Source organism: Mycolicibacterium hippocampi, assembly GCF_010723735.1.
GTDB classification, from domain to species: Bacteria; Actinomycetota; Actinomycetes; order Mycobacteriales; family Mycobacteriaceae; genus Mycobacterium; species Mycobacterium hippocampi.
Map to the genome: position 1 here is coordinate 2843386 of NZ_BLLB01000002.1, position 55419 is coordinate 2898804.

57 protein-coding genes and 1 pseudogene (2 of these 58 cut by a window edge) are annotated in these 55419 nt (G+C 67.8%); 35 read left to right on the forward strand and 23 right to left on the reverse strand.

Annotated features, from left to right (window positions below; all coding sequences use genetic code 11):
• A protein-coding gene (locus G6N53_RS14755) for a glycoside hydrolase family 16 protein (RefSeq protein WP_163895901.1) crosses the window boundary here: on the forward strand, positions 1–50 show its 3' end. 820 nt of this gene lie to the left of the window's left edge; the window shows 50 of its 870 coding nt (coding positions 821–870); its start codon lies beyond the left edge, outside the window; it ends in the stop codon at positions 48–50.
• A gap of 27 nt (positions 51–77) precedes the next feature.
• Here the strand turns inward: G6N53_RS14755 and G6N53_RS14760 are convergent, their stop codons facing one another.
• Together G6N53_RS14760 and G6N53_RS14765 are read right to left on the reverse strand one after the other, a co-directional pair.
• Positions 78–605: a nuclear transport factor 2 family protein gene (locus G6N53_RS14760; RefSeq protein WP_237166524.1), complete on the reverse strand. Its 528-nt coding sequence runs from the start codon at positions 603–605 to the stop codon at positions 78–80.
• 112 nt (positions 606–717) lie between these two features.
• Positions 718–1143: a MarR family winged helix-turn-helix transcriptional regulator gene (locus G6N53_RS14765; RefSeq protein ID WP_163889498.1), complete on the reverse strand. Its 426-nt coding sequence runs from the start codon at positions 1141–1143 to the stop codon at positions 718–720.
• A gap of 36 nt (positions 1144–1179) precedes the next feature.
• Between G6N53_RS14765 and G6N53_RS14770 the strand changes: the two genes are divergently transcribed.
• The 5 genes from G6N53_RS14770 to rlmN all read left to right on the forward strand — a co-directional run bounded on the left by G6N53_RS14770 (position 1180) and on the right by rlmN (position 5359).
• A complete protein-coding gene (locus tag G6N53_RS14770) occupies positions 1180–1863 on the forward strand; it encodes a class I SAM-dependent methyltransferase (RefSeq protein ID WP_163889500.1) in 684 nt (227 codons plus the stop codon).
• Between the two features lie 110 nt (positions 1864–1973).
• Positions 1974–2729 (forward strand): UMP kinase, encoded by a 756-nt coding sequence (gene pyrH / locus G6N53_RS14775; RefSeq protein WP_163889502.1) that lies wholly within the window; start codon positions 1974–1976, stop codon positions 2727–2729.
• Between the two features lie 45 nt (positions 2730–2774).
• Positions 2775–3332, forward strand: coding sequence for a ribosome recycling factor (gene frr / locus G6N53_RS14780; RefSeq protein ID WP_163889504.1), 558 nt, complete (start codon positions 2775–2777; stop codon positions 3330–3332).
• Between the two features lies 1 nt (position 3333).
• Positions 3334–4215, forward strand: a complete 882-nt coding sequence (locus G6N53_RS14785) for a phosphatidate cytidylyltransferase (RefSeq protein ID WP_163889506.1) — start codon at positions 3334–3336, stop codon at positions 4213–4215.
• 37 nt (positions 4216–4252) lie between these two features.
• Positions 4253–5359, forward strand: coding sequence for a dual-specificity RNA methyltransferase RlmN (gene rlmN / locus G6N53_RS14790; RefSeq protein ID WP_163889508.1), 1107 nt, complete (start codon positions 4253–4255; stop codon positions 5357–5359).
• Here the strand turns inward: rlmN and G6N53_RS14795 are convergent.
• The 5 genes from G6N53_RS14795 to G6N53_RS14815 all read right to left on the reverse strand — a co-directional run bounded on the left by G6N53_RS14795 (position 5356) and on the right by G6N53_RS14815 (position 12700).
• On the reverse strand, positions 5356–8241 hold the full coding sequence (locus tag G6N53_RS14795) for a hypothetical protein (RefSeq protein ID WP_163889510.1): 2886 nt from the start codon (positions 8239–8241) through the stop codon (positions 5356–5358). The genes rlmN and G6N53_RS14795 overlap by 4 nt on opposite strands.
• A gap of 618 nt (positions 8242–8859) precedes the next feature.
• Complete coding sequence (locus G6N53_RS14800; protein ID WP_163889512.1) at positions 8860–9273, reverse strand: nuclear transport factor 2 family protein; 414 nt, start codon at positions 9271–9273, stop codon at positions 8860–8862.
• A gap of 86 nt (positions 9274–9359) precedes the next feature.
• A complete protein-coding gene (locus G6N53_RS14805; RefSeq protein WP_163889515.1) occupies positions 9360–10844 on the reverse strand; it encodes an aldehyde dehydrogenase family protein in 1485 nt (494 codons plus the stop codon).
• 64 nt (positions 10845–10908) lie between these two features.
• Positions 10909–11454 (reverse strand): TetR/AcrR family transcriptional regulator, encoded by a 546-nt coding sequence (locus G6N53_RS14810; protein ID WP_163889516.1) that lies wholly within the window; start codon positions 11452–11454, stop codon positions 10909–10911.
• Between the two features lie 91 nt (positions 11455–11545).
• On the reverse strand, positions 11546–12700 hold the full coding sequence (locus tag G6N53_RS14815) for a phosphotransferase (protein ID WP_163889518.1): 1155 nt from the start codon (positions 12698–12700) through the stop codon (positions 11546–11548).
• Positions 12701–12786: 86 nt separating this feature from the next.
• Between G6N53_RS14815 and G6N53_RS14820 the strand changes: the two genes are divergently transcribed.
• On the forward strand, positions 12787–13974 hold the full coding sequence (locus tag G6N53_RS14820) for a CaiB/BaiF CoA transferase family protein (RefSeq protein WP_163889520.1): 1188 nt from the start codon (positions 12787–12789) through the stop codon (positions 13972–13974).
• A 5-nt stretch (positions 13975–13979) separates the two neighbouring features.
• Here the strand turns inward: G6N53_RS14820 and G6N53_RS14825 are convergent, their stop codons facing one another.
• Complete coding sequence (locus G6N53_RS14825; RefSeq protein WP_163889522.1) at positions 13980–14576, reverse strand: TetR/AcrR family transcriptional regulator; 597 nt, start codon at positions 14574–14576, stop codon at positions 13980–13982.
• A gap of 44 nt (positions 14577–14620) precedes the next feature.
• Between G6N53_RS14825 and G6N53_RS14830 the strand changes: the two genes are divergently transcribed.
• Both G6N53_RS14830 and G6N53_RS14835 read left to right on the forward strand, forming a co-directional pair.
• Positions 14621–15874 (forward strand): cytochrome P450, encoded by a 1254-nt coding sequence (locus G6N53_RS14830; RefSeq protein WP_163889524.1) that lies wholly within the window; start codon positions 14621–14623, stop codon positions 15872–15874.
• Positions 15875–15910: 36 nt separating this feature from the next.
• Positions 15911–16102, forward strand: a complete 192-nt coding sequence (locus tag G6N53_RS14835) for a ferredoxin (protein ID WP_163889527.1) — start codon at positions 15911–15913, stop codon at positions 16100–16102.
• A gap of 28 nt (positions 16103–16130) precedes the next feature.
• On the opposite strand, the gene G6N53_RS14840 is transcribed toward G6N53_RS14835, so the two are convergent.
• Together G6N53_RS14840 and G6N53_RS14845 are read right to left on the reverse strand one after the other, a co-directional pair.
• Complete coding sequence (locus G6N53_RS14840) at positions 16131–16958, reverse strand: thioesterase family protein (protein WP_163889529.1); 828 nt, start codon at positions 16956–16958, stop codon at positions 16131–16133.
• Between the two features lie 19 nt (positions 16959–16977).
• Positions 16978–17820 (reverse strand): SMP-30/gluconolactonase/LRE family protein, encoded by an 843-nt coding sequence (locus tag G6N53_RS14845; protein WP_163889531.1) that lies wholly within the window; start codon positions 17818–17820, stop codon positions 16978–16980.
• 132 nt (positions 17821–17952) lie between these two features.
• Between G6N53_RS14845 and G6N53_RS14850 the strand changes: the two genes are divergently transcribed.
• The 7 genes from G6N53_RS14850 to G6N53_RS14880 are packed head-to-tail and all read left to right on the forward strand — an operon-like array spanning position 17953 to position 24877.
• The gene (locus G6N53_RS14850) at positions 17953–18657 is read left to right on the forward strand and encodes an NIPSNAP family protein (RefSeq protein ID WP_163895905.1); all 705 of its coding nucleotides are present in this window, start codon (positions 17953–17955) and stop codon (positions 18655–18657) included.
• 8 nt (positions 18658–18665) lie between these two features.
• The gene (locus tag G6N53_RS14855) at positions 18666–19898 is read left to right on the forward strand and encodes a cytochrome P450 (RefSeq protein ID WP_163889533.1); all 1233 of its coding nucleotides are present in this window, start codon (positions 18666–18668) and stop codon (positions 19896–19898) included.
• The gene (locus G6N53_RS14860; protein ID WP_163889535.1) at positions 19899–20867 is read left to right on the forward strand and encodes a zinc-binding dehydrogenase; all 969 of its coding nucleotides are present in this window, start codon (positions 19899–19901) and stop codon (positions 20865–20867) included.
• Positions 20868–20880: 13 nt separating this feature from the next.
• Positions 20881–21660 (forward strand): HpcH/HpaI aldolase family protein, encoded by a 780-nt coding sequence (locus G6N53_RS14865; RefSeq protein WP_205390381.1) that lies wholly within the window; start codon positions 20881–20883, stop codon positions 21658–21660.
• A complete protein-coding gene (locus G6N53_RS14870) occupies positions 21660–22391 on the forward strand; it encodes an SDR family NAD(P)-dependent oxidoreductase (protein WP_163889539.1) in 732 nt (243 codons plus the stop codon). Before G6N53_RS14865 ends, G6N53_RS14870 begins: the two co-directional genes overlap by 1 nt.
• Before the next feature lie 8 nt (positions 22392–22399).
• Positions 22400–23917, forward strand: a complete 1518-nt coding sequence (locus G6N53_RS14875; protein WP_163889542.1) for a flavin-containing monooxygenase — start codon at positions 22400–22402, stop codon at positions 23915–23917.
• 6 nt (positions 23918–23923) lie between these two features.
• Positions 23924–24877: an alpha/beta hydrolase gene (locus G6N53_RS14880; RefSeq protein WP_163889544.1), complete on the forward strand. Its 954-nt coding sequence runs from the start codon at positions 23924–23926 to the stop codon at positions 24875–24877.
• Here the strand turns inward: G6N53_RS14880 and G6N53_RS14885 are convergent.
• Positions 24854–25342: an SRPBCC family protein gene (locus G6N53_RS14885; protein WP_163889546.1), complete on the reverse strand. Its 489-nt coding sequence runs from the start codon at positions 25340–25342 to the stop codon at positions 24854–24856. The two genes, G6N53_RS14880 and G6N53_RS14885, sit on opposite strands and share 24 nt — an antisense overlap.
• 103 nt (positions 25343–25445) lie before the next feature.
• Here G6N53_RS14885 and G6N53_RS14890 point away from each other — a divergent pair, with 103 nt between their 5' ends.
• Complete coding sequence (locus G6N53_RS14890; RefSeq protein ID WP_163889548.1) at positions 25446–26597, forward strand: acyl-CoA dehydrogenase family protein; 1152 nt, start codon at positions 25446–25448, stop codon at positions 26595–26597.
• 4 nt (positions 26598–26601) lie between these two features.
• Here the strand turns inward: G6N53_RS14890 and G6N53_RS14895 are convergent, their stop codons facing one another.
• Positions 26602–27534: an LLM class flavin-dependent oxidoreductase gene (locus G6N53_RS14895; RefSeq protein ID WP_163889550.1), complete on the reverse strand. Its 933-nt coding sequence runs from the start codon at positions 27532–27534 to the stop codon at positions 26602–26604.
• 129 nt (positions 27535–27663) lie between these two features.
• Here G6N53_RS14895 and G6N53_RS14900 point away from each other — a divergent pair, with 129 nt between their 5' ends.
• Positions 27664–28593 (forward strand): LLM class F420-dependent oxidoreductase, encoded by a 930-nt coding sequence (locus tag G6N53_RS14900; RefSeq protein ID WP_163889552.1) that lies wholly within the window; start codon positions 27664–27666, stop codon positions 28591–28593.
• Here the strand turns inward: G6N53_RS14900 and G6N53_RS14905 are convergent.
• Both G6N53_RS14905 and G6N53_RS14910 read right to left on the reverse strand, forming a co-directional pair.
• Positions 28580–29599 (reverse strand): NADP-dependent oxidoreductase, encoded by a 1020-nt coding sequence (locus G6N53_RS14905; RefSeq protein ID WP_163889554.1) that lies wholly within the window; start codon positions 29597–29599, stop codon positions 28580–28582. The two genes, G6N53_RS14900 and G6N53_RS14905, sit on opposite strands and share 14 nt — an antisense overlap.
• Positions 29600–29653: 54 nt before the next feature.
• Entirely contained in the window at positions 29654–30355 is a 702-nt protein-coding gene (locus G6N53_RS14910; protein WP_163889556.1) for a DUF427 domain-containing protein, read from the reverse strand.
• A 233-nt stretch (positions 30356–30588) separates the two neighbouring features.
• Between G6N53_RS14910 and G6N53_RS14915 the strand changes: the two genes are divergently transcribed.
• From G6N53_RS14915 to G6N53_RS14925, 3 genes are all read left to right on the forward strand, one after another.
• The gene (locus G6N53_RS14915) at positions 30589–32019 is read left to right on the forward strand and encodes a WS/DGAT/MGAT family O-acyltransferase (RefSeq protein ID WP_163895907.1); all 1431 of its coding nucleotides are present in this window, start codon (positions 30589–30591) and stop codon (positions 32017–32019) included.
• Positions 32020–32213: 194 nt separating this feature from the next.
• On the forward strand, positions 32214–32807 hold the full coding sequence (locus G6N53_RS14920; protein ID WP_163889558.1) for a hypothetical protein: 594 nt from the start codon (positions 32214–32216) through the stop codon (positions 32805–32807).
• A complete protein-coding gene (locus tag G6N53_RS14925; protein WP_163889560.1) occupies positions 32804–33388 on the forward strand; it encodes a hypothetical protein in 585 nt (194 codons plus the stop codon). Before G6N53_RS14920 ends, G6N53_RS14925 begins: the two co-directional genes overlap by 4 nt.
• 10 nt (positions 33389–33398) lie before the next feature.
• Here G6N53_RS14925 and G6N53_RS14930 read toward each other — a convergent pair whose 3' ends face one another.
• Positions 33399–33653 (reverse strand): DUF2631 domain-containing protein, encoded by a 255-nt coding sequence (locus G6N53_RS14930; protein ID WP_163889562.1) that lies wholly within the window; start codon positions 33651–33653, stop codon positions 33399–33401.
• 109 nt (positions 33654–33762) lie between these two features.
• Here G6N53_RS14930 and G6N53_RS14935 point away from each other — a divergent pair, with 109 nt between their 5' ends.
• Complete coding sequence (locus G6N53_RS14935; protein WP_163889564.1) at positions 33763–34611, forward strand: mycofactocin-coupled SDR family oxidoreductase; 849 nt, start codon at positions 33763–33765, stop codon at positions 34609–34611.
• A 10-nt stretch (positions 34612–34621) separates the two neighbouring features.
• Here G6N53_RS14935 and G6N53_RS14940 read toward each other — a convergent pair.
• Positions 34622–35957, reverse strand: a pseudogene (locus tag G6N53_RS14940) (cryptochrome/photolyase family protein).
• Between the two features lie 58 nt (positions 35958–36015).
• On the opposite strand from G6N53_RS14940, the gene G6N53_RS14945 reads away from it, so the two are divergent.
• On the forward strand, positions 36016–36891 hold the full coding sequence (locus G6N53_RS14945) for a TIGR03619 family F420-dependent LLM class oxidoreductase (RefSeq protein WP_163889567.1): 876 nt from the start codon (positions 36016–36018) through the stop codon (positions 36889–36891).
• Between the two features lie 25 nt (positions 36892–36916).
• Positions 36917–37837, forward strand: a complete 921-nt coding sequence (gene puuE, locus G6N53_RS14950) for an allantoinase PuuE (protein WP_163889569.1) — start codon at positions 36917–36919, stop codon at positions 37835–37837.
• Positions 37838–37843: 6 nt separating this feature from the next.
• Here puuE and G6N53_RS14955 read toward each other — a convergent pair whose 3' ends face one another.
• Both G6N53_RS14955 and G6N53_RS14960 read right to left on the reverse strand, forming a co-directional pair.
• Positions 37844–38425 carry a fasciclin domain-containing protein gene (locus tag G6N53_RS14955; RefSeq protein WP_163889571.1) on the reverse strand — a complete coding sequence of 194 codons (582 nt, stop codon included), beginning with the start codon at positions 38423–38425 and terminating at the stop codon, positions 37844–37846.
• 185 nt (positions 38426–38610) lie between these two features.
• Entirely contained in the window at positions 38611–39300 is a 690-nt protein-coding gene (locus G6N53_RS14960; protein WP_163889573.1) for a fasciclin domain-containing protein, read from the reverse strand.
• Positions 39301–39449: 149 nt separating this feature from the next.
• Between G6N53_RS14960 and dxr the strand changes: the two genes are divergently transcribed.
• The 7 genes from dxr to G6N53_RS14995 all read left to right on the forward strand — a co-directional run bounded on the left by dxr (position 39450) and on the right by G6N53_RS14995 (position 47384).
• Positions 39450–40697 (forward strand): 1-deoxy-D-xylulose-5-phosphate reductoisomerase, encoded by a 1248-nt coding sequence (dxr, locus tag G6N53_RS14965; protein ID WP_163889576.1) that lies wholly within the window; start codon positions 39450–39452, stop codon positions 40695–40697.
• 13 nt (positions 40698–40710) lie between these two features.
• Positions 40711–41952: a M50 family metallopeptidase gene (locus tag G6N53_RS14970; RefSeq protein WP_163889578.1), complete on the forward strand. Its 1242-nt coding sequence runs from the start codon at positions 40711–40713 to the stop codon at positions 41950–41952.
• Between the two features lie 14 nt (positions 41953–41966).
• Positions 41967–43142, forward strand: a complete 1176-nt coding sequence (ispG, locus tag G6N53_RS14975; protein WP_371870888.1) for a flavodoxin-dependent (E)-4-hydroxy-3-methylbut-2-enyl-diphosphate synthase — start codon at positions 41967–41969, stop codon at positions 43140–43142.
• A 59-nt stretch (positions 43143–43201) separates the two neighbouring features.
• Positions 43202–44065: a GNAT family N-acetyltransferase gene (locus tag G6N53_RS14980; protein WP_163889582.1), complete on the forward strand. Its 864-nt coding sequence runs from the start codon at positions 43202–43204 to the stop codon at positions 44063–44065.
• A gap of 27 nt (positions 44066–44092) precedes the next feature.
• Positions 44093–44758, forward strand: a complete 666-nt coding sequence (locus G6N53_RS14985; RefSeq protein ID WP_163889584.1) for a GNAT family N-acetyltransferase — start codon at positions 44093–44095, stop codon at positions 44756–44758.
• 136 nt (positions 44759–44894) lie between these two features.
• Entirely contained in the window at positions 44895–46709 is a 1815-nt protein-coding gene (locus G6N53_RS14990; RefSeq protein WP_163889587.1) for a penicillin-binding transpeptidase domain-containing protein, read from the forward strand.
• A gap of 63 nt (positions 46710–46772) precedes the next feature.
• Positions 46773–47384 (forward strand): DUF1707 SHOCT-like domain-containing protein, encoded by a 612-nt coding sequence (locus tag G6N53_RS14995; RefSeq protein WP_163889589.1) that lies wholly within the window; start codon positions 46773–46775, stop codon positions 47382–47384.
• 3 nt (positions 47385–47387) lie between these two features.
• Here G6N53_RS14995 and G6N53_RS15000 read toward each other — a convergent pair whose 3' ends face one another.
• Together G6N53_RS15000 and G6N53_RS30245 are read right to left on the reverse strand one after the other, a co-directional pair.
• Entirely contained in the window at positions 47388–48575 is a 1188-nt protein-coding gene (locus tag G6N53_RS15000) for a sulfotransferase family protein (RefSeq protein ID WP_237166526.1), read from the reverse strand.
• Positions 48572–49600, reverse strand: a complete 1029-nt coding sequence (locus G6N53_RS30245; protein WP_237166746.1) for a DUF1214 domain-containing protein — start codon at positions 49598–49600, stop codon at positions 48572–48574. The genes G6N53_RS15000 and G6N53_RS30245 overlap by 4 nt, the downstream gene beginning before the upstream one ends.
• 82 nt (positions 49601–49682) lie before the next feature.
• On the opposite strand from G6N53_RS30245, the gene G6N53_RS15005 reads away from it, so the two are divergent.
• Positions 49683–50285 carry a TetR family transcriptional regulator gene (locus tag G6N53_RS15005; RefSeq protein WP_163889593.1) on the forward strand — a complete coding sequence of 201 codons (603 nt, stop codon included), beginning with the start codon at positions 49683–49685 and terminating at the stop codon, positions 50283–50285.
• A 2-nt stretch (positions 50286–50287) separates the two neighbouring features.
• On the opposite strand, the gene G6N53_RS15010 is transcribed toward G6N53_RS15005, so the two are convergent.
• Positions 50288–50674, reverse strand: a complete 387-nt coding sequence (locus G6N53_RS15010) for a PaaI family thioesterase (protein WP_163889595.1) — start codon at positions 50672–50674, stop codon at positions 50288–50290.
• A 62-nt stretch (positions 50675–50736) separates the two neighbouring features.
• Here G6N53_RS15010 and map point away from each other — a divergent pair, with 62 nt between their 5' ends.
• From map to G6N53_RS15025, 3 genes are all read left to right on the forward strand, one after another.
• Positions 50737–51594, forward strand: coding sequence for a type I methionyl aminopeptidase (gene map / locus G6N53_RS15015; RefSeq protein WP_163889597.1), 858 nt, complete (start codon positions 50737–50739; stop codon positions 51592–51594).
• A gap of 27 nt (positions 51595–51621) precedes the next feature.
• On the forward strand, positions 51622–52293 hold the full coding sequence (locus tag G6N53_RS15020) for a hypothetical protein (protein ID WP_163889599.1): 672 nt from the start codon (positions 51622–51624) through the stop codon (positions 52291–52293).
• Positions 52294–52354: 61 nt separating this feature from the next.
• Positions 52355–52918, forward strand: coding sequence for an alpha/beta fold hydrolase (locus tag G6N53_RS15025; protein ID WP_163889601.1), 564 nt, complete (start codon positions 52355–52357; stop codon positions 52916–52918).
• A 1-nt stretch (position 52919) separates the two neighbouring features.
• On the opposite strand, the gene ngg is transcribed toward G6N53_RS15025, so the two are convergent.
• Entirely contained in the window at positions 52920–54719 is a 1800-nt protein-coding gene (ngg, locus tag G6N53_RS15030) for an N-acetylglutaminylglutamine synthetase (RefSeq protein ID WP_163889603.1), read from the reverse strand.
• A protein-coding gene (locus tag G6N53_RS15035; protein WP_163889605.1) for an N-acetylglutaminylglutamine amidotransferase crosses the window boundary here: on the reverse strand, positions 54716–55419 show its 3' portion. 1102 nt of this gene lie beyond the right edge of the window; 704 of the gene's 1806 nt are visible here — the last part of the coding sequence; the start codon falls outside the window, past its right edge; its stop codon occupies positions 54716–54718. The genes ngg and G6N53_RS15035 overlap by 4 nt, the downstream gene beginning before the upstream one ends.

Consider the following 55419-nt stretch of genomic DNA (forward strand, 5'->3'; position numbering starts at 1 on the left):
GAGGCACCTATCCGGCCGAGATGCGCGTCGACTGGATCAGGGTCTTCTGACGTTTTCGGGGTTTGGCCAACCGGTCCTCAGATCGGGTCGACTCGGTCGAGCAGCTCGTTGAGGGTCACCAGATCGAGAAACGCCGTCGCGCGCACCACTTTTCCGTCGCGCATGGTCATCACCCAGAGGTAACTGTTGACATACGGGCGGCCGTCACGAGCCGTCGCGGTGCCGTCCCAGATCGCCACCACGACGTCACCTTCGGTGATCAGCTCACGCACGTGCGCCTCGATCGGTCCGACGAGGCGGGCCTGGATGGGCCCGGCGCCGTCCTGGAGGAACTGGGCTCGGCTGGTATACGTCGTCGGTTCCACCGCTCGCGCCACGGTCCAGTGCACGTCGTCTGCCAGGATCGAGAAGAAGCTGTCCTCGCCACCAACGCCGCGCGCGAATGCCTCACGTACCACGTCGGCGTTGCGTTGCTGCTCGCCGCTGCGCGAAGGCTCCTGCGCGTTACCGGGTGTGCCGCTGCCGACCATCACGGCAACCGCCAGGACACCGGCGACCAGTACGCGGGCAGCGCGCCGTCGCCGCCGGATGAAATCGAATGTCATGCCACCGAACCTAGGGACGCGAGCATGAACCCGGCAGGATCCCGTTCTCCTGGGAGTGCTGCACCCCGGATGGAGTGAACTCCGACCAGGGAATGTCAGCGATCGGTCGGCCCTAACCGAGTGCGGCGAGCAGCTGCCGGAACTCACGCCGCTGCGCGTCCGTCAGCGGAGCCAGAACCCGTTCCTCGGCCGTGTGGACCGCGGCCTCCAGGGCGCTCAGCAACTCGTTCCCCTCACGCGTCAACTGCGCGGGCAGCGAGCGGCCGGAAGCCGGCGAGGGAGGGCGGCCCACCACACCACGCGCTTCCAGAGCGCGCAGCACCACGTTCATCGCTTGCGGGGACACGTTGAGGTCGCGCGCCAGCTCCGCATTGGAGCGGCCCGGGTGCTGGGACAGGATTCGGATGCAGAGGTATTGGGGGAACGACAGATTCAGCGGATCGAGCGCCGAGGCGGACACTTCCGAGCGCAGCACGGACGCCACCCGGTACAGAAGGTAACCCAGCGGCCGGTCCTCGGTAGGCGACATATCAATCATGTTGACATATATCAACGTCGTTGATAAACCGGACTCATGACGAACCCGACAGACCAGATGTTCGAATCGGCGTACCGCGGTGAAGCCGCGGAGATGGGGGCAGGCATCAAACCGCCGTGGAGCATCGGCGAACCACAGCCGGAGATCCTGGCGCTGATCGAGGCCGGGAAGTTCCACGGCGACGTCCTCGACGCCGGGTGCGGCGAGGCGGCCGTGTCGATGTACCTCGCCGAGCGCGGGTTCACCACGGTCGGACTGGACCAGTCACCGACAGCGATCCGGCTGGCCCGCGAGGAGGCGGCCCGACGGCAGCTCGGCAACGCCACCTTCGACGTTGCCGACATCAGCGCGTTCACCGGTTACGACGGCCGGTTCGGCACCATCGTCGACAGCACGCTGTTCCACTCGATGCCGGTGGAACTGCGGGAGGGCTACCAACAGTCGATCCTGCGGGCCGCCGCGCCTGCCGCGTCGTACTTCGTGTTGGTGTTCGACGCCGCCGGAATGCCTGCCGACGGGCCCGTCAACGCCGTCACCGAACCCGAACTGCACGCCGCGGTATCCCCGTACTGGCAGATCGACGAGATCAGGCCGGCTCGCATCCACGCCAACATCCCGGCGGGGATGAACCTCGAGGCCTTCGCGGGATCCGGGATCCGCGACGAGGCAGACGGCCGGAAGTCGATGCCCGCCTGGCTGTTGTCGGCACACCGGAGCTGAGCCCACACGGCCCCCGACGTGGTGCACTGGTCGCGATGAGGCAGGATTAGGGGAGCCGTCCGCGGCATCGGAGGGGGTGGCGACGCATGCGAGGACCGCAAAGGAGTCGGATGGCGGAATCCACAGGTTCCCACGGTGCGGGCTCGTCGCCCCCGATCAGGCCCGCCTACTCGCGAGTGCTGCTCAAGCTCGGTGGCGAGATGTTCGGCGGCGGGCAGGTCGGCCTCGACCCCGACGTGGTCGCACTGGTCGCGCGTCAGATCGCCGAGGTGGTGCGCAGTGGCGCCCAGGTGGCCGTCGTCATCGGTGGCGGCAACTTCTTCCGCGGCGCACAACTGCAGCAGCGGGGCATGGAACGTAGCCGCTCGGACTACATGGGCATGCTCGGCACCGTGATGAACAGCCTTGCCCTACAGGACTTCCTGGAAAAGGAAGGCATCCAGACCCGGGTGCAGACCGCCATCACGATGGGGCAGGTGGCCGAGCCCTACATTCCGCTGCGGGCCCGGCGGCACCTCGAGAAGGGCCGGGTGGTCATCTTCGGTGCGGGAATGGGGCTGCCGTACTTCTCCACCGACACCACCGCCGCGCAGCGCGCCCTGGAGATCGGTGCCGAAGTGGTGCTGATGGCCAAAGCCGTCGAAGGTGTGTTCACCGCAGACCCGCGGGTGCACCCCGACGCCGAACTGCTCACCGCGATCAGCCACCGTGAGGTCATCGACCGCGGACTCAAGGTCGCCGACGCGACCGCGTTCAGCCTGTGCATGGACAACGGTATGCCGATCCTGGTGTTCAACCTGCTCACCGATGGCAATATCGCGCGTGCGGTGGCGGGTGAGAAGATCGGAACACTGGTCACCACATGATCGACGGACTACCGCGCACGCGCGGAGCAGGAAAGTAGGAGCACAGTGATCGACGAAACGCTCTTCGATGCCGAGGAGAAGATGGAGAAGGCCGTGTCGGTGGCGCGGGACGATCTGGCGTCGATCCGCACCGGTCGTGCGAACCCCGGCATGTTCAACCGCATCAACATCGACTACTACGGTTCCGCCACCCCGATCACCCAGCTGTCCAGCATCAACGTGCCCGAAGCGCGGCTGATCGTCATCAAGCCCTACGAGGCCAACCAACTCCGCAACATCGAGGATGCGATCCGCAACTCCGACCTGGGCGTCAACCCCACCAACGACGGCAACGTCATCCGGGTCTCGATCCCTCAGCTGACCGAGGAGCGCCGCCGCGACCTGGTCAAGCAGGCCAAGTCGAAAGGCGAGGACGCCAAGGTGTCGGTCCGCAACATCCGTCGCAAGGCGATGGAGGAGCTGTCCCGCATCAAGAAGGACGGTGACGCCGGCGAGGACGAGGTGACCCGCGCCGAGAAGGAACTCGACAAGAGCACCCACCAGTACACCAGTCAGATCGACGAGCTGGTCAAGCACAAAGAAGGCGAGCTGCTGGAGGTCTGAGGTGACCGATCAGCAAGCGATTCCCGTGGGAGAGAAGCCGGTCAACGAACCGCCGCAGAAGAAGGCGTCGCGTGCCGGGCGCAACCTGCCCGCTGCCATTGCCGTGGGGGTGCTCCTCGGCGGCGGGCTGATCGCCATCCTGTTGTTCGCGCCCTACCTGTGGCTTGCCCTGGTCGCTGTGGCGGTGGCCATCAGCACCGTCGAGGTGAGCCGGCGACTCGAGGAGGCGGGCTATCACATCCCGCTCATCCCGCTGCTGGTCGGTGGGCAGGCCACGCTGTGGCTGACCTGGCCGTTCGGTCCGGCGGGCGCGCTGGGCGGGTTTGCGGGCACGGTCGTGGTGTGCATGATCTGGCGTCTGGTCGGGCGGGGGCTCAACCATGCGCCGCAGAACTACTCCCGCGACATCAGTGCCACGGTGTTCCTCGCCACCTGGGTCCCGCTGTTCGCCAGTTTCGGTGCGCTGCTCATCTACCCCGACGACGGTGCGAACCGGGTCTTCTGCCTGATGCTCGGGGTCGTCTTCTCCGACATCGGCGGATACGTGGCGGGGGTCCTGTTCGGCAAGCACACGATGGCGCCGGCGATCAGTCCCAAGAAGTCCTGGGAGGGCCTGGCCGGTTCGCTGTTGTTCGGCGTCACCGCGTCCGTGCTGGCAGTGATGTTCCTGCTGGACAAGCCGTGGTGGGCCGGCCTCGCTCTGGGCGTGATGCTGGTCATCACCGGCACGCTCGGCGACCTGGTCGAGTCGCAGTTCAAGCGCGACCTGGGCATCAAGGACATGAGTAATCTGCTGCCGGGCCACGGCGGGATGATGGACCGTATCGATGCCATGCTGCCCTCGGCCGTGGCCACCTGGATCGTGCTGACCCTGCTGGCCTGAGCAGGGGAGCTCCGGCAGGTGCGATACTTGGGCGCACATGTCTGATTCTCCCGCGGCCCTGCCGCTCGTCTTCGACCCGCCGCGCCGCGCCAAGCCACCGCGGCACTTCGCCGACCTGGACGAGGCCGAGCGCACCGCGGCCGTCGCCGATCTCGGACTGCCGGCGTTTCGCGGCAAGCAGCTGGCCAATCAGTATTATGGCCGGCTCACCGCCGACCCGGAGCAGATGACCGACCTACCCGCGACAATCCGCACCCAGGTCGCCGAGACGCTGTTCCCGACGCTGTTGACGGCGACCCGGGAAATAGAGTGCGATGCCGGCCAGACCCGCAAGATGCTGTGGCGCGCCGTCGACGGGACGACGTTCGAGTCGGTGCTGATGCGCTATCCGGACCGCAACACCGTCTGCATCTCCTCGCAGGCCGGTTGTGGCATGGCCTGCCCGTTCTGCGCGACCGGTCAAGGCGGTCTGCAACGCAACCTGTCGACCGCCGAGATCCTGGAACAGGTACGGGCAGCGAGTGCCGAGCTGCGCACCCGCGAGGGTGGCCGGCTGTCGAACATCGTCTTCATGGGCATGGGCGAGCCGCTGGCCAACTACAACCGGGTGGTTGCCGCGGTCCGAAGAATCACAGAATCGCCACCGAATGGATTCGGCATCTCGGCGCGATCGGTCACCGTCTCGACGGTCGGGCTGGCGCCCGCCATCCGTAAGCTCGCCGACGAACGACTCAACGTCACCCTGGCGGTGTCACTGCACACCCCCGACGACGAACTGCGCGACACCCTGGTGCCGGTCAACAACAGGTGGAAGGTCTCCGAAGTACTCGATGCCGCCCGCTACTACGCCGACATCACCGGTCGGAGGGTGTCGATCGAGTATGCGCTGATCCGCGACGTCAACGATCAGCCGTGGCGAGCGGATCTCCTCGGTAAGAAACTGCGCGGGGCGCTCGGTTCGCTGGTGCACGTCAACCTGATCCCGCTCAATCCGACACCGGGCAGCGAGTGGGACGCCAGCCCGAAGCCAGCCGAACGGGAGTTCGTCAGGAGGGTCAGGGAGCGCGGCGTGTCGTGCACGGTGCGTGACACCCGCGGCCGCGAAATCGCCGCTGCCTGCGGCCAATTGGCCGCCGACGGCTAGCTCAGCGGGTAGTCGACGACATTGGCGACCGGTCCCTGAGCGGCGAGGCCTGATGCCGCTTCGATCCACTGGCCGGTGACGACCATGGTGAGGTTGGGCAGGTTGACGATGTAGTCGCCGTAGGTGCGGAGGTAGGGATCGCCGATGTAGATGGCGCCGCCGTAATCCGGGAGCAGATTCTGTACGACGGTGCTCGACTCCGAATCCTTGACCTGGACCGAACTGTTGTACAGCACCGAGGCTTCGATCTCGATCTGCAGGCCGACGAACACACCCGCCTTCTCCTTGAGCTTGACGCCCCCGCCGGCGGCCCAACTCGCCGACTCACTCTTTGTGGTGGTGACGGTGTAGTAGTACGAGTTCGTCTGGGAGCCATAGTTGTTCTGCTGCTGGACAGGTCCCGATGTCGGCGCGTTGTAGTAGGTGTCACCGGTGGCGTTGACCCCGCACGAACCCGGCATCGATCCGTTGTAGCCCGGTGCGCAGGCCACGTCGACGGCCGCAGCCGCAAGGTTCGGGTCGTCCGTGACGTCCATTCGGCCGGGGGTGGCGTACGGGTAGATCAGGTACATGACGGCGCTGTCGCGGTCATAGCTGCCCGACATGCATCCGGCGCTCTGGCAGGTGACCCGGGGTGCACTGCCCCCGTTGAAGACCTTCAGCTCCGCCGAGGCGTCGATTCCCGTCGCGTTCGTCCACGTCACATACGCTTCCTGGTCCTGGAAGACGTTGTAGTCGACCTCGATGTAAATCATCTGGAACGGTTGCAGGACAAAGCCTGTCTCCGGGGAGTCGTCTTCTTCGTATTCGCCGGTGATGCTGTCGAGTGTCTGCGCGTACGGCGTGAGGTTGACCACCCGGATCGTCTGGGAACTGACGGCGCGGCCGGCGAACAGGATGTTCGGCAAGATCCGAAACGCGTCAACCTGATCCCGTAGGTAGCCGCCGATGATGCCGAAGAGGGACTTCGGTGTGGCAGCGGGTATCGGGACGGGTGCCGCGATATCAGGCGGGGACTCGAAGCCGACGGCAGCGGTCTCCGGCGGAGTGGGATCTGAATTGGAGTCGGGAGATGGATGCGGGCCGGTCCCGATCGGCCAGTCGACAGTGGTATAGGTGACCGCGACCGGGTTTCCGTCCTGGTCGATCACGCCCGAGGGTGCCAGACTGACGTATTCCACGTTCGGAATCGTGATGGTGACGCCCGAATTGGTCAGCGTCATGTTGACGTAGTCGTGATACTCCGGGTACTGCACATAGATCTGGCCGTAGCTTCCGGGCGGCACGTCCAGATCCACCTGGGACTCGGTGGTGAAGCCGTCGCTCCAGCTGTGCCCGTACTTCTGCTGCACCAGCGCACCGATTTCGGTCTGGAACGCCAACGGACCGAGTGCGAAGTTCAGTGAGGTGCCGGCGACCACCTTCAGGTTTTCCTCGACACCGCTGGTTTTGGTCACCTCGTGGACAACCTTGTACCTGTTGGTCGAAATGACGCTTCCGGCGTTGAACAGTGTGTTGCCCACCTGCTTCGGCGCGCTGAGCCTTATCTGCTCGTCGACGACCTCCTGGGTGCAGCTGCCCGTCACCTTGCACAGCGCCGAGGCGACAAGCGCTTGCCCGACGGGGTCCGTGCTGTCGATGGTGAGCATGGTGCCGGCCGCCGGCAACAGCACCAACGTCTGCCGGAGTGAGATGAGCGAGGGGCCACCGATGGATTGCGGGGTGTCGAAGATGACGGTCTGTATGCCGCTGTTCGTCGTCGACGCGGTGGCGCCGCCCGCGTCGACGGCGACGGTGACGGTCGTGGAGCCGTCCGACCACTTCATCGTGCCTTCGTAGGTCCAGTCGTTGTCGTGGTAACTATTGCCCTGGTAGAAAGCCAGCTCGACCTGGCGAGCGTTGTCGAGGGCGAATCCTTCCTGGGGGCCGTAGGTCAGCGGAAGCTTGGTGTCGAGGTCGGTCAGGGTGACCCGCCTGCCGGTCAGGTTGAGGACGGTGACCTCGTTGCGGACCCACGGAAGAAAGATGTCACTGGTGGGATTGCAGACGCCGTCCCGGCACGCTCCGGGAGGGACGGGGTCGGCGCGGGTGCCCAGTATGAGGCCCCCCAGCTCGGTCAGAAGAGTCCCAAAGGGCTTCAGAAGAGTGTGTACAGCCAGCGCCACACGGCTGAACGGAAGACTCATGTCCAAGGTCGTTTCCGAGACGGCGACAACTGGCACAGGAGCTCGGGTGCCGGCGTTGTCGTCGGCCGCTTCGTAGCGCGGGGCGGCCGCCGGAAGCCATTGTGTGGCGGACGTCGCGGTGTCGGCCGGCGGTGTGGGCCGAACGTCCGATGTCACTGTGGGCGCCGCCGCCGTTTCCTCATCGTCGGCGCCCACGTTGTCGGCTTCCTCTGCGGATCGCCGGCGGTCGCCGCGCTGCTCGACCGGAGCCGAAGCCTCCGAGTCGTCGGCTTGTGCAGTGACACTGGCCGATGCCGAATCCACTGCTGTGGCTTCGGATTCCGATCGTTCGGTGAAATCTCCCGGGGTCGGCTGATCGTCTGCCGTGATCGGAACGTCGGCCTCCTCCGACTTCGTCGCCAAGCTGACCGAAGGGTTCGGGAGCGGATCAGTGTCTTGCTGCGCTTCAGAGTTTCTTCCGCGACGTGACGACGGCAGGCTGTTTTTCGGCTGCTGAGCACTGCTGCCCGCGTCGTCACCGTCGGCGGCAGCGGTGTGCGGCGTGCTGCGTTTGCTCTCGGAGGTCGAGTTCGAATCCGACGTTGACGTCGAGCGGTCGTTCGCTCCGTCTTCGGCGTGCGCGACGCCGGCTCCGCCGACCAGTGCCGCGCCAATGCCCAGCGTGATCGCCCCCGCTCCTAGCCAGGCATAGGGCACGATCCGCGACCTCCGAACATCTCGACGTGCCCCCTTCGCTGCTGCGCTGGTCTGCCGGCGTCGTGAATGAGCTGACATCAAGGCCTTCTTCCCACCATCAAGTGCAGCAGCAAACCTGCCCACGTCTAGGGCGCAGCTATTCCTACCACACCAAGGCGGCAATTTCGTCGCAGAGTGAGCCTCGGGCCCGAAGCCGCTGTAGTGCGGTCTACGTTGCAGGTCAGGCGATCCCGAAACATAGGGCATCCGTTGAGCCGCGTAGTCGACCTTTCGCCCGGCACGCCGACTCCGGCGTTCTGTCGACACCAGCCGGTAACCAGAGCAAATATTGACGTTCACTCAAAATTCGTCATCGCACAACTCGTCGCCTGCGACGGCGTGACGGGGGACCGGGGCCGGATCTCTTCGCTCACGGGTCGGGCATGCGGGCCGACGTGACCGGCAGGCGTCCGTCCGCCGAGAAAGCGCTCATTTGCGCGTGACACCCCACCGGCGCGGATCGCCGCTGTCTGCGGCCAATTGGCCGAGGGCTGAGCGCGCGCACGAGAGTCGAGTTCTGCAGGCCTGCACTCGGCAGTTGTCTGCAAAAGTCGACTCTCGTCGTCAGCGCGGCCGGATTCAGCCTGTGTCTGGAGCGTTGACGAACCAGACGTTCTCTTCGCGCAGGTGGCGGCTGCGCCAACCGTCGGGCGTGCGCACCAACTCGTGATGGTAGTAGCCGCCGCACGAACTCTGTTCCGGCATCCCGGGCAGTTGCATCGGGTTGTAGAACATCGCCCGCACAGTGGCCGACGTGCCGTTGTTGTCGAGGATCTCGATGTTGGTGATGTAGTGCATGCTCCACGGGATCGCGCCGAACCCTGCGGCGAGCCAGTCGGCGACCTCGTCGCGGGAGCCGACGGCCGCGCCGGCCGACGAGTAGTCGATGTGGGCGTCGGCGGTGAACACCGACCGGTACAGCTCCCAGTCCTTGGAGTCGACGGCCCGGGCGTACCGGTACAGCAGTGCGGCGATCTGTTCGGCGTCACTCATATCCGTGGTTCGCTCTCAAGCGTCGCTCATATCCGTGGTTCGCGCGCAAGCGTCGCTCATATCCGTGGTTCGCTCGCAAGCGTCGCTCACTCCGGCATGCCGATGGTCTTGGCCTCCAGGTACTCCTTGTAACCCTCGTCGCCGTTGCGATAGCCGAGCCCACTCTGCTTGGTGCCGCCGAACGGGCTGCCGATGCCGAAGTGGCTCTTGCCGTTGATCGTGACGTTGCCGGTGCGCATCCGGGTCGCCACCGCGAACGCCCGGTCCACGTCGCCGCTGCTGACCTCACCCGACAGGCCGTAGATGCTGTTGTTCGCGATCGCGATCGCCTCGTCGTCGGTGTCGTAGCCGGTGACGGTCAGCACCGGACCGAAGATCTCCTCCTGTGCCACCTGCGAATCCGGATCGACGTCGGCCAGCAGCGTCGGCTGGGTGTAGTAGCCGACCGGCAGGTCTTCCGGGATCCCACCGCCGGTGACGAGGCGGGCGCCGGAGTCGATGCCGGAGCGGATCAGGCCGAGGACCTTCTGCCGCTGGCCTTCGCTGATCTGCGGGCCCTGCATGTTTCCCGGAGTCCACGGATCACCGACGGGGAAGCCCTCCATCATCCCTTTGAGGATCTCGATACCTTCGTCATAACGACTGCGGGGCAACAGGATCCGGCTGGGAAGGATGCAACTCTGCCCCGACATCACGCACGCCATCATCGCCGCCATCGGCAACGCCGCCGAGAAGTCGGCGTCGTCGAGCACGATGTGGGCGGATTTGCCCCCTAGTTCCAGCAGCGTCTTCTTCACCGTCGGGGCGCCGGCGGCCAGGATCGCGCGCCCGGTCGCGGTCGATCCGGTGAACGTGATCATGTCCACCCGCGGGTCGGCCGACAGCGCGGCGCCGACGTCGTTGCTGTTGGACACCACGACATTGAAGACGCCCGGTGGGATGTCGGTTTCCTCGGCGACGATGCGTCCGTACTCGCTGCCCGACCAGGGGGTGAGCTGTGCCGGCTTGAGCACCACGGTGTTGCCGGCCATCAACGCGGGGACCGTCTCGGCGACGTTGAGGTAGAACGGGACGTTCCACGGCGTGATCGCGCCCACGACGCCGACGGCCTCGTAGTGGATCTTGCGCCGGGCGGGGCCGAGCTGGGTGGGGTGGACCCCGGTGTCGACCAGGTACTCGAATGCCTTGCCGTGCTGGGCCCAGTGCTTGACTTCCTCGATCGGACTCTCGATCTGGGAACCCGACACCGTCACCGGACAGCCGACCTCGGTGATCAGGATCCGGCGCAGCCGCTCCTTGTTGCGTTCCAGCGCGTCGTGCAGCTGGGTCAGACAGTGGTAGCGGAAATCGAGGTCGCGGGACCAGTCGGTGGTGTCGAACGCCCGTCGAGCCGCGCCCACGGCGCGGGCCATGTCGTCGACGGTGCCGTCGGTGGCCCGGCCTGCCACCTGTTCGCTGGCCGGATGAACGACATCGAATGTCGCTTCACCCGCGGTGAATTGCAGTTCGCCGTCGATGAGCATCCGCTCGTCCCCGGCCAGCACGCCCGTTTCAGTCTCCGCTGTCGTCATGCCGCTAGCTTTACAAGTTTTTGTCCGAGTGTCACGCATTCCTGCGGACTTTCTCGAGCGGTCGTCAGCTGGTTCTGACCCCGACCGCGTGCCGGAGCTGCGCCAGGAACTGGTCGTCGTCGTCGCTGCGGACGATGTAGTGCGACACGGCGACGCGGATCGCCGTCGCCGCCTTGACGGCTCCGTTGGGCCCGGGCAGCAGCTTCTCCAGCTGGGTGCGCATGGTCGGGATGATGTGCGCCAGCCTGCCGATGACGACCTCGGGTTCGATGTCGACCAACCGCACGCCCGAGTAGGACTGCTGGTATTCGACGATGAACCGCATGGCGGCGTCGACGCGGTCGTTGCCGCGTAACCCCGCTGTGGCCCGGGCGATGCCGGTTTCGAACATCTCGCGCTCGTAGATCCCGAAAGCGTCGAGCAGTTCCTGCTTGGAGGCGAACCAGCGGTACAGCGTCGGGCGGGACACCCCGGCCTGCAGCGCCACCTCGGACAGGCTCAGCTTGGTCTGACCGCTACGGCCGAGCACCTCGGCGGTAGCGACCAGGATCCGGTGCCGCGTCGAGGTGTCCTCGGCGGCGTCGGATGCTTCGCGTGCGGGTTCGTTCACGACCTGGCCTCGACTGCAGCTTGCGGTGGGGTTCGCTGTCGATCGTAGAGGGTTCCGGCCGTCGTGACCGGCGCCCGGCCGGGGGTGTCGCTCACAGAGCCTTCTCCAGCAGCGCGACGGTGTCGAGGTCCTCGAGCGCGGCGAGGCTGCGTTCCACCCCTTTCATCGCGATGTCCTCGGCCTGCATGCCGCCCATGCCGGCGGTGATCACAGCGGCGACGTACGGGTACAGCGCGCCCTGCCGGTAGCGGTCCCACAGCTCGTCACGATCCAGCTCGGGTCCGCCCGCACCGGCCAGCGCATCGCGGTAGACATCGAGCAGGTCCCGCTGCGTGGCCTGGCGTTGCTCACTGGTCATGCTGGTGACCAGGGTGTAGGCCAGCTCCCGGCCGGGGTGGCCGCGACGCACCGCCTGCCAGTCCAACAGTCCCGCCTGACCGTTGCGGAAGTACAGGTTCCCCGGATGGGCGTCGCCGTGCATGACGGTGTGGGGAGGACGGTCGACGAGTGACGCGACCGCACGGTAGTGCTCGTCGATGAACCGGCCGCGCTCCAGCGGTAGGTCGGTCCGCTCGGCGAGGCGGCGCGACGACGTCTTCAACAGCGGACCGGTCAGCATGGAGGCACTGTCGGCGGAGGCGGTGTAGAGCCAACCCAGCGGACCCCTGCCGGCCTGCGCGGGCAGGCGCTCCCAGTACGTCGCGTGCAACCGGGCCAGCAACTCGACGACCGATGCGGCCCGGTCCGGGTCGATCGGGTGCAGGGTGTCGGGAAACTCGCAGGGCGCGGCGGAGATCGACAGGTCTGCTAAATCTTCCAGGACGAGTACGAACCTGCCGGTCCACGGATCGAACTGAGAGCCGTAGCAGAGCGGAACGCCGGTCAGTTGTGGTGCCAGCTGGCGGTAGAAGCGTGTCTCGGTGTCGGCCAGGTTGCCGAGTTCACCCATCAGTCTGGTGGCGACGGTCTCGGCGGCCATCTTGACGAAGACGGTGGCGGGGACGTCTGCACCGGTGAGCGCGAGTCGCGCCCGTGAGGAGGTGCCCGCATCGCCGCCGAGCAGCGTCACCGACGTCACGACGCGCCCGGTGAGCTGTGACATGGTGAGCGCGTCGAGGTCGCCGACGGTGCGCGGCATCGACCGCAACCGGCCGATCGCGGCGTCGGTGGCGATGCGTCCCACCCCGCGGCCCAGGTGCGCGGCCAATCCGGCGACAGGTGCGATCCGGTTTTCCAGGACGGACACCTCGAGCCTCCCTAGGCTTGGGCTGTAGCCCCTACGGGCTTACAACAGTGCGGCCTTTTGTAATGGTCGCGGAGAAGGAAGGCTACATGGCCGGACCGCTGGAGGGCGTCAGAGTCGTCGAACTCGGTGTCTGGGTGGCGGGTCCCGCCGCCGGGGGCATCCTGGCGGACTGGGGCGCCGACGTCGTCAAGGTCGAACCGCCGACCGGTGATCCCGCCCGGATGTTCGGCCGGATGCTGGGCATCGACCCGCAGGATCGCCACCATGTCAGCCCGCCGTTCGAGATGGACAACCGCGGCAAGCGCAGCGTCGTGCTCGACCTGAACAGCGCCGAAGGTCGGCGCCGGGTGCAGGAACTGCTCAGCGACGCTGACGTTTTCATCACCAACATCCGCACCGGCGCGTTGCGGCGCATCGGGCTGGATTTCGAGACGATCACCGTCGACAACCCGCGCCTGGTCTACGGGTTGATCACCGGCTACGGAACCGCCGGACCCGACGCCGACCGCGCTGCCTACGATGTCGCGGCGTTCTGGGCGCGCGCGGGACTGGCGCACCTGCTGACGCGGCCCGGGGACTCACCCCCGTTCCAGCGGGGCGGGATGGGCGACCACATGGCAGGCATGACGCTGGCCGCGGCGGTGTGTGCAGCGCTGGTCGCGCGGGGTCGTACCGGGGCGGGGCAACTGGTGTCGACGTCGTTGTACCGCCAGGGCGCCTACACGGTGAGCTTCGACCTCAACACGTTTCTGATCACCGGACGTTCCATCGCGATCGGGCAGCGGGAGTCGATGGGCAACCCCTGCATGAACAACTACACCGCGGGAGACGGCCGCCGGTTCTGGCTCGTCGGCCTGCAGGGGGAGCGGCACTGGCCCGCGCTGTGCGCCGCGATCCAGCGCCCTGGCTGGCTGACCGACGAGCGGTACGCGACGGCACGGTCGCGGGCCGCCAATGCTGTGGAGCTGATCGGCGAACTCGACACGATCTTTGCGGGCAAGTCGCTCGACGAGTGGGCCGAATCCTTTGCCGCACAGCCGGATCTGTTCTGGTCGCCCATCAACTCGATGGAGGATGTGGCTGCCGACGAACAGTTCCACGCCGCCGGCGGCATCGTCTACGTGCCTGACGACGACTCCATTGTGCCGATGGTGGCCTCGCCCGCGGATTTCTCCGCCACCCCGTGGGAGGCGCGATCCTGTGCGCCCGGACTGGGTGAGCACACCGAGGAGGTGCTCGCCGAACTGGCCGGGCGGACGAATCGTTTGGCGTAACAGGGTCAACCGTCGGCGGTCTCACTGCTGGCTGGGGAAGGAGCGTGGTGTCTCACGTGGGCCGCATGACGCAGCTGGGCGAGGAAGTCTGCGCTGTCGTCGCTGCGCACCAGGTACTGGGAGATCGCCACCCGCACCGCGGTCGCCGCCGACAAGGCAGCCTCAGGCCCCGTGCACAGGCGTTGCAGGCGCTCCCGCATCAGCGGCAGCACCTCGGCCATCCGCTTGATGACCTGGTCGGGTTCGATGTCCACCATGCGCACACCGGGATAGGACAGTTGGTACTCCACGATGACGCGAAGGGCGGCGTCGAGCCTCTCGTGGGCGGGCAGTCCGGCGGTGGCCGCGGCGATGGCGTGCTCGTAGTAGCGCCGTTCCCACACCGCGAAGACGTCGAGCAGCTCGCGCTTGCCGGCGAAGTAGCGGTAGAGCGTGGGCCGCGAGACGCCGGCCTGGGTGGCCACCTCGGACAGTGACAGCTTCGTCATGCCGTTGCGGCCGAGCACTTCTGCGGTGGCCGCGAGGATCCGTTGCCGGGTCGGATGGTCGGGATCAGGGGGATCTTCTGGGCCGTGTCGAGCATGAGGCGACACCTGCGGCATGGTGACAGCTTTACAAATTATCGCCCGAGTGTCACGCTAATTCTGTGACAGCACCCTCGTTGCATGAGCGTGAGCACAGCTCGATCGACATCACCTCACACGATTTCTGGAGCCAGCCGTTCGCGGTGCGCGACGAGACCTTCGCGCGGCTGCGCGCCGGTGACGGGCTGACCTGGCATCGGCCGTTCCCTTCGCTGTTCCCGATGGAGGAGCCCGGCTACTGGGCGCTGACCCGACGGGCCGACATCGCCTATGTCAGCCAGCATCCCGAGCTGTTCACCTCCGAGCGCGGCGTGGCGCTCGACCCGATGCCTGCCGACATCCAGCGCTTCGCGTCGTTCTTCCTGACGATGGACCCGCCGCAGCACACCACGTATCGGCGGCTGATCAGCTCGGCGTTCACGCCGAGAAACGTCCGCCAGATCGAACAGCAGATCCATCGCGGCGCGGTGGCCATCGTCGACGATCTCGTCGGCGCGGGCGACATCGATTTCGTCGCAGACTGTGCGGCGCGACTGCCGATGTTGACCATCATGGAGATGCTCGGTGTACCGGCGGCCGATCAGCCTGCCGTGGCCGAGGCCGCCGAGAAGCTGTTCTCGATGAGCGACGACGAGTACAGCTCCATCGAAGAGCGGGCCGCCAACACCATCAACGAGATCATGCTGCTATCCAGCACCGGCGCCGAGTTGGCGAAGTTCCGCCGCAACAACCCCGGCGACGACCTCATGACCAGCATCGTCAACGCCGAGGTGGACGGTCAGCGGCTCACCGACGAGGAGATCGGCGCGTTCCTGATCCTGCTGTCCTCGGCGGGCAACGACACCACCAAACAGACGACCACCCATGTGATGATGGCCCTGGTCGAGAACCCCGACCAGCGAGCCTGGTTGATGGCGGACTTCGACAACCGGATCGGCACGGCCGTCGAGGAATTCGTGCGGTGGTCCACCCCGGTGCTGCAGTTTGCCCGCTTTGCCACCCAGGACACCGCGATCAACGGCCAACCCGTCGCCGAGGGCGACAAGGTCGGACTGTTCTACTGCTCGGCCAACCGCGACGAAACCGTCTTCGACGAGCCGTGGCGGTTCGACCTGGCGCGCTCGCCCAACCCGCATCTGGGGTTCGGGGGTGGCGGGCCGCACTTCTGCCTCGGTAATCAGCTCGCGAAGGCTGAGCTGCGAAACCTGTTCCGGGAACTTCTGACTCGCTGCAAGACCATCGAGTTGGGCGAACCAGACCTGCTGTACAGCAGCTTCGTTCACGGCGTGAAGCGGCTGCCTGCGCACGTCCGGTGACCCACTGGGCGGATCGGACACGAAAAGGGAAGCGTGATGAAGGTCGAAGTCGATCTCGCCAAGTGCACCGGGCACGGCATCTGTGAGTCCATCGCCGAAGAGGTCTTCGAGGTGCAGGACGACGGCACGGTGATGATCCACGACGCCGAGCGCCCCGAGTCCGATCGGGAGCGGATGCAGCAGGCCGTCACGCAGTGCCCGGCCGCCGCGCTGAAGATCACGGACTGAGGCTTCGCGAAATACTATTCCGCGAGAGTCATTTCGAGGGCCGGGGGCGCACCAGGACCGACTGCTGGATCGCGCCGACCGCACCATCCTCGTCGAACAGCGTGCCGATCGTCGTGCCGATACCGTCGGGCCCGTAACTGGTCTCGGCGCGGATGCCGATCCACTCACCCTCGGGCATCCGGTGCACGTGCACCGCCAGATCGGTGTTCAGGAACGTCCACCGGCGGATGTCGAGCTTGGTGCCGATCCCGTTCGCGTCGTCGGCGACGGCGAACAATCGCTCCAGGGGCGTCATCGATTCACCCTTGACCAGATCGACCTCCGGCCTGATCCAGGATTCGCCGGGACCGTCGCCCATCGGCTTGGTGAGCCAGCGCCAATCCAGGCTGTGGACATAGTTTCGGTCCCAGTCCTTCTTCATGTCCCTGCCGACCGCCTCGGCCACCGGGCGCAGTGGCGGCACGGGCGCGTGCACCACCGCGGCGGTGTCGAGGGTCTGCAGGCGCCACCCACTGGCCCGGGCGACCGGCCGGGGTGCGCCGTCGGGGCCCGGCGCCAGCATCTCGGCGGTGATCAGTTCGATCTGCCTACCGGAGCGTTCTCGCCGCGCGCGAACCCACAGATCGCCCTCGGCGGGCACCGGACCCAGCAGATCGACCAGGACACGGCTGAGCCTGGTGTCGTCGCGCGCCTCGCACCGCTGCAGTCCACGGACCAGCAACGCCGAGACCGGCGCGGCGTGCTGGATGGCCGCAGACCAGGTGCTGCGGACGAAATCGGTCGCGGTGAACCGCTCGCCGCGAGTACCGCCGACCTCGACGTCGCCGTCGACCAACTCGTAATACGAATCCGACATCTCGACCTTTCGGAACGGTTCAGCGCAGCACGGCTGCAGGGACGTCGACGATCGTGGCGTCCAGACGGGAAAGCTTCGTCCCGACAAGGCGTTGAGGGTAGGCGTCCGTGGACGACAGCAGGAACAGCGTCCGTCCCTCCGGACCGCCCAGCGTGCAGGCGATGGCCGTCCGGTCACCCACGTCGATCCGGTCGGTCACGGTGCACGCCCCGCTGCCGCTCTCGGTGATCCGCTCGAACTGGTGAGCCAGTGTCATCGCCGCCCAGACCCCGCCACCGTCGTCGAGGCAGATGCCGTCCGGCGGCCCGTCCAGGCGGTCGGCGAAAACCCTTCGATCGCTGAGGGATCCGTCCGCCGCAATGGTGAACGCAGTTAACCGGCGCCCGGTCGACTCAGCGACGATCAGCGTCACGTCGTCGGGCGTAATCGCCATGCCGTTGGGGAAGTCGAGGTCGTCGGCGACGACGGTGGCGCGCTCGGCGCCGTCCCGATCGGGGTCGACCCGCACGATCACCCCGCCTGTGCGCGCCTGTGAGCCGACGTAGGCGCACCCGTGCCGATCGATGACCATGTCGCCGAGATCGGCCGGCACCAGCTCGGACAGGTCGGCGACCGTGGTGACGGTTTCGCCGTCGTATCCGAGCACCTGCCTGCATTGCGTGGAAACGATCAGCAACGTCCCGTCCTGGCGGAATCCCAGCCCGGACGGCGAATGTCCGGCCAGGTCAAGCGTGCTCATCTCGCCGCCGAGGGTCACGGTGTGCACGGCCTCGCCGAGCATGTCGGAGAACCACACAAGGCCCTCGAACCAACGGGGGCCCTCACCGAAGCAGAATCCATTGGCAAGCGGTGTGGGGGTCATCTGCCCAGCACCCGCCGGGGGCAATTCGAGACTTTACAAAACACGCGACAAGTGTCACGCTCGCTGGGTGTCACTGTCAACTACCTGCAACATTGGCGCACTCGCTGGTGAGAGGAACTGCCAGCCGTGAACATGAAGAAATACCACAGCCATACCCTCCTCTACCTGCACGAGACGATCGATCTGGGAGCTGCGGGCAGCGAGCAGTTCGTGTCGGAGTTCAGCGACAACTACCACCCGATGATGAGCGAGCTCGGCGCGAGGCTGTTCGCGATGTGGGAGTCGACCCCGTACAACGGACACTGGCCGCAGGTCACCGTCATCTGGGAGATCGATGCGTTCGCCGACTACGCCCGCATCGGCCGTGCACAGGCCCGCGGCGGCAGCCATGAGGGCGCCGCCGGGAAGTGGACGACATTCCTGCGTGACATCGGGGCCCGCGGAGAAGGCCGCATCATGTACGCGGGACGCAGCAACAAGACGCTGGCCGAGCTGCGGGACGCAGACTTCAAGGCGGGCTTGGTGATCCAGGAGATCATGCAGACCAAGCCGGGCCGTCAGGACGATTACATCCGGGAACTCGAGCGGCTCTACGTGCCCTGGTCGGAATCCACCGGTAAGCGGTGGCTCGGGTCGTTCATCACCACGTTCCGGTTCAACGAGGTCATCCATTACTGGGCGCTCGAGGGAGACTGGGACTGTTTCGAGAACCACTACCCGTCGTGGAAGGACAGCCCGCCCGCCGAGATCGTCACGTGGATGAGCGTCGCGCCCGCCCTGCGTGACGGCTGGGAGGACTCCATCCTCGCCGCCCTGCCGCCCTCCCCGCTCCAGTGAGCACGGAAATGCCGACGACGCAGTTCATCTACGACCCCTTCGATCCGGCGGTGATGGCCGACCCGCTCCCGTACTACCGGGTGCTGCGCGACGAGCACCCGGTGTACTACCTCGAGAAGTGGGACACCTACGCGCTGTCCCGCTTCTCCGACATCTGGAACGTGTTGGAGATCAACGACGGAACGTTCGTCGCCTCCGAGGGGACGTTGCCTGCCGCCGCGGTGCTCGCCGACCACAACGACGGTCCGGTTCCCGACCCGCCGCTGCACCCGATGCCGTTCCACGCGAACTTCGACGCACCGCTCTACGACGAGGTCCGCCGCTGCACCGCCGCACCTTTCCGGCCCAAGTCCGTCTCCAAGCTCGCCGACCGGATCCGGACACTGGCCAACGAGCGCCTCGACGAACTGCTGCCGCGTGGCAGCTTCGACCTGACCCAGGAGTACGGCGGAATCGTCGCCGCGTCGGTGGTATGTGAACTCGTAGGTCTACCAGTTGATCTCGCTGCCGACGTGCTCGCCACCGTCAACGCGGGCAGCCTCGCCCAGCCGGGCAGCGGTGTCGAGGTGGCCAACGCGCGGCCCGGCTATCTGGAGTACCTGGCGCCGGTCGTGGCGCGCAGGCGGGCGGGCGATGGTGACGATCTGCCGATCGTGGACAACCTGCTCGCCTACCGGTTGCCGGACGGATCGGCACTGTCCGACACCGAGGCCGCCGTGCAGATGCTCGGCGTCTTCATCGGCGGCACCGAGACGGTCCCCAAGATCGTCGCGCACGGGTTGTGGGAGCTCTCCGGCAGGCCCGACCAGCTGGCCGCGGTCCGCGCCGACCCGGACGACAACGTTCCCGTCGCGCGCGAGGAGATGATCCGCTACTGCGCACCCGCACAGTGGTTCGCCCGCACGCTACGCAGGCCGTTCACCCTCCACGACACCACGATCCGGCCGGGTCAGCGGATCATCTCGCTGCTCGCGTCGGCCAACCGCGACGAGCGCGAGTACCCCGACGCTGACGAGTTCGTCTGGAACCGGCCGATCCCGCGGCTGCTCGCGTTCGGCCGCGGCCAGCACTTCTGCCTGGGCGCCCATCTCGCACGGCTGGAGATCGCGATCATGGTGACCGAGTGGCTCAAGCGGGTGCCTGACTTCCAGATCGACGCCGGCGCCGCGTCGCGGCCGCCGTCGAGCTTCCAATGGGGCTGGAACAACGTCCCCGTGCAGGTCCGGGCGGAGGTCGGCTGAATGTGGTCCCACCGGCTCGTCGCTCCGTTCACCTTCGTGAAAACCGATGTGCCACAGCGATCGCCGGATTCTCTGGATGACGGCCAGGTGTTGCTGCGATTCCTGGCCGGCGGGATCTGCGGCAGCGACCTTCCCGGATTCCGCGGCGCCAAGGGCAGGCTGCCGGGGGACACCGGCGTCTCGGCCGCGGAGATGGACGGGTTCCCGATCCACGAGGTCGTGGGCGAGGTGATCGCCAGCCGCCATCCGGACCACCGCCCGCGTGACCGCGTCGTCGGGTGGGCATCGGGGTTCGACGGGCTGATGGAACAGGTCGTCGCCGACGGTGACGGCCTGGCGCCCTACGGCCCCGCGCTGAGCCCCGAGCACGCCGTCGGGTTGCAGCCGCTGGCCTGCGTCCTATACGCCGTAGAGCAACTGCCCGACCTGACCGGCAGGCACGTCGCGGTCCTCGGCCAGGGCTCGATCGGGTTGTTGTTCTCCTTCGTCGCCAAGGCGGCGGGGGCCGCGCATGTCATCGGCGTCGACCCGGTCGACCGCGACGACGTCGGCCCGGCGTTCGGGGTCGACACCGTGGTGCGCGCGACCAGCGATCGCTGGGTGAGCCGGCTCGCCCCGGATTCCAAGCCCGACATCGTGATCGAGGCCGTCGGACACCAGGTCGCGACCCTCGGGCACGCGGTGGAGGCCGTCGCGCCGGGTGGCACCGTCTTCTACTTCGGGGTGCCCGACGACGACTCCTACCCGATCAGCATGCGCACCATGCTGCGCAACAACCTCACCCTGAAAGCCGGGATCACACTCGACCGGCGGCGGGTCCTCGACCGCGCCGATGCGTTCGCGCGCGAGCACCCCGGCCTGCTCGGCCGCTACCTGACCCACACGTTCCCCGCCGACGAGGTCCAGGCCGCGTTCGAACTGGCCTGCCTGCCGGTGCCCGGCAGGGTCAAGATCGCGATCGTGCCGTGAGGTCGTGGTGACGATGAGCAGGCTGCAGGATGCGCTGGCCACAAAAGACCGGGTGTGGGGCGGCTGGGTGGTGGGCCCGACGATCCTCGGCCCCGAGGAGTTCGCCAGGGCCGGTTACGACTACATCGGATTCGACGTTCAGCACGGATATCTCGGCGACGCCGACGTCGCACTGATGCTGCGCAGGCTCGAGCACGTCCCCGTCGCCACCGCGGTACGCCTGCCGACACCCGATGCCGCCCCGATCGGCAGGGTGCTCGACGCCGGTGCCGACGCTGTCATCATCGCGATGGTCGAATCCGCCGAACAGGCCGCCGCAGCCGTCGCCGCCACCAGGTACGCGCCGGCCGGCGTGCGCAGCTTCGGGCCGCTGCGGGCCGACATGGGTCACGACCCCGTCGGTCTCCAGGCACGGGCGTCGGTGTTCGCGATGGTCGAGACCGCGCGCGGGCTCGCCGCGATCGACGAGATCTGTGCCGTCGACGGGTTGACGGGTGTGTATGTAGGGCCCGCCGATCTCGCGATCTCCATGGGTTCTGCGCCGGCCGACGCATGGACACGGCGGGAGGTCCGCGACGCGATGACCGACATCCGCCACGCCACCGATTCGGCAGGGCTGGTCAGCGGCGTCCACGCCGGCACCGGCGCCCTCGGAAACACCGCTGCACAGCTGGGATTTCGGATGATCACGCTCGCCTCGGAATCGCAGGCGCTGCACCGGGGCGCGACAGCACACCTCGGCGAGGCACTCGGGACCGCCGACGCGGCGGATCCCCGGAAGGCGGGGTACTGATGGCCGCCGATCGGGTCGCACTGGTCACGGGAGCCGCCCGCGGGCAGGGCGCGGCGATCGCTGCCCGGCTGCTCGAGGACGATTTCCGGGTGGCCGCCTGCGACCTGCTCGCCGACGAACTGGCGGCGACCGTGGCCGCACTCGACACCGACCGGGCCGTCGCCGTGGCGCTGGACGTGACCTCGGCCGACCAGTGGGCCCATGCGGTCCGCACCGTCGTCGACCGGTTCGGCGCGCTCACCGCCCTGGTGAACAACGCCGGCGTGCTGCACCGCGCTTCGCTGGCTGACGAGACTCCGGCGGGCTTCGAGGGCAGCTGGCGGGTCAACTGCCTCGGCCCGTTCCTCGGAATCCAGGCGTCGCTTGTCCACCTGCGTGACGCCGACGGCGCGGCCATCGTGAACACGTGCAGCACCGGAGCGGTCCGGCCGTTCCCGAACCACGCCGCGTACGGGTCGTCGAAGTGGGCGCTGCGGGGTCTCACCCAGGTCGCCGCGGTCGAACTCGCGCCGTCGCGGATCCGGGTCAACTCCGTGTTCCCCGGCCCCGTCGAGACCCCGATGCTCGACACGGACACGCAGTCCCGGCTCGCCGCAACCGCGTTGATGGGCCGCATCGGTAAGCCCGTGGAGATCGCCGACGCGGTGGCGTTCCTGGTCTCCGAGCATGCGTCGTTCATCACCGGATCCGAGCTCATCGTCGACGGTGGGCAGTCCCTGAAGATTGGATGAGGACCTCAATGGCGAAGACGCTCTCCGTGGGCATCATCGGGGCCGGGCCTGGCGGCCTGGCGCTCGGAACCTTATTGCGCAAGGCAGGATTCGACGATTTCACGATCTTCGACCGCGAGGACGGAGTCGGCGGTACCTGGCGGGTCAACACCTATCCGGGTTTGGCCTGTGACGTGAAGTCGCATCTGTACTCGTATTCGTTCGACCTCAACCCGCGCTGGTCACGGCTGTGGTCGGGGCAGGAGGAGATCCTGGAGTACTTCGAGCGGTGCGCCCGGCGCTACCGCCTGGACGCACACTTGCGGCTGAACACCGAGATCGTCTCGGCCACGTGGGAAACCGCCGACAGGACATGGCGGCTGGGCACCGCGACCGGTGAGGAGTTCACATTCGACATCGTGGTGTCGGCGGTCGGGATCTTCACCCAGCCGGTGATGCCGGACCTGGTGGAGGAGGAGCCGTTCACCGGAACCCTCATGCACACCGCACGCTGGGATCACTCGGTCGACCTCCGAGACGCCCGGGTCGCCGTCCTCGGCACGGGATCGACTGCAGCACAGCTGGTGCCAGAGGTCGCGAGGGTCGCGTCGAAGGTCTACTCGGTGCAACGATCGCCGACCTGGGTGCTGCCGAAACCGGACCGGCCCTACACCGAACGCGAGAAGTGGCTGTTCGCCCATGTTCCGCTGGCCAAGAAGATCTACCGCACCAGGTTGTGGCTGCGCAGCGAGTCGAACATCTCGGTCATCGAGAACGGCAGCGACAAGACCCAGGAGTTCAAGGGGATCGCGTTACGCACACTGGAAGCGACGATTCCCGACGAAGAGCTGCGGGCCAAGCTCACCCCGACCCATCCGTTCGGGTGTAAACGCCTGGTGTTCGCCACCGACTATCTGCAAACACTGAATCTGCCGCACGTCGAGGTGGTGTCCAGCCCGGCGCGCACGCTTCGGGCGAGGTCCTTGGTCACCGAGGACGGCACCGAACTCGACGTCGACGTGGTGCTGTGCGCGACCGGGTATGCGGCGGCGGACTATCTGGGTCAGATCGAGGTCCAGGGGGCCGGCGGCACCGCGCTGCGCGACACCTGGCGTGACGGTGCGTTCGCCTACCTCGGGATGGCGGTGCCCGGCTACCCCAACTTCTTCATGCTCTACGGGCCGAACACCAACGTCGGCTCCAACAGCGTCATCTTCATGCTCGAGGCACAGGCCCACTACATCGTGCGGGCGCTGAAGTACATGCGCCGCAAGGACAAATCCTACATCGAGGTGCGCGCTGAGGTGACACAGCGGTTCCTGACCAGGATCGACACCTGGATGCAGGGCACCGTCTGGTTGACCCGGTGCAGCAACTACTTCCGCGCCGCCAATGGAAGGGTGGTCACCCAGTGGCCGCGGAGCGCGCGGGCCTTCTGGGGACTCACCCGCTGTTTTCGGTCCGCTGACTACACCTTCTCCGAAACTCCCGGGTCTTCCGGCGGCCGAAACATCCGTGTCGGGACCCAGACCGCTGTGAAGCGGTAGACCGCTATGACGATTCCCCGGCGTCCGCCGGTCCGCGACATCGCCGATCGACTCGATTCGGCGTTGCGGCCGTTCGCCGCGGCGCGAACCGACCTGTCGCCTGCGGTGCTCGGCGCGGTCCGGGATTCGCTCAACCAGCGGCGTGCCGAGACCGCGAGGACCGCGGACACCGTGGCCGTCGAGATCGAGCAGCGTGCGGTGCCCGTCGAGGCGGGACGCGTCGTGACCGTCCGGATCTACCGCGGCGGGCCGCCGCCGTCACCCGCCGTCATCTATTGCCACGCGGGCGCTTTCGTGCTCGGCAACCTCGACACCGACCACCGGCAATGCATCGAGTTCGCCCGGCGCGGACGCTGCACCGTGATCTCGGTGGATTACCGGTTGGCGCCCGAACACCCTTTTCCCGCCGCGTTGGACGACGCACGCGCGATCCTCGAGTGGGTGTCGCGCAGCGCCGCCGAACTGGGCGTCGATGCCGCCGCACTGGCGGTCGCCGGCAGTAGCGCCGGGGCGGCGTTGGCGGCCGGCCTTGCCCGGTGTGCCGCGGACGGGACCGCACCCCCGGTCGTCTTCCAGATGCTGCACCAGCCCGTCCTCGATGACAGGCCGACACCATCGAAGGAGGAGTTCACCTGCACGCCGGGGTTCGACGGCCCGGCGACGATGTTGATGTGGCGGCACTACTGCGGGACAGGACCGCCGGCCGCCGAAGCGGCGCCGGGTCGGGCCGACGAATTGGACTTCCTGCCAAGGACATTGATCACCTGCTCGGAACTCGATCCGCTGCGCGATGAAGCGGTCGACTATGCTCTGCGGCTGATGTGGGCCGGTGTCACGACCGAGCTGCATGTGTTCGCCGGCACCTGCCACGGGTTCGACTCGCTGGTGCCCGACTGGGAAACCAGCGGTCAACTGTTCGACATCCAGGGCGCCGCGCTACGGCGCGCCCTTCTGCGCTAGCGCCAGTTCGCGGGCGACGGCCGCGTGGTAGGCGTCGATGTTGGCGGGATTGACGGTGCGGAAGAACCCGTCCGGTAACGGGGAGTCCCTGTAGGCCTCGACGGTCATCGTCCGGCTGAACAACGTGACGTCCTCGCCCGGCCGGGTGAACTTGTACTGCACGGTGATCCGGCCGGGCATACCGCCGCTGCCGTCTGCGTCGTGGCCGAGATTTCCCACTGAGGTGAACATCCACAACTTGGGACGCATCGCGATCGCCAGATGCCAGGTGAAGATCCGTTTGCCGTCCGGGCCGGACTCGGTCCAGGTGTCACCGACTTCGAGGGGCGCCTTCTCGACGACCTTGCCGACATGTGCGCTTCCTGGATAGGTCTTCGGCCAGTTGGCGGGATTGGTCACGAAGTCGTAGATCTCTTCGGGAGATTGGGTGAATGCCGTCTCCGACGTCGTCGTCACGATTCCCACGGGGTCCGCCCTTCTGTCTGGTCGCGGTCTACTTTACAAAGTACCTGCCAAATGTCACGCTCGTGCTGTCGGCGCAGCCACCCGGAAAGGACGGGATGTCAGCATGGACTTCTCCGAAGTAGAGCTGTCCGAGGAGGATCGGGCCTTTCAGGCCGAGCTACGGGCGTTTCTGCGGTCCTTGGTGACCGAGGACGTCATCCGGCGTGACCGCGAGACCGGCGACAACTTCGACGAGGACGTCCATCTGGCCCTCGGCGCCGCCGGATACCTCGAATGCGACTTCCTGCCCGAGGAAGAAGGTGGCTTCAGCCCGGTGCGCCGCAGGATCTGGGAACTTGAGATCGGCCGCGCGCAGACGCCGTGGTTCCACTGGGGCACCACGGCGATGGTCGCCTGCGCGGTGAAGCAGTTCGGCTCGCAGGACCTCAGGGACGAGGTCTTCGCGAAGGTGCTGTCCGGTCACTACCGGCTGTGCCTGGGCTACACCGAACCCGACGGCGGCTCCGACGTGGCGACCTGCAGGACCCGTGCCGTCCGCGAAGCGGATGGATCTAGCTGGGTTGTCAATGGCTCGAAGATGTTCACCTCCAATGCCCATCACGCCCAGTACGTCTTCCTGATCACCAACACCGATCCCGCGGCGGCCAAGCATCAGAGCCTGACGATGTTCCTGGTCCCGCTGGACTCGCCGGGTGTCGAGATCCAGCCGATCCGCACCGTCGACGGTGACCGCACCAACATCACCTTCTACAGCGACGTCCGTGTCGACGACAGATACCGCGTCGGCGCCGTGAACGGCGGCTGGGCGGTGCTCCGAGAGGCCCTCAACGCCGAACACGGCACGGTGGAACGCGACAACAGCGGTCTGCACAAGATCGCGGTGATGACCGAGCACGCGCTGCTGCTCGCCGGCGCCGTCGACAGGGTGGCCGCCGAGGCCCGGATCGAGGACGAGTCCGTCGGGTTCCGCCTCGGCCGCGCGATCGCTCGGTTGGAGGCGGCCCTGAGCACCCCGCAGATGTTCGGCCGGGTCGCCATTGCCCAGACACTTCGTGAGGTCACGCCCGATCTGATGGACATCTGTGGCGCGGGGTCCGCCGTACCGGACGGGCTCGGCGCCGAGTACCTGTTCCGGTTGGCGGGTCCGACCGGAATCTACGGCGGAACCCTGGAGGTGTTCCGCAACATGATCGCCCAGCATGCGCTCGGCCTCGGCAGGCCCCAGTACGCGCCGCCCGCGGCGCAGCGCACCTAGAGACTTAGAGGTGGGGGATAACCTCTGAGGCGAGTAGCCCCAGGGTCTGATCCGAGCAGCGGTCGTGGGTGAACAGCACTATCTGACCGAATCCCATCTCGACGAGCTCACCGAGACGATCGACGATCGCGGGCCCGGTGCCGATCAGGCCCGCCTCGTGCAGGCCGAATGCGGCCATCCCGAACCGCTTCTCGGCAAGGCTGCGGATCCCGGGCAGCGCGTCGTCGTCGGGGGCGAGCGCCATCACCGCCTCGATCGAGAGCACGATGGAGTCGGGATCGCGACCGATGTCTTCGCAGATCGACCGAAGTGCCGACAGCTTGTGTTCCAGTTCGCCAAGCGCGTAGGTGGGCACATTCCAGACATCTGCGTAGCGGGCAACCAGCGGCAGCGTGAACTTCTCGCCGACGCCTCCGACCACGATCGGCGGCCGGGGGTGCTGGACGGCCCCGGGTTTGATCGGCATGTCCGACACGGTGAAATGCTCGCCGGTGAAGTCGATCCGCTCCTCGGTGAACGCCTGGTGCAGGATCTGCAACGTCTCGCCCAGCCGGGCCGATCGTTGCGCGAACGTGCCCCACTGCAGACCGGCACGCCGGTGCTCGTCCTCGATCGAGCCGCTGCCGAGGCCCAGCGTCAGCCGGCCGCCCGAGATCTGGTCCAGCGTGGTCGCCATCTTCGCCAGCGTCACCGGATGGCGGAACTGGTTGCACAGCACCATGTGTCCGACGCGGATCCGGTCGGTGCGGGCCAGCAGGGCGGTGGCCAGCGTCCAGGCCTCCATCGAGGGGTACTCGGGCATCCCGGGGCCGTACAGATGGTCATAGAGCCACAGCGAGTCGATGCCGAGTTCCTCGCAGCGCCGGGTGCGGTGCAGGACATCGTCGAACGAGAAGCCCATCTGGGGCAGGTAGACACCGATCTCGGGTCTGGTCATGACCGCGTGGTCACCTTTCCGCGCACGGGCGCTGCTGTACATTCCCCCGCACGCATGGTAACGACATTCTCAGTATTGGAGAAGGTAGTTCTGAAATGGTTTCGGCTACCTCGAGCCAGAAGGGCCGACATGCAGTTCTCGATCACCCATCCGATGCACAGTCACCCGTACAACCCCGAACTCGTCACGGGCGCCGGCATCGCGCAGGTCGCGGTGGCTGCCGAGAAGGCCGGCTTCGGAGGGTTCGGGTTCACGGATCACCCGGCGCCGACGCAGCGGTGGCTGGAAGCCGGCGGCCACGATGCGCTCGACCCCTTCGTCGCGATGAGCTACGCCGCCGCCCACACGAGGACGTTGCGACTGATCCCGAACATCGTCGTGCTGCCGTACCGCAATCCGTTCGTGGTCGCCAAGGCGGGCGCGACGCTGGACCTGATGTCGGACGGCCGGTTCACGCTGGCGGTCGGCGTGGGTTATTTGAAGCGTGAATTCGCGGCGCTCGGCGTCGATTTCGATGAACGAGCCGCGCTGTTCGAGGAGTCGCTGGAGGTGATCCGGGCCATCTGGACAAGCGACGATCTGACCTTCGAGGGCGCGCACTTCAGCGCCAGGGGAATCACCGCTCATCCCCGGCCGGTCGGCAAGCCGCATCCGCCGATCTGGATCGGTGGCAACACGGCCGCGGCGCGGGCCCGGGTGGCGGCCCACGGCCAGGGGTGGTGTCCGTTCCGGGCTCCCGCGGTGCTCGCCCAGACCGCCCGCACCGCCACCCTCGACTCGGTTGACCGCCTCGCCGCCGGGATCACAGATCTGCGTCGGCGCCTCGAGGACGCCGGTCGGGACCCCGGGGACGTCGACGTGGTGTTCACCAACAGCGCCGGTGGCAGTCCCGGCGACGACGACTTCGACCCGGACGCGTTTCTGGCCGGGGTGGCCGAACTCGAGACGGCCGGGGTGACGTGGGTTCAGGTGTCGGTGCCCGGCGACAGCCTGTCGCACACCCTCGAGGCGATCGAGGAGTTCGGGTCCTCGGTCGTCAGCGAGGTCATGCGCCGCTGAGCCGCACCAGTGTCTTGCCGATGTTGGCGCCGGTGAACAGGCCGTTGAGCGCATCGACGCACGACTCGATGCCCTCGAAGATGTGCTCGCGGTGCACCAGCAGACCCTCGTGGTCCCACTGCCGCAGCGCTGCGAACGCCTCGTCGAAACGGCCCCATTCGTCCAGCGCGTTGAACCCCTGCATCGTCGCGGTTTTCGCGAGCAGGTTCACATAGTTCGCCGGCCCGGGATGATCGCCGGTGAGGTAGCTGGAGATGACGCCGCAGAGCACGACGCGCGCCTTGTGCGCCAGCCGGCCGAGCACCGCGTCGAGGATCGGACCGCCGACGTTGTCGAAGTACACGTCGATACCCCGTGGACAGTGCTCCTTGAGTGCGGCGGGCACATCCTCGCCGCGGTAGTCGATGCACGCGTCGAAGCCGAAGTCCTGCACCACGGCCCGGCACTTGTGCGGCCCCCCGGCGATACCCACCACTCGTGCGCCGGCGATCTTGGCGATCTGCCCCGCCACCGAACCGGTGGCGCCTGCGGCCGCGGACACCACGACCGTCTCCCCGGGCTGCGGGCGACCGACACCGATCATCCCGAAGTACGCCGTGGCCCCGGTCGGGCCGTACACCGACATCACCGCACGGTGGTCGACCTGATCCCCGGGCCCGGGCACCGGTGTGGTGAACAGGTCGTCGCGCACCAACGTGTACTCCTGGAAACCCGTCAGGGTCGTCACAACGTCGCCGACGGAATAGGCCGGACACCGGGACACCACAACCTCGCCGATGCCGGCTGCGCGGATGCACTCACCCAGTTGCACGGGCGGCAGGTAGCTCGGCTGGTCGTCGAGCCAGGTACGCGCCGCGGCGTCGATACCCACGTAAGTGGTGCGCACCAGGGCCTCACCGTCGGCGGGTTCGGGTGCGTCGACCGTGACCAGTTCGGTGTCCTCGGGGGCGACCAGCCCGCGTGGCCGGCGGCGCAACAGGATCTGGCGGTTCTTCTGCGTCGGCATCACGCAGAAGTTACCCAAGCCACGGCGGTGCCGGACCCGATCAGCCGGACCGGATCACCTCGATTTCGGCGGCCACCGAGCGGGTTCGGGCAACTCGGCCAGCACCTCGAGCCTCGACGCGTCGAAGCTCAACATGGCCTTGATCGGCAGGCTCTCGGACAGCGGGTCGGCGTAGCTCCATGCCGCGTCCTCGACGACGGCGCCGCCGACGGTGACGCTCCAGTAGGTGGCGTACCCCTTGTAGTTGCAGTAGCTGGTCGTCGCGGAGCGGCTCAACAGGTCCGTGCGCACGTGCGCCGCATCGACGTAGAGCCTCGGTTCGAGCGCAGTCTCGAACAGGATCGTCGTGTCGTCGGTGTCGACGAGGGTCGCGCCCAGCGCGTCCACCCTCAGCCGTCGTGTGGTCGGGCGGCAGTCCACCCGGTGGTACGGGTTGGGTGGATAGTTCACCAACTGTCGCCCCTCCTCGATCCAGCTGTCCATCAGCGCCCAGGGCACCACGACGTAGCCAGGAGCTTCCGGTACCGGATCGCCGGGCAGGTCGCCGACCTCGTCGGCGGCGAAGGCGTAGCTGAGCGGCCGGCCCCGGCGGTGCACCATCAGGGCGCGTTCGGTGTCGATGACCGTGCAGCCGTCGCGGATCGCCTGTACCCGCCGCGGGTGCGGCTCGATGTACACGACGTCGTCGGCGACGCGGGGCGCGAGCAGGCCGGCACGGTCGCCGCTGAGCGGGCCGGTTCCGGCGACCAGGCTCATCGAAGGTTCCCGGTGAGACTCGGACTCGTCGGCGCCTGCATGCCTTCAGACCTTACAAAGTCTTCTGGAGATATCACGTTGGTGCGTCCCGACCCCCCGCCGGCTCATGTCAACAGACGGTGTCGGTTTCGGCGAAGGAGACATCACGTGTGCGGGACCCTGTGAAATGGGTACCACGACCAGGATCGGCACCGACGGCGTGCGGCGGTGGGTCGTAGACGAACGGGGTGACAGTGAAACGGCTCAACGGCGTGGACGCCATGATGCTGTACAGCGAGACCCCCGAGATCCACATGCACACCCTCAAGATCGGCATCCTCGACGTGTCGGATGTCGAGGGCTACGACTTCGAGCTGTTCCGGTCGGTCGCCGCGGCTCGTCTGCACGCACTGGCCCCGTTGCGGTATCAGCTGGTCGACATACCGTTGAAGTTCCATCACCCGATGTGGGTGCAGAACGCCGAGATCGACCTCGACTACCACGTGCGCCGCGCCCGGGTCGCCGCCCCGGGAGGCCGCCGTGAACTCGACCAACTGATCGGAGAGCTCGCCGGCACTCCGCTGCGCCGCGATCGCCCGCTGTGGGAGATGTACGTCGCGGAAGGGTTGGCCGACAACCGCATCGCGATCATCCACAAGGTTCACCACGTGCTCGCCGACGGGATGGCCTCCGCCAACCAGCTGGCCATGGCGATCCAGCCGCAGGAGCCTGCGGTGGGAGGTCAACTCGCAGCCGCCCTGCCCGATTCCGGAACACCGGCAAACCTGCTCAGGGCCGCCGGACTCGACCACCTCAGGCAGATTCGAAGGCTGCCACACCTGATGAACCAGACCGCCACCGGCGTGCTGAGGGTCCACAGGAAGTCCAGGCAGCGCGGCCGCAATCCCGACCTGGCGCGCAACTTCGCCCCGCCGGCCACGTTCATCAACCACGTGGTGACGCCGGGGCGGCGCTTCGCGACGGCGCCGCTGGCGCTGAACGACGTGAAGGACACCGCCAAGCACCTGGGCGTGACGCTCAACGACATGGTCCTGGCGACGGCAGCCGGTGCCCTGCGCCGGCTGCAACTGCGTTACGACGGCAGAGCCGACGCGCCGCTGATCGCCGGGGTCCCGGTGAGCGTCGACCCCTCCCCGCAGCGGCTCGTCGGCAACGAATTCACCTACATGACACCGTCATTGCCGGTCCATGTCGACGATCCGCTGGAACGTGTGCGGCTCACCGCAATGTCGACGTCGATCGCCAAGGAGAACCACCAGCTGCTCGGGCCCACGCTGATTCCGTCCTGGCTGACCTATCTGCCGCCGGCGCTGACACCGGGCATCTTCCGCAGCCAGGCTCGGCGGGTCGAATCCGCGACCGTGATGAACCTGACGATCTCCAACGTGCCGGGACCGCGGCAACGGGGGTTCATCGAAGGCGCGACGGTCGACGAGATCTACTCGGTCGGGCCGATCGTCGCCGGCAGCGGGATGAACATCACCGTGTGGAGCTATGTCGACCAGCTCGCCATCTCGGTGCTCACCGACGACCGCACCCTCGCCGATCCGCACGAGGCCACCGATGCGCTGATCGACTCGTTCGTCGAGATCCGCCGTGCTGCAGGGTTGGCTGACGCGCTGACCGTGGTCGAGACCGCCATGCCGATGGCTCCGGCGACTTAGCTTCCAGGCTGCGCCGGTGTTCCGGCGGAAACCGTTGCTCGGTCAGTTTTTTCGCCGCACCCAACGGAGACACGGGCTGCGCTCGGGCGCCTGCGGGCTTTACAGATGTTCAAATAAGTGTCACGCTGTCTGTGCGCGAGACCACTTGCGCACAAGGTGCGGCGATGACGCAGGAGTCCCCAGGGAGGCAGACGGTGACTGCTCGCACGTCCGAGGTCGGCGGCCTCGGACCGGCTGACCGCAAGAGCTCCGGAGTGCGTAGCTCCGGCGACATGCTCCTCACCTACGACCTGACGGCCGTCGCCGCCGACGTCGAGGAGGTCGTCCGCAACGCCGGTGGATGGCTCTGCGACCGGGCCCGGGCCGGCTGGCAGGTCACCGTGCTGGTGCCGCCGGGCAGTGACACACGCGCACTGACGATCCTGGGCCTGCGCGCGGGAAACTGGGAACCGGGGGAGTCCGTGTTGGGCCCCGAACCGCCGGCCGCTGTCGCGGTGGGTGCCGACGTCCTGGACCACCACGACCGGCTGCGCCGGGAGGTGCTGGCCGGCGTCGGAGGCGCCGGTATCGAGATCACCGTGTGGGGTGAATCGCCACTGTTTGCCGCCGACCCGAGATTCGGGCGGGTGCAACACCCCCTCAGCGTCGCCGCGCGGGCGTTCAAGGCACGGGCACTTCGGCCGTCCGGCACCCCTTCCGCGTTGCCGGCCGTCGAGCAGTTCCGCAGCTGTGCCTTGTGGTACCCGCCGGAGGGCAGCGATCTGGTGCCGGTCTCGTCGAGCCGGTGACCGGAGATCGGATACCGGTGATTTCGCGACGGTTGCGCCCCGAAGGCCGGGAGGGCACCGACGACGGTCGCCTGCATCGCCTCCGCCTCATGGTGCCTGCCGCGGGGATCGGGGAGGTCGTGCGGTCTGCGGGCGGCTTCCTCTGTGACCGGGCGCGTGCCGGGTGGGATGTCAGGATGCTGCTCACGTCACCGTGCGACACCCGAGCGCTGCGCATCCTCGGCATCGCGGCACACGAAGTCGACGCCGATCTCGTGTCGGTGATCCGCGGGCTCACCGACGGCGGCGCGCTCGCGGTCTGCGCCGATGTCCTGGCCCGGGACCCCGACAGCCGCGACGAAGTGTCGCGATTGGTCAGCCGGGGTCTGGCCGATGTCACGGTGTGGGGCCGGCCGACACTCGGCAACCTCGCCCAGGGGCTCGAACCGGTCACATTCCCGATGAGCGCCGCGGCCAGGGCGTTCAAAGCGCACGCCCTCCTGGCGACCGGCGGCGCGGCGGACAGCGCCGCCGCCGTCGAACCACATGAAGCGCTGTTCCGGGTGCGCGGGCTACCTCACCGCCGGCGGAACTCGCTGTGAGTCGCAGACCTCAGCGGGTCTCACGGTTGCGGTGGACGTACCAACTACGCGCCACGACAGCAAAAATGAACGCCGCGAAGCCGACCAGGAACCAGTCCTCGACGCGACCGGTGTGGTTGCCGTGCAGCATCAGCAGCAGGAAGATCCCTCCCAGCACCCCGCCGATCTGCTGGACGCGGGGGTTCTCCTTCGACCAGCCCCACTCCGCGGACGGCACGTCCTCGACGTCAACGCCGCTGCGACGTTCCACCTCGGTGCTTGCCACGGCTGCTCCTCACGATCGGGGCTCGGTTGCCGCCATTCTGACACAGGCCTACTACGAGTGGCCGTAGAGCCACCGAATGCACAGCATCGGCACAGTAGGCTCGCCGGTCATGACAGCGCACAACAGACCGGGCCTCTTCGACGACAAGGTGGTCTTCGTCACCGGTGCGGCACGGGGCCAGGGACGGGCACACGCCATCCGGTTCGCCGAAGAGGGCGCCGATGTCATCGCCGTAGACCTGTGCGACCAGATCAACAGCGTGGCCTATCCGATGGCGACGCCCGAGGACCTCGAGGAGACGGTGCGACTGGTCGAGAAGACCGGACGGCGGATCATCGCCGAGCGCGGCGACGTGCGCGACCGCGACCGGCTCGCCGAGGTCGTCAGCCGCGGGGTGGCCGAGTTCGGGCGCCTCGACTTCGTGCTCGCCAACGCCGGGATCCTGCCCGCCGCCGGCGAACAGGGCCGCGACATCACCGCCTACACCGACGCCATCGGCGTGATGCTCAACGGCGTCTACTTCACCGTCGATGCCGCACTGCCGGCGATGCTGGCCAATCCGGACGGCGGAGCCATCGTGATCACCAGCTCGGCAGCCGGGTTCAAATCCGTCAGCACCGATTTCGACAGCATGAGCCACGGAGCGGCCGGATACACCGCGGCCAAACACGGCGTCGTCGGCCTGATGCGGCACTTCGCCACGTCGCTGGCGAGCAGGAACATCCGGGTCAACTCGGTGCATCCGGGCGGCGTCGCCACCCCGATGGTGCTCAACGAGGCCATGGCCGGTTTTGTCGCCGAGCACCCGTCGTTCGGAGAGTCGCAGCGCCCCCTGCTGACCATCCCGATGATGGAACCCGACGAGGTCAGCGAGACGATGGTGTACCTGTGCGGACCGGCCGGTCGTCACGTCACCGGCGTGGCGCTGCCCGTCGACGCCGGGCTGATGCTCAAGTAGCCGTACCGCTTCACTTCAACGCGCCGTACCGGCGCAACGCCTCGGACCGCTCCTCGGCGTGGTCGACCATCGGCTGCGGGTAGCCGTCGGGGCGGTCGGCGCCGAGCTTGTGCACATCGTCGACCCCCGACAACTCCGGCACCCAGCGACGCACATAGTCGCCCGACGGGTCGAACTTCGCACCCTGGGTCGTCGGGTTGAACACCCGGAAGCGGCGCTGCGTCCGTGCCGCACCCGGCCGCCCACTGCCACCCGTGCTGGTTGTTGGCCATGTCACCGTCGACCAGCTGCTCGAGAAACCACCGAGCACCCCACTGCCACGGCAAATGCAGGTCCTTGACCAGAAACGACGCCACGATCATCCGCACCCGGTTGTGCATGAACCCGGTTTCGGCCAGCTGTCGCATCCCGGCGTCGACGATCGGAAAGCCCGTCCGCCCGGCCTTCCACGCCTCGAACGCCTTCTCGGCATCGCCGCCGTCGTCGACCTCGATACGGTCGAATGCGGAGTTCCAGTTCCACCACGCGCTCTTCGGCCACTCGTGCAGCACGCCGGCGTAGAAATCGCGAAAAGCCAACTCCCGCAGGTAGGCCTGCGGCCCTTTGCCCCGGCCCAGGTCCGCAGCCAGAGTGCGCGGATGGATGGTGCCGAACTTCAGGTGCGCCGACATCCGGCTGGTCCCGTCGAGATCGGGACGGTTGCGGTCACCGTCGTAGTCGACCAGCCCGGCGCGGCAGAACTGCTGCCAGTGATCACGGGCGGCCTTCTCGCCTGCCGGCAGCTCGAGATCGACTCCCAAGTCCGGAATGTCGGTGACCGCGGACCGTCCGGGCACCTGCGCCGGTTCGATCCAGCGGGCCGACCCACTGCCCGATTCCGCCGGGGACCGCCACCCGTGCTTGCGCCACGTGTCGAAGAACGGGGTGAACACCTTGTACGGAGTGCCGTCACCCTTGGTGACCCGGCCCGGCGACACCAGGTACGGCGATCCGGTCGCAACCAGTTCCACCTCGCCGAGCGCGTCGCGCACCTGCTCGTCGCGGCGCCGCCCGAAGGGCGTGAAATCGTCGGAGACGTGCACCGACGGTGCGTCGACCGCTTTGGCCAACGCCGGTATCCGCACCGTCGGGTCGCCGCGGGTGACCAGCAACCGGCCGTCGAGTCCGGTACGCAAGTCGCGCAGCGCGTCGTACAGATACTGCAACCGCCGCTCACCCGCGCCGTTCTGCAGTCGCGGGTCCAGCACATAACAGGCGAGTACCTCGCCGTCGACATCGGCAGCGGCCAACAGGGCGGGCAGGTCGCCCAACCGCAGATCACGGCGGAACCACAACACAGCGGGCATGGCATTGATGCTGCCCGGAATCTGCGGTAGAGAAACAAGGATCGACGAGAGGCAGTTGATGCAATTCTGGAGCGGCACGCCGTTCATGGAGGTCGCCGACGCGATCGCGGTCGCGAAGATGGTGGACGAGGCGGGCTACGACGGGATCATCTGCGCCGATCACCTGATCTATCCACGCGAACTGAAATCGCCCTATCCCGATTCGCCCACGCAGAAGCCGCCGTGGCGACCGGACACCAGCTGGCCGGACCCCTGGGTGCTGATCGGTGCGATGGCCGCGGTGACGACCACGTTGCGGTTCTCCAATGCGATCTACATCGCCCCGGCGCGGCCGCTGCTCGAGGTCGCCAAACAGGTCGCGACGGCGTCGGTGATCTCCGGCGGCCGGGTGTCGCTCGGGGTCGGCGCAGGCTGGATGCGCGAAGAGTACGAGTTGATGGGTCAGGATTTCGGGAACCGCGGGAGCCGCCTCGACGAGATGATCCCGGCGCTGCGGGCGCTGTGGGCCGGAGGCTGGGTGTCGTGGAACGGCGAGCACTATCAGGTGCCCGAGCTGATGATCGAGCCCCATCCGCCGGGTCCGGTCCCGATCCTCTGCGGCGGCGAGTCCGAGGCCGCACTGCGCCGCGCGGCACGACTGTGCGACGGCTGGGTCGGCTACGCCTACGGATGGGACGACGCCGTGCGCTACGCCCAGAAGCTGACGGACCTACGAGGCCACTACAGACGCGGCGACGAACCGTTCGACATCCTGCTGGCTCTGCTCGAGCCGCCGACCCCCGACCTCTACAAGCGCGCCGAGGACGCCGGGATCACCGCCGTGATGTGCGCGCCGTGGATGGGCGCCGAGGGCGTGCCCTCCGGCGGTGTCGAGCGATTCCGGGGTCCCATCGAGCAGTTCGCCGAGACGGTCATCGCCAAGGTCAACGCCTGACCGGCACTGCTGCCAGAATGCCAGCATGACCACCCAGCCTGGCGAGCGCTATCCGCGGGACATGGTGGGCTACGGCCCCCACCCGCCGCACCCTCACTGGCCGGGCGAAGCGAACATCGCGGTGCAGTTCGTGCTCAACTACGAGGAGGGCGCGGAGAGCAGTGTGCTGCACGGCGACGCGTCCTCGGAGACTTTTCTGTCGGAAATCGTAGCCGCCCAACCCTTCCCGAACCGGCACATGAGCATGGAGTCGCTGTACGAATACGGCTCGCGTGCCGGGTTGTGGCGGGTGCTGCGGACCTTCGGTCGACGTGACCTGCCGCTGACCATCTTCGGGGTCGCGATGGCGCTGGCACGAAACCCTGCGGCCGTATCGGCGTTTCTGGAGCGCGGCGACGAGATCGCCTGCCATGGCCTTCGCTGGATCAGCTATCAACTGCTCGAACCGGAGGTGGAGCGCAGGCACCTCGCCGAGGCGGTCGCGTTGATGACCGAGGTGACCGGGCAGCCCCCGTTGGGCTGGTACACCGGACGTGACTCACCGGCCACCCGCCGGCTGCTGGTCGAGCACGGCGGCTTCGTCTACGACTCGGATTCCTATGCCGACGACCTGCCGTACTGGACCAGAGTGGACGGGACGAACCATCTGGTCGTCCCGTACACCCTGGACACCAACGACATGCGCTTCGCGATCGCAGGCGGATTTCCCAGTGGAGACGAGTTCTTCACCCACCTGCGTGACGCGTTCGACGTGCTGTACGCCGAGGGGGTGGCCGGCGCGCCGAAGATGCTCTCCATCGGACTGCACTGCCGGCTGGTGGGCCGGCCTGCCAGGATCGCATCGCTGGAGCGGTTCCTGGACCATGTGCAGTCCCACGAAGGGGTGTGGATCACCCGGCGCATCGACATCGCGCGACACTGGGCAGAGCACTTCCCCGCGCCCTGACGGTGACTACGCGGGCGGCATCAGCACCGTGTCGATCAGGTAGACCGTGGCGTTGGCGGTCTGCACGCCGCCGCACACCACCGACGCGTCGTTGACGCGCAGCTCGCCGCCGTGTCCGGTCACGGTCACGTCGCTGCCCTGCACTGTCGTGTGGGTGCCCACCACCGCGGCCGGATCTGCCTTGCCCGGAACCACGTGGTAGGTGAGGATATTGGTCAGCAGCGGAGCATCAGTGGTGAGGGTCTCGATGGTCGCCGGGTCGATCTTGGCGAACGCTTCGTCGGTGGGCGCGAAGACGGTGAACTCGCCGCCGTTGAGGGTGTCGACCAGGTTGACCTCTGGATTGAGTTGTCCTGAAAGGGCTTTGGTCAGAGTGGTGAGCAGCGGGTTGTTCGCCGCGGCGACGGTGACCGGTTCCTGCGACATGCCCTGCACCGATCCCGGTCCGGTGGGCACCTGCTCCGCGTAGGCCGCGCATCCCGGCCCGACCGGTTGGGCGGTGGCTGTGGCCGCTGCTCCCAGCGACAGGCCGATCGTCGCGGCTACAGCGAATCCGGCTCCTGCCAATGCTTTTCCGTTGACCATCATGTCCTGGAGTTCCCTTCGTATCGCCAACCGGAGGCCCGGCGACGTCTTGTTTGTGTTGTTGCAATTGCTATTCGGCGCCGATCGCGTCACGGATGGGTTGTGGGGCAAAGATTGTCGACACCGGCAGACAGGAAAATCCCCCGCACTGCAGGCAGTGCGGGGGATTTCCGGGGTGGCTGGGCCGGTCAGTTGGCCGGAGGCATCAGCACCGTGTCGATCATGTACACCGTGGCGTTGGCGGTCTGCACGCCACCGCACACCAGGGCGGCGTCGTTGACCATCATGTCGTTACCGGCGCCGGTGACATTCAGCGTCGCACCCTGCACCGTGGCGTGCTCGCCTGCGACCTGGTCGGGGCTCGCCTGCCCGGGCACCACGTGGTAGGTCAGGATGCTGGTCAACAGGTCGGCGTCCGTCTGGAGGGTCTCCAGGGTGGCGGCGTCGATCTTGGCGAACGCATCGTCGGTCGGCGCGAAGACGGTGAACTCACCGCCGTTGAGCGTGTCGACGAGGTTGACGTCGGGGTTGAGCTGTCCCGACAGCGCCGAGGTCAGCGTGGTCAGCATCGGGTTGTTCGATGCCGCCACGGTCACCGGGTCCTGGGCCATGCCCGCGACCGAACCGGGTCCCTCGGGCACCTGCTCGGCGTAGGCGGCGCAGCCGGAGCCGATGAGGTTGGCCGCTGGGTCGGCCATCGCGCTGGTGGTCGCGGGGGCTTCTGAGGTGCCGGTTGCGTCCTCCACGGCCGACTCCGCCGCGCTGGTGGCCGACGTGACGTTGGTCTCGGCCTCCTCGCTCGAACAGGCCGCTGCCCCAAAGATCGCCACTGCAGCGATACCCGCCGCTGCAGCTGACTTCCGGTGAAATGCCTTCATATTCTCCCTATCCCTTCATGAGCGGACGGCGTTGCCCGCCCTGAGCTGACACACGTGATTCCTAACTGCGGCGCCGACGGATGGGTCGGGACAGGTTCTGTCACATTTGCGTAATAACTTCCGGGCCGTGGCCGGGTGCAAGGACGCCGATGCAAGGACGCCGGTGCAAGGACGCCGATGCAAGGACTCGGCCGCGGCGGCGCGGTCGCGGGCGGCACAATGGACCGGTGAGCGAATCGGACAGACGGCTGCGGGTGCTGATCCTGGGCAGCACGGGGTCCATCGGAACCCAGGCGCTCGACGTCATCGCCGCCAACCCCGAGCGCTTCGAGATCGTCGGGCTGGCCGCAGGCGGAGGCAACCCCGACCTGCTGGCGCGGCAGCGCAGCCGGACCGGGGTGACGAACATCGCCGTCGCCGACCCGGCTGCCGCCCAGATCGTCGGTGATGTCGCTTACACCGGACCGGACGCAGTCACTCAGCTGGTCGAGGACACCGAGGCGGACGTCGTGCTCAACGCGCTGGTCGGCGCACTGGGTCTGAAACCGACCCTGGCGGCGCTGGCCAGCGGTGCCCGGCTGGCGCTGGCCAACAAGGAGTCGCTGGTGGCGGGGGGCCCCCTGGTGCTCAGGGCCGCCGCTCCCGGACAGATCGTGCCCGTCGACTCGGAGCACTCCGCGCTGGCGCAGTGCCTGCGTGGCGGCACCGCCGACGAGGTGGCCAAGCTGGTCCTGACCGCGTCGGGCGGGCCGTTCCGGGGGTGGAGCGCCGCACGGCTGGAGAACGTCACCCCCGAGCAGGCCGGGGCGCATCCCACCTGGTCGATGGGGCCGATGAACACCCTGAACTCGGCTTCCCTGGTCAACAAGGGACTGGAACTGATCGAGACCCACCTGTTGTTCGGGGTCGACTACGACCGCATCGACGTGGTCGTGCACCCCCAGTCGATCGTCCATTCGATGGTGACGTTCACCGACGGCTCGACCCTGGCCCAGGCCAGCCCGCCCGACATGAAGTTGCCCATCGCGCTGGCGCTGGGCTGGCCCGCCAGGGTGGCCGGCGCGGCATCGGCGTGTGACTTCTCCACCGCTGCCACCTGGGAATTCGAACCGCTCGACAGCGACGTCTTCCCCGCGGTCGACCTGGCCCGCGAGGCGGGTCGTGGCGGGGGATGCCTGACCGCGGTGTACAACGCCGCCAACGAAGAGGCCGCAGAAGCGTTCCTCGGAGGCCGCATCCCGTTCCCGGCGATCGTGAGGACCGTCGGGGACGTCCTGCGCGCTGCCGACCAGTGGTCGGCCGAACCAGCTACCGTGGAGGACGTGCTCGACGCGCAGCTGTGGGCCCGTGACCGGGCCCGGCGGGCAGTCGAGCGCGAACCCGCAGCCAGAAGATAGGACCCGCCGCCACATGATGTTCACGATCGGCATCGTGCTCTTCGCACTCGCCATCCTGCTGTCGGTGGCGCTGCACGAGTGCGGCCACATGTGGGTCGCGCGCGCGACCGGGATGAAGGTGCGTCGCTACTTCGTCGGTTTCGGTCCCACGCTGTGGTCCACCCGCAGACCGAACAAGCTGGGGGAGACCGAGTACGGGGTGAAGGCGGTCCCGCTGGGTGGCTTCTGTGACATCGCGGGCATGACATCGGTCGAGGAACTCACACCCGACGAGCGCCCCTACGCGATGTACAAGCAGAAGACGTGGAAGCGCGTGGCGGTGCTGGCCGCCGGACCCGGCATGAACTTCGCCATCGGGCTGGTGCTGATCTACGCCATCGCGGTCATCTGGGGTCTGCCCAACCTGCACCCGCCGACCAGCGCCATGGTGGGCGAGACGTCGTGCGTGAAATCCGAAGTCGCGCAGGGCACTCTGGGCGACTGCATCGCGCCCAGCCCGGCGGCCGCGGCGGGCATCCAGGCCGGCGATGTCGTGGTGGAGGTCGGTGACACAGCCGTGGCGTCGTTCGACGAGCTGGTCACCGCGGTCCGCCAGCTCAACGGGCCGACGCAGTTCACGGTGCAGCGTGACCAGGACGGCCAGCTGCGGGAGTTCACCACCACTGTCGACGTCACGCAGAGTCAGCGTTATGTCGCCGGTGGCGACGGGGCCGCCGAGCCGGTTCCCGCGGACGTCGGCACCATCGGCGTCACGGGCGCCACGTTCGGACCGACGCAGCACAACCCGCTCTCGGCAGTGCCCGCGACGTTCGCGTTCACCGGTGACCTCGCCGTGGAACTGGGCAAGGCGCTGGCCAAGATCCCGACCAAGGTCGGCGCGCTGGTGGAGTCCATCGGCGGCGGCGAACGCGATCCCGAAACGCCGATCAGTGTCGTCGGCGCCAGCATCATCGGCGGCGACACCGTCGACGCCGGGCTGTGGGTGGCGTTCTGGTTCTTCCTGGCCCAACTGAACTTCGTGCTCGGCGCCATCAACCTGGTTCCGCTGCTGCCGTTCGACGGCGGACACATCGCGATCGCCGTGTTCGAGAAGCTACGCAACCTGTTCCGATCGGCGCGCGGCATGGTGGCCGCCGCGCCGGTGAACTACCTCAAGCTGATGCCTGCCACCTATGTGGTGCTCGTGCTGGTGGCCGGCTACATGCTGTTGACGGTCACCGCCGACCTGGTCAACCCCATCAGACTTTTCCAGTAGGAGATCTCATGACCATGTCCATCGGGTTGGGGATGCCGGCAGCGCCGGCGCCCACCCTGGCCCCCCGCCGAAAGACCCGCCAGCTGATGGTGCGCGACGTCGGTGTCGGCAGCGATCACCCGATCGCGGTGCAGTCGATGTGCACCACAAAGACCCACGACATCAACGCGACCCTGCAGCAGATCGCCGAGCTCACCGCGTCCGGCTGCGACATCGTGCGGGTGGCGTGCCCGCGCCAGGAAGACGCCGACGCATTGCCCGTGATCGCGAAGAAGTCGAAGATCCCGGTGATCGCCGACATCCATTTCCAGCCCAAGTACATCTTCGCGGCCATCGACGCGGGCTGTGCTGCCGTCCGGGTCAACCCGGGCAACATCAAGGAGTTCGACGGGCGGGTCAAAGAGGTCGCCAAGGCGGCCGGGGCGGCGGGTATTCCGATCCGCATCGGCGTCAACGCCGGGTCGCTGGACAAGCGCTTCATGGAGAAGTACGGCAAGGCGACGCCGGAGGCGCTGGTCGAGTCCGCGTTGTGGGAGGCCTCCCTGTTCGAGGAACACGGCTTCGGCGACATCAAGATCAGCGTCAAGCACAACGACCCCGTCGTCATGGTCGCGGCGTACGAGTTGCTGGCCTCCAAGAGCGACTACCCCCTGCACCTCGGTGTGACCGAGGCCGGACCCGCGTTCCAGGGCACCATCAAGTCGGCGGTCGCCTTCGGGGCGCTGCTGAGCAAGGGGATCGGTGACACCATCCGGGTGTCGTTGTCCGCACCGCCTGCCGAAGAGGTCAAGGTCGGCAACCAGATCCTCGAGTCGCTGAACCTGCGGCCGCGTGGCCTCGAGATCGTGTCGTGCCCGTCGTGCGGACGCGCCCAGGTCGACGTCTACACCCTGGCCAACGAGGTGACCGCGGGCTTGGAGGGTATGGAGGTGCCGCTGCGGGTCGCGGTGATGGGCTGTGTCGTCAACGGACCCGGCGAAGCCCGCGAAGCCGACCTCGGCGTCGCATCCGGCAACGGCAAGGGCCAGATCTTCGTCAAGGGTGAGGTCATCAAGACCGTGCCCGAGGCCATGATCGTCGAGACCCTGATCGAAGAGGCGCTTCGGCTGGCTTCGGAGGTGCAGGCAGAATCCGGTGCGACACCGGGTTCAAATGATGGCAGCGGTTCGCCGGTTGTGACCGTAAGCTGAGATTCGGCCCCCGGGGTGCCGGGTCGGCCTTTTCAAGGTAAGTCGCAGAAAGAGTCCAGATGTCGGCTCCTCCGCTTTTCCGCCTCGTTGATGAGCGAAGGGTGTCGGTGCTGCGCGACATCCGTGACATGTCCGCGGTTCGGCAGGTGCTCGACAGTGACCCGGTGGCTTCGTGCATGGTCGCATCGCGCGTCGCCGAGTACGGCATCGAACCCTCGGGGATCGGCGGCGAGCTCTGGACCCGGCGGCGGGCCGGCGAGTCGTTGTGTTACGCCGGGGCCAACCTGATTCCGTTACGCGGCGGGCGTGACGATCTCAATGCCTTCGCCGACAAGGCGATGAGCCAGGCGCGGCGATGCTCGTCGCTTGTCGGCCGCGCCGAATTGGTGCTGCCGATGTGGCAGCGCCTCGAACATGTCTGGGGCCCTGCCCGTGACGTTCGCGCCCACCAGCCGCTGATGGCGCTGGGCACGGCACCCGTGTGTGCGGTCGACCCGCAGGTCCGCCCGGTGCGCATCGAGGAGCTCGACGCCTACCTCGTCGCCGCCGTCGACATGTTCATCGGCGAGGTCGGCATCGACCCGCGTGCAGGGGACGGCGGCCGGGGTTATCGGCGCCGGGTCGCCGGGCTGATCGCGTCCGGACGGGCCTGGGCCCGGTTCGAGCGGGGTCAGGTGGTGTTCAAGGCCGAGATCGGCTCCCAGTCGCCGGCGGTCGGCCAGATCCAGGGCGTGTGGGTACATCCCGACTGGCGCGGCCGCGGCCTCGGAACGGCAGGTACGGCCGCGCTGGCCGCCGCCGTAGTGGCCAGTGGCCGCATCGCCAGCCTGTATGTCAACAGCTTCAACACCGTCGCACGCGCCACCTACGCGCGGATCGGGTTCGAAGAGGTGGGGTCGTTCGCCACGGTATTGCTCGACTGACCTCCACGGCCGAATACTCTGGCCCACATGACCGAGCAGGACATGACGGCGCAGCGCAGGATCATCGCCGACGCGCTCGTCCACGCACTTCGACGTAGACATGAGGTGCTCGACGCGGTCGTTGCCTCCGACGACTACGACGCGGCGATCGAGGCGATCGCCGACCTGCTCGACACCTCTGACACGGCGGCCGAAGCGGTGCTGAGGTTGTCGTTCGACCGGCTGACCAAGGTCTCGCGCCGCAGGATCGCAGCCGAACTGGACGACCTCAACAGCCAGGAATTGTCGTTCGCCTCCGCCGAGCAGTCCGCCCGCTCGGCGCGCCGGCTGATGCTGCGGCCGTTCGCGGCCGAAGTGGACCGGGACATCTTCGCCGCCCGCACCGACGACGTGCGTGCAGCAGGCGACGGCACGGCCGCGCCCCCGGGTGAACTCGGCGAGGAGATCCGCGAGGCCGTCGAACGGGTCGCCGCCGAGGAGGCGGTCTGGTTGGTGGCCGAGGTCGGGTCGTCCAAGGTCGGGATGGTCTTCGGCGAGCTCTCCGACGGTGAGGTCGACGTCCGCATCTGGATCCACCCGGACCACCGCAAGCAGGGCTACGGCACCGCTGCGCTGCGCACCTCCCGCTCGGAGATGGCCGCCTACTTCCCGGCGGTGCCGCTGGTCGTGCGCGCGCCGGCCGCCGGCAGCTAGAAGCCGCATCACTCGCCACGCCCAGATCCGACTTCTGCAGGTCGCCTCTCGCACTTCGGCTGCGAAAGTCGGATCTCGGCGTGGTCACGGTGCGCCTACGCGACGATGCGGTCTCAGGTTCGTAACATCTGCCTCAATGGCAACTCTGTTCTCATCTGCATCACGCGCGACCGGCGTCGCCATGGCGGTCCTGCTGGTCGTCACCCTCGGCGCCTGCACACCTCGGCCCGATGGACCCGAACCGGCGGCCGAGGAGTTCTTCGCCGCGCTGGCTGTCGGCGACACCACGGCCGCCGCCCAGCTCAGCGACCGGCCAGAGGCCGCCCGGGCCGCGCTCAACGAGGTGTGGGCCGGCCTGCAGGCCACTGGCCTGGACGCCCAGATCCTCAGCTCGAAGTACGCCGAGGACACCGGAAGCATCGCCTACCGCTACACCTGGCGCCTTCCCAAGGACCGCTCCTGGACCTACGACGGACGGCTGAACATGGTCCGGGCCGACGGGCGGTGGGAAGTCCGCTGGAGCGCCACCGGCGTGCACCCGAGGCTGGGGGAGAACCAGACCCTGGCGCTGCGGGCGGACGAGCCGCGGCGCGCCTCGGTCAACGAACGGGGCGGCACCGACGTCCTGGTGCCGGGCTACCGGTACCACTTCGCGCTGGATGCCCGGGCGGCCGGCTCCGAGCTGATGCCCACCGCGCGGGCGGTGGTCGGCGCACTGCACCGGTTCGACAACACCCTGGATCCGCAGCGGCTCGCCGAACTGGCCAGTTCGAAGCGGGCTCCGTTGAGCCTGATCACGCTGCGTCAGGCCGATCACGACGCGGTCGCCGGCGCCATCGGGGCCCTCCCGGGGGTGGTGATCACCCCGCAACCGGAGATGGTGCCCACCGACGAGAACTTCGCTCCGGCTCTGGTCAATCAGGTCAAGAACGCCGTCGTCGACGAGCTCGACGGCACCGCCGGGTGGCGCATCGTCAGCGTCAACCAGAACGGCGTGGACGTCGACATCCTCCACGAGGTGGCCGGTGACCCGGCGCCGTCGGTGACCATCAGCCTGGACCGCTCGGTGCAGAACGCCGCGCAGCACGCCGTCGACACCACCGGCAAGCAGGCCATGATCGTCGTGATCAAGCCATCGACCGGTGAGATCATGGCCGTCGCGCAGAACGCCGCCGCCGATCGCGAGGGCCCGATCGCCACCATGGGCCTGTTCCCGCCCGGGTCGACGTTCAAGATCGTCACCGCAGGCGCGGCGATCGAACGCGACATGGCCACGCCCAACACGCTTCTCGGCTGCCCGGGGCGGATGGACATCGGCCACCGCTCCGTGCCGAACTACGGCGGGTTCGACCTCGGCACGGTGCCGATGTCGCGGGCGTTCGCCAGCTCGTGCAACACGACGTTCGCCGAACTCGCCAGCCGGATGCCCCCGCGTGGGCTCACCCAGGCCGCCGCGCAGTACGGCATCGGCCCGGACTACACCATCGAGGGCATCGACACCGTCACCGGATCGGTGCCGCCGACGGTCAATCTCACCGAGCGCACCGAGGACGGTTTCGGTCAGGGCAAGGTGCTGGTCAGTCCCTTCGGGATGGCGTTGGCCGCCGCCACCGTCGCCGCCGGGCGCACCCCGGTTCCCCATCTCATCGACGGACGCGAAACCGAGATCAGCGGTGAGAGTGAGCCCATCCCGGCGGGCGTGGTCGACAGCCTGCGGCCGATGATGCGGCTGGTGGTCACCAACGGCACCGCCGAGGACCTGCAGGGCGCCGGAGATGTGCGCGGTAAGACGGGTGAGGCGGAGTTCGCAGGCGGGTCGCACTCGTGGTTCACCGGATATCGCGGTGACATGGCGTTCTCGGCGCTGATCGTCGGCGGCGGCAGCTCGGAGTACGCGGTGCGGATGCTCAAGGGCATGCTCGACGAACTGCCGCCGGATTACCTCGCCTGAGCGCCCGACTGTGCCGGATCGGCTGGGATCTGCGCAGCTGACGGCGGTACCGTGGAAGACGCCATGACCGAAATCAACCACATCCCCGGCGGCCTGCCCGCCGAAGCCGTCGAGATGCGGATCTCAGACGCCGACCGCAACGGCACGCTGCGCCGGCTGCACAACGCCGTGGCCCTCGGTCTGATCGACATCGACGAGTTCGAGGAGCGTTCGGCGATGGTGTCGCGGGCGCGGCTGCGTTCCGACCTCGACACGCTCGTCGGCGACCTGCCCGGTCCCGGCGCCATCGTCACCTCGGCCGCCGACCGCGTGGAACTGCGCGGCGTGCTCGGATCGCTCAAGCGCCAGGGTGAGTGGGTGGTGCCCAGCAGGCTCGCGCTGCACCGGCGCATGGGATCGGTCGAGCTCGACCTGACTCGTGCGCGCTTCGCGGGCCCGATCGTCGTCATCGAACTCGACATGAAGTTCGGCGGCCTGGATCTGCGGCTCCCCGACGGTGCGAGCGCGTCCATCGACGATGTCGAGGTCAACGTCGGAAGCGCCCACGACCACCGCAGGGACGCCCCGGCCGAAGGCGCCCCGCACGTCATCCTCACCGGCAAGGTGGTGTGCGGTTCGGTGGACGTTCGCGGGCCGCGCAAGTCTTTTCGGTTCCCCCGTCCGCTACGCGGCTGACCGCTACCTGAGCTGTTCGTCGGCAACCCCGTAGCGCTGCTGGTACCCGCGGACCTGCTCGCGGACCTCGGCGGCGTCCAGGCCGGTGTCAGCCCAGCGGTACCGGGTGCCACCGTGGTCACCGGGGTGGGCGATCAGGAAGTCGCGCATCCGCCTCTCGGTGGCCGGCTCCAGCTCGCGGCCCAGGCGTGCATAGAGCGCCCGTACCGTGGCCAGCGGGTCCCGGATGAACTCCGCGAACTGCACGTCGACGAAACGCAACCCGCCCAGGGCTCCGAAGTCCCGCAGCGCCATCGCACGCTCGAGGCCGATCACGATCTCCTCTCTCGACTGCGTCGCACACTCGGTGATCGAGGACTCGTCGGACGCCAGCCGGCGTAGATGGTGGGTGAGCGCGCTGATGGACGAGATGACGTTGAGCGGATCACGATGGGTCTGCACGATCACCGCGTCGGGGTATTCGGCTGCCAGCGCGTCGAGCTGCCACAGATGCGCCGGTGACTTCAGCAGCCACTGACAGGGCGACTCTGCCGGACCGGGTACACCGGACTGCAAGTGCTGCAGGAACATTCGGTGGTACCGGTAGGCAGCGGCGTGGTCGGCCTCGTGGAGCAGCCAGTGATAGTAGCCGGGCAGCCGGTACTGGACCGAGAAGATCATGCTGCAGAACTGCCCCGCGGTGATGCGGACGCATTCCTGCCCGACCAGAGCACCCATCGGGTGATGGACCAGCAGTCCGGGCACGATCTGTTCCGACGCCTCGATGGCGGCCTGTGTCTCGGCGATCCGCGGGTCGCTGTCGTAGGTGTCGGGCCGGGGCAGCGGGTAGGGGTGGTCCACCTCCCAGGTCAGTGGCGGTCGCAACGCGGGATCCTGGGCCAGCAGGTCGAACAGGATGGTCGTGCCGGTGCGGGGCTGCCCCACGATGAACAGCGGTCGCCCGACGGGCGACGCGGCGACCTCGGGGTGGCGCCTGCGCCAGTCGACGATCCGCAGCCGGTTGCTGAGGGCCCGGACGACGTCCATGACCGCGATCTCCACGCCGAGATCGTTGAGCCGCGCGTCGGCGGCCAACCCGTCGCAGAGCCGGGCGAGGCCTTCGCGCCAACTGGCATCGTCACCGAAATCGTCGGTACCGGCGGTCTCGACCGACTGTGCGACGAGGTGGTCCGGGGCGAGGCGGGCGCTCACGAGGCGGTGCCGCGGCGGACGGTCGTGTGCACGGCCGGTGCGTCCGGGTTGTCCAGCCAGCGCAGCACCACGAAGCCGCGGCGCCGGCCGCCGGTGTCCAGCCAGTGGCCGTGGCCGGGGTCGCCGGCGCCGATTGTGATGCGCACCACGCCGTCGCCGTCCGGGGTGACGCCCTTGTTCGTGACCGAGCTGTGCCGGTGGTGTGGTTCGAGGCATTCGTGCCAGACGTTCTCGAGCGTGACGTTCCAGTAGCGGGTGTCGGGAGGGGTGAATTCGAGCAGCAGCGATTCGTCGCAGTCGAGCGCGAACGACCCGAGCATGTACAGGTTGTCCGGTGTGGTGTCCGCCCCACCGAGTTCGGCGGCTGCGGCGGTGACCAGCGTGTTGGGCTGGGTGAGCAGTTCGGGCTTGATGGTGCGGTGCAGCGTGGCCAGCTTGACGATCGTCCACGCCATCGCGGTGAACGCGGCGGCCGCCTCGGCGGCTGAAACCGGTTGCAGCGCTGCGCTGTCGAGACACTCGATGGTCATCGAGGCCGGCGTCTCGGTGGCGGCATCGGCGATGTACTCGCGCACCACGATCGCCGACGCGTCTTCGGGGATGGGGATCCACTGGGCGCCGTTCAGCGCGTCGGGGCCCGGGTCGGTGGCGGCGAGCACCAGGGCGAAGGACCCCTGCGTGCACTGCAGTGCGGTGTCGCTGAGATAGCCCGCCATCCGCCGCGGGGTCAGCCCGGTGCCCGCGAGCACCTGGAACCCGAGATAGGTGGTGCTGCCGCGGCGTCCGGTGACCCGGTAGCGGTGGTCACCGCGAATCATCGCCAGCAGATATCGACCGTCGGGGTTGGGTCCGCCCACCATCCTGGTGGCGGTGCACATGTCGAAGAAGTGTGGCCGCAGTGGGTCGGCCTCGACGGACAACTCGGTGCACAGCGCAGTCACCTTGGCCAGCATGCGCAGCCCCTCGCGCAGTTCACGGTCATCGGCGGCGTCTTCGAGGACCGTGCCCGTCAGGTCGGCCAGCATCTGTTGGACGAACCGCCAGGATTCCAGGACCGCCCGGGTGTCTTCGTTGCCGATAGCTTCCACGGTGAGACATAGTCTCACTATGGACGCTGTCTCAGAGGAGAAATCGCCGGAAAGTCTGACCGTCCGCAAGCAGCGGGCGACCAGGGCCCGGATAGCGACCGCGGCAGCGCAGGTTGTGGTCGAACAGGGATTGGCCGGGGCGACCGTCGACCAGATCGCCGCGGCCGCCGAAGTGGGTCGCGCCACCTTCTTCCGGTACTTCAACGCGAAGGAGGATGCGGTCGCCGACGGGATGACCGCCCACTGGCTCGACCGCATCACCGCCGCGATCGCCACGCAGCCGCCGGGGACATCCGCCACCGCGGCGGTCGTCGCGGCGTTCGAGGACCTCGGCGACGGCTTTGACGAGATCAGTGACCAGGTTCGCGAGCTCGCGACGTTGACGCGCTCATCGCCGGTCTTCAGCGCCTGGACGCTGCAGATCTACCTGCGGTACGAGGCGACCATCGCCGAGCTGGTGGCTCCCCGGTTCACCGACCCGTCACCCGACGATCCGCGGCCACGGCTGCTGGGCGCGCTCGCCATGGCCGCGATCCGGATCGCTCTCGACGACTGGCTCCTCAGCGGAGGTTCGTTGCCGTCGCGGGTGCACCGGGCACTCGCCGCGATCAGCATCGGGTGAACCTAGCGCGGGTCCAGGACCGCGAAACTCAGCGTCGCGCGCGCCGCGAGCCGGTCACGCGCCGCGTCGGTGACGTCCACCGCGATGACCGACAGGCGGCGCCCGGCGCGCACCACGGTGGCCTCCGCCCGGGCCGGGCCCTCCAGGATCGGCGCCAGGAAGTGCACGGTCATGTCCGCGGTCGTGACATCCTGCCCCGGTCCGACGTGTCGATCTGCGAGCCGGCCTGCGGCGATGTCGATCAGGGTGGCGACGAGGCCACCCTGCAGTGCGCCACGTCTGTTCACCAGGTCGGGGCGGTTGTCCAATTCGATGACCAGCCGCTCGTCGGACTCTTCCACATCACGGAAGTCCAGCCTGCTGAACAAGTGACCCGGGGTGACCTGCATGCCACGAACGCTAGCACCATTCTCCGAGAACGAGAGTCCCATTCTCCCGATAGTCTGGCCACATGCCAGTACGGACCGCCCTTCGCCCCGGCGTGGTGTCACCGACGCTGCCGGTGCCCAAGTCGATCGCCCGTCCCGAGTACGTGGGGCGGCCGACGGTGCGTGAGGGCACCGAACCATGGGTGCAGACACCAGAGGTCATCGCGAAGATGCGGGTTGCCGGACAGATCGCCGCGGGGGCACTCGCCGAAGCCGGCAAAGCCGTCGCCCCCGGGGTCACGACAGACCAACTGGACCGCATCGCCCACGACTACATGGTCGACCACGGCGCCTACCCGTCGACGCTGGGCTACAAGGGCTACCCGAAGTCGTGCTGCACGTCGCTCAACGAGGTGATCTGCCACGGAATCCCCGACTCGACGGTGGTGGAGGACGGCGACATCGTCAACATCGACGTCACCGCCTACATCGACGGAGTGCACGGTGACACCAACGCGACGTTCCTGGCCGGTGACGTCTCCGAGGAGCACCGCCTGCTCGTCGAACGCACCCACGAGGCGACCATGCGCGCCATCAAGGCCGTCAAACCTGGGCGGGCGCTCTCGGTCGTCGGCCGCGTCATCGAGGCTTACGCAAATCGGTTCGGCTACAACGTGGTTCGTGATTTCACCGGGCACGGCATCGGCACCACCTTCCACAACGGTCTGGTGGTGCTGCATTACGACCAACCCGCCGTCGAGACGGTGCTCGAACCGGGCATGACGTTCACGATCGAGCCGATGATCAACCTCGGCAGCCTGGACTACGAGATCTGGGACGACGACTGGACCGTGGTCACCAAGGACGGGAAGTGGACGGCCCAGTTCGAACACACCCTGGTGGTCACCGACGCCGGAGCGGAAATCCTCACCCAGCTGTGAGGCCCGGTACCTGAGTAGCCTGGTGGCATGACCGGGCACCGGGTGGCGAGGGCTGCCGTGGCGACCCTGGCCGCCGCCGTGCTCGCCGGGTGTGCGCAGGCGGTCACCGGCACCGCGGTCTGGCCGGGCGCCAGGCTCGAGCGCGCGGTGCTCACCGAGGCCGACTTCCCTGCCGGTGTGCGTTACCAGCGCATTGTCAAAGACCGCGGAGAAGAAGACGGCGCGGGCGCGCCACCGCCGATGCTCTCGTCGCCCCAGGGTTGCACCGACGGGCTGACCCGGGACATCGCCGCGACGGCTGAGCGCGGGGCAGGCAGCGCAGCGGAGTACGTGGTGGCCTACGACGGTGCGCGGGTGGTCATGACCGTGTTGACGTGGTCGCTGAACCTCGAGCAGTTGGCCGCCACAGCCGAGCGGTGCGCACAGTACGACACGTTCTTCGAGCCGTCCGATCCCGGTATCCCGGTGACCACAACCAAGCTGCAGACCCCACGGCCGGATGCGCTGGTCTACCAACAGACGATGAAGCTGGGCGGCGTCGAGAGCAGCGTGTACTTCTCGTTCGAGAACGTGGGGACGATGGCAGTGTTCGGCCTCGCTCTGCCCACGCCGGACCCCAGCATCGCCGTCAAAGGCGCGCTGCCGCAGACATTTCTGGAAATCGCCGACCAACAGGCCGAACGCGCTCAGGCGGCTTGACCGCTGGACCAGAGCATGAAAAGCCGCCCGCGGACTTCGCTGCTGCCTGTAGTTTTACGCAATGCCTTCTCCAATGATCACCGTCGACGGGTTCGGGGTGCCCGTCGAGGTCGCCGGCCCGGAGAAGGGGTCTGTCGTGGTGGTGCTCGGCGCGGCCCATCAAGCCCCCGCCGCCTACGAGCCCGTCTGCCAGCGTCTGCACACCGCGTCACTGAAGACCGTCGTCATCGGTCCCGACCCCAGACTCACCGCCAAATCCGTGATCGGCGTCCTCGATGCCCTCGACGTCTCGTGGGCGCTGTTGGTCGGTGACCGGCTCGGTGGGGAACTGGCGTGGGAGCTGGCGGCGACCCGACTCGACCGGTTCACCGGGTTGGTGGTGATCGACCGCGGCCATCCGCGGGTGGCCGATCTCGCCGGGGTGGTCCGCGACGAGCGCTGCCCACCTGTCGAGCTGAACACCACCGCGCTGGTGAGCACCCCGGCGGCGCGTGCGGTCGCCAAGGCCACCCAGCGCTTCGTCTACGGCGACTACCGGGTCGTCGATCTGCTCGGCCGACGTAATGCGGCCGACTCCACCGCACAACTGGCCGCCGAGATCGTGATGCGCACCAGCACCTGGTGACCTACGGCGAATCGGACTTCGTGCGATCGACCTCTTCAGGGGTCCAGTTCTGGGGTATTCCCGGCTGTCCGGGGAACAGGAAGTCCACAAAAGCCTTCGCGGTGGGTTGCGGTTCGTGGTTGGCCAGCCCGGGCCGCTCGTTGGCCTCGATGAACGCGTACTCCGGCCGGGTGACGTCAGGGACGAGCAGGTCGATGCCGGTGACCGGGACGCCGATCGCGTCGGCGGCGGCGACGGCCACCGACCGGAGTTCCGGGTGCACGGTCGCGGTGACGTCGTGGATCGTTCCGCCCTGGTGCAGGTTCGCGGTCCGGCGGACCCGCAGCCGGGTGCCTTCCGGAAGCACGTCGTCGAACGACCAGCCCGCCTCCTTGACCGTCGTCTCGGTCACCGCGTCCATCGGGATCCGCGATTCCCCGCCGGTGGCGGCCGCCCGTCGGCGACTCTGCGCCTCGATCAGCTCCTTGACGGTGTGGCGGCCGGTCCCGGTCACCTCCGCGGGCCGGCGCAGCGCGGCGGCGACCACCTTGCCGTCGATCACCACCAGCCGTAGATCGTCGCCCTCGGCGCGTTGTTCGATGAGCACCTCGGGATGCTGCTCGCGCGCCCGGGCCAGCGCCGCGTCCAGCTCCTCGGGGCCGTCCACCCCGACGGTGATGCCCTTTCCCTGTTCGCCGCGGGTCGGCTTGACGACGACGTCCCCGACCTCGGCCAGGAACTCGTGGTCGGCTTCGTCGAAGGTGGCCAGCCGGCCTCTCGGCACGATGATGCCGGCGTCGGAGACGATGCGGCGGGTCAGCCGCTTGTCGTCACAACGGCTCATCGCCACTGCAGAGGTGTACTCCGACAAGGATTCCCGGGTGACGACGCTGCGCCCGCCGTGCGACAGCCGCATCTCACCGGCCTCGGCGTCGAGCACCTCCACCCAGATTCCGCGGCGGATGGCCTCGTCGGCGATGATCCGCGCGTACGGGTTCAGGTCGTCGACGGTCTCCGGCGGATGGGTGAACAGTGGTTCGTTGATGGCATTTTTGCGCTTGACCGCCATCACCGGCACCCGGGCGAAACCCAGCTTTTCGTACAGCGCGATCGCGGCGGTGTTGTCGTGTGCCACCGAGAGGTCCATGTAGGCGCGGCCCCGGTCGCGGTACAGGGCGGCGAGGCTGCGGGTCAATGCGGCCCCCACACCGGGAACCGTGGCGGCCGGGTCGACCGCCAGCGTCCACAGGCTCGATCCGTTCTCGGGATCGGAGAACAGCGCGGCGTGATCGACGCCGGTCACCGTGCCCAGGACGGCGCCGTCGTCATCACGCACGGCGACCAGGTAGTCGATGGAATCCTGGTGACAGTGGTTGTCCCAGATGACGTCGTTGGGGGCGGGCACCATCCCGCAGCGGACGTAGACCCGGTTCATCTCGTCGGCGTCGACGCGGCTCTCGAGCGTGCGGACACTGAAGCCGCGCAGCGTCGGCGCGGTCTCCTCGCTCTCGGCGAACCGCAACCGGTAGGTGTGACTGGGATCGATGAACAGTTCGGCCGGCGCCTTGGACACCAGGACGTGGGGTTCACGCGCGTAGATGCAGATGTCGCGGCGGCCGTGGCCCTCCTGGCGCAGCACCTCGGCGAGCATTTCCTGGTCGGCGAAGGTCTGCCCGAAAATGAGTCGGCCCCAACCGAGTTCGAGTACGACGTCGTCAGCCATCGCGTCCACCATGTGTGGCGGGGACGCGTCGTGGAGGGCGAGGGTGATCCCCTCGGGGTGACCCTCGTCGGGATCGAGGCGAGGATCGGTGTCGGTCATGCGGCAGGCCCGTTGATGCCGTGCCGTTGCAGCCACAGCTCCAGCAGTGCGATCTGCCACAGCTCGTTGCCGCGCAGCGGGGTGAGCTTGCCGTTGGGGTCGGCCAGCAACCGCTCCACGGACTCCGGGCGGAACAGTCCACGCTCCTTGGCGGCGGGCGCGTAGAGCGCATCGCGGACCAGGTCGAGATAGGGCCCCTCGAGATGGGTGAGTGCGGGCACCGGGAAGTAGCCTTTGGGCCGGTCGATGACGTCGGCCGGAATCACCTGGCGGGCAGCCTGCTTGAGCACGCCCTTACCTTCGTGCGCCGTCTTGAGGTGCGGCGGGCAGGTGGCGGCCAGCTCGACGAGTTCGTGGTCGAGGAACGGCACCCGGCCCTCCAGTCCCCACGCCATCGTCATGTTGTCGACGCGCTTGACCGGGTCGTCGACCAGCATCACGGTGGTGTCCAGCCTCAGCGCCCGGTCGACGCCGGACTGCGCTCCGGCGCGGGCGAAGTGCTCGGTGACGAAACGCTCGCTGGGATCGTCCGCGGTGGCGACGCCGGGAGACACCAGCGACGCGTACCCGGTCTGGTCGCGGTCGAAGAACGCGGCCCGGTAGCTGGCCACCGACCCTTGCACCGAGGCCGCCTCCGGCGCTCCCATCGGCGGATACCAGTGGTAGCCGGCGAACACCTCGTCGGCGCCCTGCCCCGACT

Excerpts from the sequence above, each read along its gene's own strand:
- G6N53_RS14835 (WP_163889527.1), top strand. The coding sequence starts at position 15,911 with ATGAAGGTCGAAGTCGATCTCGCCAAGTGCACCGGGCACGGCATCTGT.
- G6N53_RS15010 (WP_163889595.1), bottom strand. The coding sequence starts at position 50,674 with ATGCAGGTCACCCCGGGTCACTTGTTCAGCAGGCTGGACTTCCGTGAT.
- G6N53_RS14970 (WP_163889578.1), top strand. The coding sequence starts at position 40,711 with ATGATGTTCACGATCGGCATCGTGCTCTTCGCACTCGCCATCCTGCTG.
- G6N53_RS14905 (WP_163889554.1), bottom strand. The coding sequence starts at position 29,599 with ATGCCGACGCAGAAGAACCGCCAGATCCTGTTGCGCCGCCGGCCACGC.
- G6N53_RS14860 (WP_163889535.1), top strand. The coding sequence starts at position 19,899 with ATGTGGTCCCACCGGCTCGTCGCTCCGTTCACCTTCGTGAAAACCGAT.
- G6N53_RS14890 (WP_163889548.1), top strand. The coding sequence starts at position 25,446 with ATGGACTTCTCCGAAGTAGAGCTGTCCGAGGAGGATCGGGCCTTTCAG.
- G6N53_RS15025 (WP_163889601.1), top strand. The coding sequence starts at position 52,355 with ATGCCTTCTCCAATGATCACCGTCGACGGGTTCGGGGTGCCCGTCGAG.
- ispG (WP_371870888.1), top strand. The coding sequence starts at position 41,967 with ATGTCCATCGGGTTGGGGATGCCGGCAGCGCCGGCGCCCACCCTGGCC.
- G6N53_RS15020 (WP_163889599.1), top strand. The coding sequence starts at position 51,622 with ATGACCGGGCACCGGGTGGCGAGGGCTGCCGTGGCGACCCTGGCCGCC.
- G6N53_RS14880 (WP_163889544.1), top strand. The coding sequence starts at position 23,924 with ATGACGATTCCCCGGCGTCCGCCGGTCCGCGACATCGCCGATCGACTC.
- G6N53_RS14960 (WP_163889573.1), bottom strand. The coding sequence starts at position 39,300 with ATGAAGGCATTTCACCGGAAGTCAGCTGCAGCGGCGGGTATCGCTGCA.
- G6N53_RS14800 (WP_163889512.1), bottom strand. The coding sequence starts at position 9,273 with ATGAGTGACGCCGAACAGATCGCCGCACTGCTGTACCGGTACGCCCGG.
- G6N53_RS14985 (WP_163889584.1), top strand. The coding sequence starts at position 44,093 with ATGACCGAGCAGGACATGACGGCGCAGCGCAGGATCATCGCCGACGCG.
- G6N53_RS14990 (WP_163889587.1), top strand. The coding sequence starts at position 44,895 with ATGGCAACTCTGTTCTCATCTGCATCACGCGCGACCGGCGTCGCCATG.
- G6N53_RS14840 (WP_163889529.1), bottom strand. The coding sequence starts at position 16,958 with ATGTCGGATTCGTATTACGAGTTGGTCGACGGCGACGTCGAGGTCGGC.
- G6N53_RS14855 (WP_163889533.1), top strand. The coding sequence starts at position 18,666 with ATGCCGACGACGCAGTTCATCTACGACCCCTTCGATCCGGCGGTGATG.
- map (WP_163889597.1), top strand. The coding sequence starts at position 50,737 with ATGCCAGTACGGACCGCCCTTCGCCCCGGCGTGGTGTCACCGACGCTG.
- G6N53_RS30245 (WP_237166746.1), bottom strand. The coding sequence starts at position 49,600 with ATGCTGGCCGACCTGACGGGCACGGTCCTCGAAGACGCCGCCGATGAC.
- G6N53_RS14895 (WP_163889550.1), bottom strand. The coding sequence starts at position 27,534 with ATGACCAGACCCGAGATCGGTGTCTACCTGCCCCAGATGGGCTTCTCG.
- G6N53_RS14910 (WP_163889556.1), bottom strand. The coding sequence starts at position 30,355 with ATGAGCCTGGTCGCCGGAACCGGCCCGCTCAGCGGCGACCGTGCCGGC.
- G6N53_RS14865 (WP_205390381.1), top strand. The coding sequence starts at position 20,881 with ATGAGCAGGCTGCAGGATGCGCTGGCCACAAAAGACCGGGTGTGGGGC.
- G6N53_RS14995 (WP_163889589.1), top strand. The coding sequence starts at position 46,773 with ATGACCGAAATCAACCACATCCCCGGCGGCCTGCCCGCCGAAGCCGTC.
- G6N53_RS14980 (WP_163889582.1), top strand. The coding sequence starts at position 43,202 with ATGTCGGCTCCTCCGCTTTTCCGCCTCGTTGATGAGCGAAGGGTGTCG.
- pyrH (WP_163889502.1), top strand. The coding sequence starts at position 1,974 with ATGGCGGAATCCACAGGTTCCCACGGTGCGGGCTCGTCGCCCCCGATC.
- G6N53_RS14760 (WP_237166524.1), bottom strand. The coding sequence starts at position 605 with ATGACATTCGATTTCATCCGGCGGCGACGGCGCGCTGCCCGCGTACTG.
- G6N53_RS14870 (WP_163889539.1), top strand. The coding sequence starts at position 21,660 with ATGGCCGCCGATCGGGTCGCACTGGTCACGGGAGCCGCCCGCGGGCAG.
- G6N53_RS15005 (WP_163889593.1), top strand. The coding sequence starts at position 49,683 with ATGGACGCTGTCTCAGAGGAGAAATCGCCGGAAAGTCTGACCGTCCGC.
- G6N53_RS14805 (WP_163889515.1), bottom strand. The coding sequence starts at position 10,844 with ATGACGACAGCGGAGACTGAAACGGGCGTGCTGGCCGGGGACGAGCGG.
- G6N53_RS14900 (WP_163889552.1), top strand. The coding sequence starts at position 27,664 with ATGCAGTTCTCGATCACCCATCCGATGCACAGTCACCCGTACAACCCC.
- G6N53_RS14850 (WP_163895905.1), top strand. The coding sequence starts at position 17,953 with ATGAAGAAATACCACAGCCATACCCTCCTCTACCTGCACGAGACGATC.
- rlmN (WP_163889508.1), top strand. The coding sequence starts at position 4,253 with ATGTCTGATTCTCCCGCGGCCCTGCCGCTCGTCTTCGACCCGCCGCGC.
- G6N53_RS14875 (WP_163889542.1), top strand. The coding sequence starts at position 22,400 with ATGGCGAAGACGCTCTCCGTGGGCATCATCGGGGCCGGGCCTGGCGGC.
- G6N53_RS14770 (WP_163889500.1), top strand. The coding sequence starts at position 1,180 with ATGACGAACCCGACAGACCAGATGTTCGAATCGGCGTACCGCGGTGAA.
- dxr (WP_163889576.1), top strand. The coding sequence starts at position 39,450 with ATGCAAGGACGCCGGTGCAAGGACGCCGATGCAAGGACTCGGCCGCGG.
- G6N53_RS14845 (WP_163889531.1), bottom strand. The coding sequence starts at position 17,820 with ATGACCCCCACACCGCTTGCCAATGGATTCTGCTTCGGTGAGGGCCCC.
- G6N53_RS14945 (WP_163889567.1), top strand. The coding sequence starts at position 36,016 with ATGCAATTCTGGAGCGGCACGCCGTTCATGGAGGTCGCCGACGCGATC.
- ngg (WP_163889603.1), bottom strand. The coding sequence starts at position 54,719 with ATGACCGACACCGATCCTCGCCTCGATCCCGACGAGGGTCACCCCGAG.
- puuE (WP_163889569.1), top strand. The coding sequence starts at position 36,917 with ATGACCACCCAGCCTGGCGAGCGCTATCCGCGGGACATGGTGGGCTAC.
- G6N53_RS14765 (WP_163889498.1), bottom strand. The coding sequence starts at position 1,143 with ATGATTGATATGTCGCCTACCGAGGACCGGCCGCTGGGTTACCTTCTG.
- G6N53_RS14825 (WP_163889522.1), bottom strand. The coding sequence starts at position 14,576 with ATGCCGCAGGTGTCGCCTCATGCTCGACACGGCCCAGAAGATCCCCCT.
- G6N53_RS14820 (WP_163889520.1), top strand. The coding sequence starts at position 12,787 with ATGGCCGGACCGCTGGAGGGCGTCAGAGTCGTCGAACTCGGTGTCTGG.
- G6N53_RS14955 (WP_163889571.1), bottom strand. The coding sequence starts at position 38,425 with ATGATGGTCAACGGAAAAGCATTGGCAGGAGCCGGATTCGCTGTAGCC.
- G6N53_RS14935 (WP_163889564.1), top strand. The coding sequence starts at position 33,763 with ATGACAGCGCACAACAGACCGGGCCTCTTCGACGACAAGGTGGTCTTC.